The sequence below is a fragment of the uncultured Dysosmobacter sp. genome, from assembly GCF_947631165.1.
Taxonomy (GTDB): Bacteria; Bacillota; Clostridia; order Oscillospirales; family Oscillospiraceae; genus Oscillibacter.
Genome location: NZ_CANRKH010000010.1, coordinates 1 through 56,061 on the forward strand (window position 1 = coordinate 1; position 56,061 = coordinate 56,061).

General features: G+C 60.6%; 55 protein-coding genes and 1 riboswitch (1 of these 56 only partly in view). Of the genes, 17 read left to right on the plus strand and 38 right to left on the minus strand.

The annotated features are described in order from the left end of the window. Positions 1-149: 149 nt before the first annotated feature. From Q0Z69_RS06595 to Q0Z69_RS06635, 9 genes are all read right to left on the minus strand, one after another. Positions 150-1,433: a TRAP transporter large permease gene (locus tag Q0Z69_RS06595; RefSeq protein WP_298031108.1), complete on the minus strand. Its 1,284-nt coding sequence runs from the start codon at positions 1,431-1,433 to the stop codon at positions 150-152. 17 nt (positions 1,434-1,450) lie between these two features. Then, a complete protein-coding gene (locus Q0Z69_RS06600; RefSeq protein ID WP_298031110.1) occupies positions 1,451-1,975 on the minus strand; it encodes a TRAP transporter small permease in 525 nt (174 codons plus the stop codon). 76 nt (positions 1,976-2,051) lie between these two features. Next, positions 2,052-3,128 (minus strand): TRAP transporter substrate-binding protein, encoded by a 1,077-nt coding sequence (locus tag Q0Z69_RS06605; RefSeq protein WP_298031113.1) that lies wholly within the window; start codon positions 3,126-3,128, stop codon positions 2,052-2,054. 133 nt (positions 3,129-3,261) lie between these two features. Next, entirely contained in the window at positions 3,262-4,284 is a 1,023-nt protein-coding gene (locus Q0Z69_RS06610) for an LLM class flavin-dependent oxidoreductase (RefSeq protein ID WP_298031116.1), read from the minus strand. 51 nt (positions 4,285-4,335) lie between these two features. Further along, positions 4,336-5,409: a PLP-dependent cysteine synthase family protein gene (locus Q0Z69_RS06615; protein ID WP_298031119.1), complete on the minus strand. Its 1,074-nt coding sequence runs from the start codon at positions 5,407-5,409 to the stop codon at positions 4,336-4,338. Positions 5,410-5,571: 162 nt separating this feature from the next. After that, complete coding sequence (locus Q0Z69_RS06620) at positions 5,572-6,315, minus strand: nitroreductase family protein (RefSeq protein ID WP_298031120.1); 744 nt, start codon at positions 6,313-6,315, stop codon at positions 5,572-5,574. Between the two features lie 8 nt (positions 6,316-6,323). Further along, positions 6,324-6,911 carry an ECF transporter S component gene (locus Q0Z69_RS06625; RefSeq protein WP_298031122.1) on the minus strand — a complete coding sequence of 196 codons (588 nt, stop codon included), beginning with the start codon at positions 6,909-6,911 and terminating at the stop codon, positions 6,324-6,326. 48 nt (positions 6,912-6,959) lie between these two features. Next, positions 6,960-7,736, minus strand: coding sequence for a coenzyme F420-0:L-glutamate ligase (cofE, locus tag Q0Z69_RS06630; RefSeq protein WP_298031126.1), 777 nt, complete (start codon positions 7,734-7,736; stop codon positions 6,960-6,962). A gap of 433 nt (positions 7,737-8,169) precedes the next feature. Next, on the minus strand, positions 8,170-9,171 hold the full coding sequence (locus Q0Z69_RS06635; RefSeq protein ID WP_298031129.1) for an LLM class flavin-dependent oxidoreductase: 1,002 nt from the start codon (positions 9,169-9,171) through the stop codon (positions 8,170-8,172). A 597-nt stretch (positions 9,172-9,768) separates the two neighbouring features. On the opposite strand from Q0Z69_RS06635, the gene Q0Z69_RS06640 reads away from it, so the two are divergent. From Q0Z69_RS06640 to Q0Z69_RS06655, 4 genes are all read left to right on the plus strand, one after another. Further along, the gene (locus tag Q0Z69_RS06640) at positions 9,769-11,070 is read left to right on the plus strand and encodes a cytosine permease (protein WP_298031131.1); all 1,302 of its coding nucleotides are present in this window, start codon (positions 9,769-9,771) and stop codon (positions 11,068-11,070) included. Between the two features lie 570 nt (positions 11,071-11,640). Beyond that, positions 11,641-11,859, plus strand: a complete 219-nt coding sequence (locus tag Q0Z69_RS06645) for a hypothetical protein (RefSeq protein ID WP_298031134.1) — start codon at positions 11,641-11,643, stop codon at positions 11,857-11,859. A 31-nt stretch (positions 11,860-11,890) separates the two neighbouring features. Further along, the gene (locus Q0Z69_RS06650) at positions 11,891-12,328 is read left to right on the plus strand and encodes a LytTR family DNA-binding domain-containing protein (RefSeq protein WP_298031137.1); all 438 of its coding nucleotides are present in this window, start codon (positions 11,891-11,893) and stop codon (positions 12,326-12,328) included. A 13-nt stretch (positions 12,329-12,341) separates the two neighbouring features. Then, on the plus strand, positions 12,342-12,791 hold the full coding sequence (locus Q0Z69_RS06655) for a hypothetical protein (protein WP_298031139.1): 450 nt from the start codon (positions 12,342-12,344) through the stop codon (positions 12,789-12,791). A 37-nt stretch (positions 12,792-12,828) separates the two neighbouring features. Here the strand turns inward: Q0Z69_RS06655 and Q0Z69_RS06660 are convergent, their stop codons facing one another. The 4 genes from Q0Z69_RS06660 to Q0Z69_RS06675 form a co-directional block, all read right to left on the minus strand. Continuing rightward, the gene (locus tag Q0Z69_RS06660; protein ID WP_298031141.1) at positions 12,829-13,413 is read right to left on the minus strand and encodes a hydrolase; all 585 of its coding nucleotides are present in this window, start codon (positions 13,411-13,413) and stop codon (positions 12,829-12,831) included. 222 nt (positions 13,414-13,635) lie between these two features. Continuing rightward, positions 13,636-14,316: a DUF2461 domain-containing protein gene (locus Q0Z69_RS06665; protein WP_298031142.1), complete on the minus strand. Its 681-nt coding sequence runs from the start codon at positions 14,314-14,316 to the stop codon at positions 13,636-13,638. 161 nt (positions 14,317-14,477) lie between these two features. Further along, positions 14,478-15,071, minus strand: coding sequence for an AAA family ATPase (locus Q0Z69_RS06670; protein ID WP_298031144.1), 594 nt, complete (start codon positions 15,069-15,071; stop codon positions 14,478-14,480). Between the two features lie 161 nt (positions 15,072-15,232). Next, positions 15,233-15,853, minus strand: coding sequence for a ferritin-like domain-containing protein (locus Q0Z69_RS06675; RefSeq protein WP_298031147.1), 621 nt, complete (start codon positions 15,851-15,853; stop codon positions 15,233-15,235). Between the two features lie 215 nt (positions 15,854-16,068). On the opposite strand from Q0Z69_RS06675, the gene Q0Z69_RS06680 reads away from it, so the two are divergent. From Q0Z69_RS06680 to Q0Z69_RS06710, 7 genes are all read left to right on the plus strand, one after another. Beyond that, the gene (locus Q0Z69_RS06680; protein ID WP_298031150.1) at positions 16,069-16,809 is read left to right on the plus strand and encodes an ABC transporter ATP-binding protein; all 741 of its coding nucleotides are present in this window, start codon (positions 16,069-16,071) and stop codon (positions 16,807-16,809) included. After that, positions 16,806-17,732: a SufD family Fe-S cluster assembly protein gene (locus tag Q0Z69_RS06685; protein ID WP_367272251.1), complete on the plus strand. Its 927-nt coding sequence runs from the start codon at positions 16,806-16,808 to the stop codon at positions 17,730-17,732. The genes Q0Z69_RS06680 and Q0Z69_RS06685 overlap by 4 nt, the downstream gene beginning before the upstream one ends. 225 nt (positions 17,733-17,957) lie before the next feature. Beyond that, positions 17,958-19,433 (plus strand): 4-alpha-glucanotransferase, encoded by a 1,476-nt coding sequence (gene malQ, locus Q0Z69_RS06690; RefSeq protein ID WP_298031153.1) that lies wholly within the window; start codon positions 17,958-17,960, stop codon positions 19,431-19,433. A gap of 137 nt (positions 19,434-19,570) precedes the next feature. Beyond that, on the plus strand, positions 19,571-20,614 hold the full coding sequence (locus Q0Z69_RS06695; protein ID WP_298031156.1) for a hypothetical protein: 1,044 nt from the start codon (positions 19,571-19,573) through the stop codon (positions 20,612-20,614). A gap of 31 nt (positions 20,615-20,645) precedes the next feature. Continuing rightward, the gene (locus Q0Z69_RS06700) at positions 20,646-21,326 is read left to right on the plus strand and encodes a PspA/IM30 family protein (RefSeq protein ID WP_298031158.1); all 681 of its coding nucleotides are present in this window, start codon (positions 20,646-20,648) and stop codon (positions 21,324-21,326) included. A gap of 272 nt (positions 21,327-21,598) precedes the next feature. Further along, a complete protein-coding gene (locus tag Q0Z69_RS06705) occupies positions 21,599-22,879 on the plus strand; it encodes a helix-turn-helix domain-containing protein (RefSeq protein WP_298031162.1) in 1,281 nt (426 codons plus the stop codon). A 108-nt stretch (positions 22,880-22,987) separates the two neighbouring features. Then, complete coding sequence (locus Q0Z69_RS06710; RefSeq protein ID WP_298031164.1) at positions 22,988-23,164, plus strand: hypothetical protein; 177 nt, start codon at positions 22,988-22,990, stop codon at positions 23,162-23,164. On the opposite strand, the gene argF is transcribed toward Q0Z69_RS06710, so the two are convergent. From argF to fumC, 8 genes are all read right to left on the minus strand, one after another. After that, positions 23,142-24,125 carry an ornithine carbamoyltransferase gene (gene argF / locus Q0Z69_RS06715; protein ID WP_298031166.1) on the minus strand — a complete coding sequence of 328 codons (984 nt, stop codon included), beginning with the start codon at positions 24,123-24,125 and terminating at the stop codon, positions 23,142-23,144. The genes Q0Z69_RS06710 and argF overlap by 23 nt on opposite strands. 185 nt (positions 24,126-24,310) lie before the next feature. Continuing rightward, positions 24,311-25,486, minus strand: coding sequence for an aspartate aminotransferase family protein (locus tag Q0Z69_RS06720; protein ID WP_298031169.1), 1,176 nt, complete (start codon positions 25,484-25,486; stop codon positions 24,311-24,313). A gap of 1 nt (position 25,487) precedes the next feature. Beyond that, on the minus strand, positions 25,488-26,351 hold the full coding sequence (gene argB, locus Q0Z69_RS06725; RefSeq protein WP_298031171.1) for an acetylglutamate kinase: 864 nt from the start codon (positions 26,349-26,351) through the stop codon (positions 25,488-25,490). A gap of 300 nt (positions 26,352-26,651) precedes the next feature. Further along, positions 26,652-27,878 carry a bifunctional glutamate N-acetyltransferase/amino-acid acetyltransferase ArgJ gene (gene argJ, locus Q0Z69_RS06730; protein WP_298031173.1) on the minus strand — a complete coding sequence of 409 codons (1,227 nt, stop codon included), beginning with the start codon at positions 27,876-27,878 and terminating at the stop codon, positions 26,652-26,654. A 96-nt stretch (positions 27,879-27,974) separates the two neighbouring features. Next, the gene (gene argC / locus Q0Z69_RS06735; RefSeq protein WP_298031176.1) at positions 27,975-28,934 is read right to left on the minus strand and encodes an N-acetyl-gamma-glutamyl-phosphate reductase; all 960 of its coding nucleotides are present in this window, start codon (positions 28,932-28,934) and stop codon (positions 27,975-27,977) included. A gap of 47 nt (positions 28,935-28,981) precedes the next feature. Further along, a complete protein-coding gene (gene argH / locus Q0Z69_RS06740) occupies positions 28,982-30,367 on the minus strand; it encodes an argininosuccinate lyase (RefSeq protein WP_298031179.1) in 1,386 nt (461 codons plus the stop codon). Between the two features lie 350 nt (positions 30,368-30,717). After that, positions 30,718-31,944 (minus strand): argininosuccinate synthase, encoded by a 1,227-nt coding sequence (locus tag Q0Z69_RS06745; RefSeq protein WP_298031182.1) that lies wholly within the window; start codon positions 31,942-31,944, stop codon positions 30,718-30,720. Positions 31,945-32,248: 304 nt separating this feature from the next. Next, positions 32,249-33,607 (minus strand): class II fumarate hydratase, encoded by a 1,359-nt coding sequence (gene fumC / locus Q0Z69_RS06750; protein WP_298031185.1) that lies wholly within the window; start codon positions 33,605-33,607, stop codon positions 32,249-32,251. On the opposite strand from fumC, the gene Q0Z69_RS06755 reads away from it, so the two are divergent. Continuing rightward, the gene (locus Q0Z69_RS06755) at positions 33,608-33,829 is read left to right on the plus strand and encodes a hypothetical protein (RefSeq protein WP_298031187.1); all 222 of its coding nucleotides are present in this window, start codon (positions 33,608-33,610) and stop codon (positions 33,827-33,829) included. A gap of 24 nt (positions 33,830-33,853) precedes the next feature. On the opposite strand, the gene Q0Z69_RS06760 is transcribed toward Q0Z69_RS06755, so the two are convergent. The 4 genes from Q0Z69_RS06760 to Q0Z69_RS06775 all read right to left on the minus strand — a co-directional run bounded on the left by Q0Z69_RS06760 (position 33,854) and on the right by Q0Z69_RS06775 (position 39,273). Beyond that, a complete protein-coding gene (locus Q0Z69_RS06760; RefSeq protein WP_298031188.1) occupies positions 33,854-34,342 on the minus strand; it encodes a hypothetical protein in 489 nt (162 codons plus the stop codon). A 119-nt stretch (positions 34,343-34,461) separates the two neighbouring features. Further along, the gene (locus tag Q0Z69_RS06765; RefSeq protein WP_298031190.1) at positions 34,462-37,725 is read right to left on the minus strand and encodes a M56 family metallopeptidase; all 3,264 of its coding nucleotides are present in this window, start codon (positions 37,723-37,725) and stop codon (positions 34,462-34,464) included. A gap of 2 nt (positions 37,726-37,727) precedes the next feature. Beyond that, positions 37,728-38,090, minus strand: coding sequence for a BlaI/MecI/CopY family transcriptional regulator (locus Q0Z69_RS06770; protein ID WP_298031192.1), 363 nt, complete (start codon positions 38,088-38,090; stop codon positions 37,728-37,730). 187 nt (positions 38,091-38,277) lie between these two features. Continuing rightward, positions 38,278-39,273 carry a LacI family DNA-binding transcriptional regulator gene (locus tag Q0Z69_RS06775; protein WP_298031195.1) on the minus strand — a complete coding sequence of 332 codons (996 nt, stop codon included), beginning with the start codon at positions 39,271-39,273 and terminating at the stop codon, positions 38,278-38,280. Positions 39,274-39,575: 302 nt separating this feature from the next. Between Q0Z69_RS06775 and gap the strand changes: the two genes are divergently transcribed. After that, the gene (gene gap, locus Q0Z69_RS06780) at positions 39,576-40,589 is read left to right on the plus strand and encodes a type I glyceraldehyde-3-phosphate dehydrogenase (protein ID WP_298031198.1); all 1,014 of its coding nucleotides are present in this window, start codon (positions 39,576-39,578) and stop codon (positions 40,587-40,589) included. Between the two features lie 331 nt (positions 40,590-40,920). On the opposite strand, the gene Q0Z69_RS06785 is transcribed toward gap, so the two are convergent. Then, positions 40,921-41,106, minus strand: coding sequence for a hypothetical protein (locus Q0Z69_RS06785; protein ID WP_298031200.1), 186 nt, complete (start codon positions 41,104-41,106; stop codon positions 40,921-40,923). A gap of 116 nt (positions 41,107-41,222) precedes the next feature. On the opposite strand from Q0Z69_RS06785, the gene Q0Z69_RS06790 reads away from it, so the two are divergent. Together Q0Z69_RS06790 and Q0Z69_RS06795 are read left to right on the plus strand one after the other, a co-directional pair. Further along, complete coding sequence (locus tag Q0Z69_RS06790) at positions 41,223-41,465, plus strand: helix-turn-helix domain-containing protein (protein WP_298031202.1); 243 nt, start codon at positions 41,223-41,225, stop codon at positions 41,463-41,465. Between the two features lie 23 nt (positions 41,466-41,488). Next, positions 41,489-41,731 (plus strand): helix-turn-helix domain-containing protein, encoded by a 243-nt coding sequence (locus Q0Z69_RS06795; RefSeq protein ID WP_298031204.1) that lies wholly within the window; start codon positions 41,489-41,491, stop codon positions 41,729-41,731. Positions 41,732-42,451: 720 nt separating this feature from the next. On the opposite strand, the gene fliB is transcribed toward Q0Z69_RS06795, so the two are convergent. Together fliB and Q0Z69_RS06805 are read right to left on the minus strand one after the other, a co-directional pair. Then, positions 42,452-43,477, minus strand: coding sequence for a flagellin lysine-N-methylase (gene fliB / locus Q0Z69_RS06800; RefSeq protein WP_298031206.1), 1,026 nt, complete (start codon positions 43,475-43,477; stop codon positions 42,452-42,454). Positions 43,478-43,491: 14 nt separating this feature from the next. Next, positions 43,492-44,163 carry a Crp/Fnr family transcriptional regulator gene (locus Q0Z69_RS06805; protein WP_298031209.1) on the minus strand — a complete coding sequence of 224 codons (672 nt, stop codon included), beginning with the start codon at positions 44,161-44,163 and terminating at the stop codon, positions 43,492-43,494. A 158-nt stretch (positions 44,164-44,321) separates the two neighbouring features. Between Q0Z69_RS06805 and Q0Z69_RS06810 the strand changes: the two genes are divergently transcribed. Further along, complete coding sequence (locus Q0Z69_RS06810; protein WP_298031211.1) at positions 44,322-45,032, plus strand: ATP-binding protein; 711 nt, start codon at positions 44,322-44,324, stop codon at positions 45,030-45,032. 16 nt (positions 45,033-45,048) lie between these two features. Continuing rightward, complete coding sequence (locus Q0Z69_RS06815) at positions 45,049-45,231, plus strand: ferredoxin (protein ID WP_298031215.1); 183 nt, start codon at positions 45,049-45,051, stop codon at positions 45,229-45,231. A gap of 80 nt (positions 45,232-45,311) precedes the next feature. On the opposite strand, the gene Q0Z69_RS06820 is transcribed toward Q0Z69_RS06815, so the two are convergent. The 10 genes from Q0Z69_RS06820 to Q0Z69_RS06865 form a co-directional block, all read right to left on the minus strand. Then, positions 45,312-46,730 (minus strand): spore germination protein, encoded by a 1,419-nt coding sequence (locus Q0Z69_RS06820; RefSeq protein WP_298031218.1) that lies wholly within the window; start codon positions 46,728-46,730, stop codon positions 45,312-45,314. Positions 46,731-46,881: 151 nt separating this feature from the next. Further along, a complete protein-coding gene (locus Q0Z69_RS06825; protein ID WP_298031221.1) occupies positions 46,882-48,819 on the minus strand; it encodes an InlB B-repeat-containing protein in 1,938 nt (645 codons plus the stop codon). Positions 48,820-48,859: 40 nt separating this feature from the next. After that, positions 48,860-48,948: riboswitch (cyclic di-GMP riboswitch) on the minus strand. A gap of 542 nt (positions 48,949-49,490) precedes the next feature. Further along, positions 49,491-51,149, minus strand: a complete 1,659-nt coding sequence (locus Q0Z69_RS06830; protein WP_298031224.1) for a cell wall metabolism sensor histidine kinase WalK — start codon at positions 51,147-51,149, stop codon at positions 49,491-49,493. Then, positions 51,146-51,820, minus strand: a complete 675-nt coding sequence (locus tag Q0Z69_RS06835) for a response regulator transcription factor (RefSeq protein ID WP_298031227.1) — start codon at positions 51,818-51,820, stop codon at positions 51,146-51,148. The genes Q0Z69_RS06830 and Q0Z69_RS06835 overlap by 4 nt, the downstream gene beginning before the upstream one ends. Before the next feature lie 22 nt (positions 51,821-51,842). Continuing rightward, the gene (locus Q0Z69_RS06840) at positions 51,843-52,502 is read right to left on the minus strand and encodes an HD domain-containing protein (protein ID WP_298031230.1); all 660 of its coding nucleotides are present in this window, start codon (positions 52,500-52,502) and stop codon (positions 51,843-51,845) included. Between the two features lie 82 nt (positions 52,503-52,584). After that, a complete protein-coding gene (gene phoU / locus Q0Z69_RS06845; RefSeq protein ID WP_298031232.1) occupies positions 52,585-53,232 on the minus strand; it encodes a phosphate signaling complex protein PhoU in 648 nt (215 codons plus the stop codon). A 1-nt stretch (position 53,233) separates the two neighbouring features. Further along, entirely contained in the window at positions 53,234-53,989 is a 756-nt protein-coding gene (pstB, locus tag Q0Z69_RS06850; RefSeq protein WP_298031235.1) for a phosphate ABC transporter ATP-binding protein PstB, read from the minus strand. Positions 53,990-54,003: 14 nt separating this feature from the next. Continuing rightward, positions 54,004-54,852: a phosphate ABC transporter permease PstA gene (gene pstA / locus Q0Z69_RS06855; protein ID WP_298031237.1), complete on the minus strand. Its 849-nt coding sequence runs from the start codon at positions 54,850-54,852 to the stop codon at positions 54,004-54,006. A 3-nt stretch (positions 54,853-54,855) separates the two neighbouring features. Further along, positions 54,856-55,716: a phosphate ABC transporter permease subunit PstC gene (gene pstC / locus Q0Z69_RS06860; protein ID WP_298031315.1), complete on the minus strand. Its 861-nt coding sequence runs from the start codon at positions 55,714-55,716 to the stop codon at positions 54,856-54,858. Between the two features lie 214 nt (positions 55,717-55,930). Further along, positions 55,931-56,061, minus strand: partial view of a phosphate ABC transporter substrate-binding protein gene (locus Q0Z69_RS06865; RefSeq protein WP_298031238.1) — the final stretch only. 709 nt of this gene lie beyond the right edge of the window; only the last 131 of its 840 coding nucleotides appear in the window; the start codon falls outside the window, past its right edge; its stop codon occupies positions 55,931-55,933.

Here is a 56,061-nt window from a genome sequence, read left to right on the forward strand (position 1 = left end):
ACGGGTTCCGGCATCATCGCCGGGCCGGCTGAAAAGTTATAGGTTCTTCCGTATTTCATCTCTTTGTCCTCCATTTCTTTCAGTTTGGGAGAGACCCATTAACACAGATCTCTCCCATTAAACTTTATTTCCGCAAAATAAGCGTTTGCTTAATGATACAGGATATTGGGCAGGAACAGCGAGATCTCAGGCACCAGCACGATAATGACCAGGGCCACGATGCTGATGAGGCAGAACGGCAGCACACCCTTGTAGATCTCGCCCATTTTCGCATTGGCAATGGGCTGTGCCACAAACAAATTCAAGCCGAAAGGCGGTGTGAACATGCCGATGCACACCGTGGTAATCATAATGACGCCCAGGTGGATCAGGTTGATGTCCAAGGCATTCACCGTAGACAGCACGATGGGCAGAATGATCATGAACGCGGAAACGCCATCAATGAACATGCCGGCGATCAGCATGTAGACGCACAGGATCAGCAAGAAGGAAGTCTTACCAATATCCAGGGTAGCCATCCAGCTGGAGAAAGCCTGAGGCAGACCGCCCACAGTCAGCAGCCACGCAAACGCGGAGGCGGCAGCCATCAGGATCATCGTCTGCGCGGTGGTCCTGATAGAGGCAACCAGCGTCTCCCGGAACAATTTCATATCCATCTCTTTGTAGATGAACACGCTGACCAGCAGCGCGTACACGCAGGAAAGGCCGGAAGCCTCGGTGGGGGTGCAGATGCCGGAGTAAATGCCGCCAATGATGATGATCGGCACGCCCAGCGCCCACAGGGCATTCAGAGTAGCGCGGCCCTTATCCGCCCAGGATGCTTTCGCTTCCTTGGGGATATTGTGACGCTTGGCATAAACATAGATATACAGCAGGAAGCAGATACCGTATACGATACCGGCAGTCAAGCCTGCCATAAACAGCTCGCCGACTGAGGCGTTCGTCATCGTGCAGTACATGATGGCGGTGATGCTGGGGGGAATCAGCAGCGCTACGGAGCCGCTGGAAGCGATCAGGCCCAAAGAGAAGCCCTTGGGGTAATGCTTTTCCCGCAGGCCGGGATACAGCAGTCCGCCGATCGCCACCACAGTAGAGGGAGACGAGCCGGACACAGCGCCAAAGAACATGCTGGCCACTTCTGTGGTGAAACCCAGGCCGCCAGTGGTATCACCCACCATGGCCGCCGCCCAATTCACGATACGGCGGCCAATACCGCCGTTCTTCATGATGTTGGCCGCCAGAACGAAAAAGGGCACAGACAGCAGGGAAAACTTATCAATGCCGCCAAACATCTTCATGGCGACTACAGTCAGATCATTGTTGGTGAAGAGCAGCAGACTTGCCGCGGTAGGCAGGCAGAGGGCCACAAAAATGGGAGCGCCCATAAAAAGCAGGATAAACATACCTGCGATCAGGAAAATATTCATTGCCATATCAGATGACCCTCCTTTCAGTTCAGATCCAACAGATTGATATCGGTAGCATCTTCCACCGGCTTGTCCGCCAGGTCCTCATGCTTGACGCGGATATAAAATACCAGCTTCAAAGCATACTGAACGGTGGAAAGAGCCGCGCCGATAGGCAGCGCCAAATAGATGATCCACAGGGGCACCTGCATCACGGGACTGCGCTGCATATTCTTCAAAGCCAGGCCCACATAGCTGGCACAGCCCACTGTGAACAGCGCGCAGAACACGCAGGCTGCCAGCATGCAGAGGATCTTCAAAATCTTCTTCGTCTTGGTGGGGGACATCTGATAGACGATATCCACACCCACATGGAGGTCATCCTCCGCACAGAGAGACATGCCTACAAAAGTGATCCACACGCTGCAATAGCGCATGAATTCCTCCGCCCAGTCCAGTGCGGGCATCCATGATACCCGGCGGAAAATAACGTTCAAGGTCAGCACCAGCAGCGCCGCGCTGAACAAAATGCTTGTCAGAGTGATCTCAGCGATTCGGATCCCCTTCAAAACTTTCTTCAATACAATACACCAACTTTCTAAGAAAGGGCGGAGCAAAAGTCAATTTGCTCCGCCCCTGGGAAAATTACTGGTTGGCGGGATCAGCCAGGAACTCCTGGACCCGGTTCAGCAGATCAGTGCCGATCTCCTTGCCGAACTCCTCGTACACAGGCTCGCAGGCGTCCTTGAAAGCCTGTCTCTCCTCGGGAGTCAGCTCATAAATGGTGATATCGCTGGCCTCGATGGTGGCATAGTAATCCTTGTTGTACTCCTGGAGACGGTCATAGCAGAACTGCTGGTTCTCGATGACAACTTCCTCGATCAGCGCCTTGGTGTTGTCGTCCAGGCCGTCCCACCACTGACCGGAGCAGGCCATGATGTACTCCAGATAGGAGTGTGCGGACACGATCATGTAATTCTGCACCTCATACAGCTTCTGGCTGGCGATGGACAGGAAGGGGTTCTCCTGGCCGTCGACCGTCTTGTTCTGCAGGGCGTTGTACAACTCCATGATATCGATGGCAGTGGTGGTAGCACCCCAGCACTTATACATCTCCATGATGATGGGAGCTTCCTGGGTGCGGATGCGCAGGCCCTTGAAATCCTCGGGCTTGTGGATCTCATAGTTGTTGGTGAAGTTCTTGGAGCCAGAGGAATAGAAGGCCAGGCCATGGATACCGATATCGTCCAGGCCGGACATCATCTCGGTAGCCAGATCGCTCTGGAACAGCTTCATGGTAGACTCCTGCGTGGGGAACAAGAAGGGCATGTCCATGATGTTCAGCGTGGGATAGAATCCGCCGTACTTGGAGGTGGGCAGCAGGACCATCTCCACCGTGTTCATCTGCATGGACTCGATCATCTCGGAAGCGCTGCCCAGCTGCTGGGTGGGATAGATCTCCACGGTGATAGCACCGCCGGAACGCTCCTCCAGCGCGGCCTTGATGTTCTCGCAGGCCTCATGGTGCGGAGTCGTGAGGGGGGCGTCATGGGCCAGGCGGATGGTCATCTTGGGATAGGTCACATCGCTGGTTGCGGGCTCGCCGGTCTGGGTCTCGGGTGCGGGGTCGTTGGTCGTCGGGGTCTCCTCGGTCTTGTTGCCGCAGGCGGCCATGGACAGCATCATTGCGATCGCCATGACCAAAGCAAGAATCTTCTTCATGATCTTCTCCTTCTCAAAATAAATATCTATCCTATTGAACAGCCAAAGCTGCTATAGGTCCCAAAGTGGATGTGGTACTGCCCGCTGCTCACCGCGGCCTGGCTCGGCCAAGCTGTGGTGGATCCGCCGGGATTCAGCCGCTGTACTTGCTGATGATCTCCTCAGCAAAGAACTGCATGTGGTCGCGGGTCTCCTCCAGGTTGCTGTCCGCAAAGATCAGCGCGGAGAAGGTGTTGACACCGGCCTCGATATAACGCTCCACCTGTGCCCGGACCTCGTCCACGGAGCCGAGCAGGTTGCGGTCCAGATACTGTGTCGCGTCTCTGCCCTTCATGGTGGACTTGCCCAGAGAGCAGCTGTGGCGGTAGATCTGAGAACGCTCGTAACGAGCTACGGCCTCCTCGTGGGTCTTAGCGATGGAAACGGAGATCTGGGGGGCGATATCAATGTCCTTGATGTTCCGGCCCACGGCCTCGCACTCAGCAGTGATCGCCTCCACGCCGCTCTTGATCTCATCAGGCGTCAGCAGCGCGGGCAGCCAGCCGGTGCCCCATTTGGCCACGCGCTTGTAGCCCTTGGCAGAGTTTCCGCCGAAATAGAACGCGAAGGGCTCCTGAACGGGATGGGGATAGCACTGGGCATGCTGAATATCGAAATACTTGCCCTCATAGGTCACATTGTCCTCGGTGAACAGACGGTGCATGATGTCGATCGACTCATCCAGCATCTCGCCGCGGATCATGCCATGAGCAGCCTTGCCGAATTCGGACTCGAACTCCTCTCTGTAAGCGCCCAGGCCGACGCCCAGCAGCAAACGGCCGCCGGACAGCTGATCCAAGGTCGCGATCTCCTTGGCCATGACCAGAGGATTGCGGAAGGGGATGACCAGCAGGGCGGTGGCCAGCTTCAAAGTGGTCGTCCGCTCAGCAATGGCGGCCAGCTCCAGCAGCGGCGCGTAATAACGGGGCGGCTGGCCGTTGAATTCCTCCCGCACATAGTTCTGGGTCGTGATGTGGTCGTTGCCCCACACGGAGTGGAAGCCGAGCTTCTCCGCGTAGACGGAAAGCTCAACGACATCGCGGGCGGAAGAATAGGGGATGGGATACATCAATCCCTCAGTGCCGGTGGCGATACCAAGGCCAAAGTTTGCCTTCATGTTGGTGTCCTCCTTATTATTAAAATCATGAACTGCATGCTGCGGATGGGATCAGACCACATACTTCTCATAGGGAGTTTCAGAGAGATAGCGGTCACGCCGGTCAACGATCGTTGTGACAACATTCTTGCCGGGGCCAAGCTCCTTGGCGATGCGCAGGGCCACCGCCACATTGGCGCCGGAGGACATCCCGCAGAAGATACCCTCTTCCTGGCACAGGCGGTTGGCCATGTCTCTGGCCTCTTCATCGGAAACGCAGTAGATCCGGTCCGGATAGCCGGCGTCCAGCAGCTTCTTCACGATGGGGTCCTCCGTGACCCACTTGTCCAGGCCAATGGCCTCGGCGATCTTCGTCTTCATGTCAGACACAGTGAATTCGCCGTACTTGGCCATTTCGCCTTCAAAATCAAAATACTTCTCACTGCCGCCGGGCTCCACGCCAAAGATCAGCGGGGGGCGGACGCCGTGGTTGCCCAGGCCGCGGATCATGCCAAACAAAGACGCACCGGAACTGGCGGAGCAGCCGATCGCGTCTACCTGGCCCTCCAGCTGCTCATAGATCTCTTCGCCCAGAGACTCCTGGCCAATGTAGTTGTAGGGGTTATAGATCTGGTCGACCCACACGGCGTTGTCCAGGCTGTCCTCTTCCCGCTGGCAGTCCATCTTGGCAGACAGCACATGCAGCAGGTCGGGCGCCTCCTTGGACAACTCCTCGATCTGCTCCTGAGTCAGATAGACGTCCGGCTCACTGGAGATCTTCACTTGGGGGCCGTAGGCCTTAGTGATGAGCATTCTGGCGTTTTTGGGATCTTCCATCTGATAGCGGTACAAATAGATGCGGGCGTTATATCCTTTGGCAGCGCACACCATGGAGACAGCGGGAGCTGTATTGCCGGCAGATGCCTCAATGACCGTGCCGCCCTCTTTCAGCTGCTTGTGGTTCCAGGTATCCCCGCGCTCTGCGGCCTCGATCATAGCCAGGGCCATTCTGTCCTTATAGCTGCCGCTGGGGTTCAGATGTTCCAGCTTCACGAACACGTTCGCCCCCACGTCCTTGCCGACCCGGTTCAGCTTCAGCAGCGGGGTGTGGCCGATCGCCTCAGTGATACTGTTGATGTAATTCATACGTTCCCTCCATATCATCTTCATTAGTCAAAAATATCAGGGACGCACAGGCGCGTTGATCGCTATCTGATCTTTTATGCACCCCTGTCATTCACAGATCTGGAACAGGCGCCATCCGAACAATGGCCGTTCCCTTTCAGCGCCGGAACATACGCCGGCAGCTCAGTCCTGCGGGTCCATCGCACGAAGCGCTGTCCGGATAGAGCGGACCCGTTCCAGCGCGCCCTTCCCCTCCACGCAGCGCTTGGAGAACTTCTCCAGCCAAGGCTGCATCTGCTCCAGGGACTCATACTGCCCCCGCTCCTGCAGCATGCGCAGCAGCTCTTCCCTGCTGAAATCCTGATAGCGCTCATCGTGGATCAGATACCGCTGGCCCAGGCGCTTCGTATAAGGCCGGTTCAGCTGCGCCTCCGTGGCGTAGCCAATGCACAGCGTCACCACCGGCACCACGCCCACAGGGCAGCCCAGCGCCGCGGCCCGGTCCTCGTAATGCTCCATGATATCGCCCAGATAAACGGAGCTGAGGCCCAGGGCCTCCGCCGCCAAAACGGCGTTCTGGGCCGCGACCACCGTATCCACAACAGCAAGCTGATACTCGCCTTCCTGCGGATTCCGGCCGCTCTCCGTCATCCCCTCAAAAATGATGTTCCACCGGCGGTAATCCGCGCAGAACACCAGCACCATGGGTGCCTTGCGGATGGCAGGCTGTTTGGACAGCTTTGCCCGGGTCTCCGGGTCATTCACGGAGATCACGGAGTACATCATCATGTTCTCCGTCGTCGGCGCCGCCAGGATCGCCTGGTAGATCTTCTTCCGCTTTTCCTCTTCCACGTCCCGCTCGATAAAATCCCGGACCGACTTGCGGTCCATGATCACTTGGAGGGCCTCCAGCTTCTCTTCGTACATCCGTATCCTCACTCTCCGATCTTCAAGATCCTTCCCAGCGCCCGGTACACAGGTGCGTACAGACACAGTGCGATGGCGCTGTTCAAAGCCGCTTTCAACAAATTGAACGGGATGACATAGACCATGGATGCCGTGACGGCTTCCGCCGACATCCCATGCTGCAGATACAAGATCACATAATTGGCGGGGATCATGATAATCGTTGCCGCCAAAACTCCGGCAGCGCAGCATAAGATCCGCTTTTTCCCGCCCGCCCGAAAACGGTGGGCCAGACAAACAGCCACCAGCATCAGCGTTGCCGTGGCCAGAAATTCACTGATGTGCCCATAGGGGCTTCCTCCGTGGACCAGGAAATACAAAACGCCTTTTACCACCGCGCACTCCAGCCCGGCAACCGGTCCCAGCAAAAGGCCGCACAGCAATATGACCGCGCCATTGGGATCATATTTCAAATAGGAGGCCGCCGGGATCAGCTTAAAGCCAAAGCACAGCATGCACATCATGCCGATGGCCGCCAGCAGAGCAATATATACCAGCCGGTGCAGCGGACGCATTCCCAGCTTGGTGACCAGGATCTCTTCCTCTTTTACATCCATTTTCAGATTCTCCGTTTTCTCTGCCAATTTTTTTGTTTCGCCGCCTGGTCACCGAAGCTTTTCCTTCCCAATTTGATACAACCGATCCTTCCGCGGCAGCCGCAGAGAAGCGCTGTCCTCTTCGGAAGGCGTATATGAGAATCCGCGCACCAAAACGGCGGGGATGCCTTCGTTTCCCTGTCCCATGACCAGCGTGGCCGCGCCGGCGATCTCGTCGGCCACAGCCTCCATCGTGCTGCGCATCACGCGGCCGTCGCGATCCTCCAAGCCGATATAGGGCCGGATGGTCTGCATACCGTAAGACCCCACCACAACGCCCGCCGCGCCACTGCGCAGCGCTCTGCCGTGGGTATCGCAGATGATGACCGGCAGGTCTATTCCACGCTTCGCAAGAGCCTGACTGATGTGCTTGGCCTGAGCGTCGCAGTCCTCCGGCAGCAGGATCACCCGGTCCGCCCCACCGGCGTTGGAGGCATCCACGCCGGCATTGCAGCAAATCCAGCCGTCCCTGCGTTCAGAGATCAGCAGCCCCCGCTCACAGACATACAGCTTTTCCGAGCTGTCCATGATGACCTGGACCATAGCCGGATCCTTGCCGCTGACCCCGGCGATGCGTTTTGCCTCATCGGAGGGCGTCACCGCTGCCAGCTCCCGGACCCGTCCGGCGGCCTTGGAAATGACCTTATGGGTCACCACAAGGATATCTCCCGGCTGGACTTCGGCTGTCTCATTGAGAGCCTTTGCCAGCAGCGCCGTCAGATCCGTATCGGCAGTGACCTCCGGCAATCCGGAGAGCGGGATAAAAGAAAGTATATTAGGCGTCATATTCCATGCAAAAAATGCCTGAACGGCATAAACTCCATCTTCAAAATCTTTTTCGGTATTTCCTCTGCCTCCGGTATGAAATACCTCCTGCAGGGCCAAATTCTGTCCGTTCATTCGACCTGGACAGAGCGTTCCCGTCATCTATTTTGAAATTCTACCATAGAGTGTAATAAATTGCAATATGAATTCGAAATATATTTACTTTAATGTGCTACCATAGTAATATATAAAATTATATATTATGGACTTTTCCCCAGAATTTCAATATTTATTAACCCATATTACAAAAAGTACTGCCCTCTCCCTTTCTAACACAGTTCTGCACTTTTATACCTGTATTTCCATTATTTGTGAATTTTTAATCTACTTATAAAACAGGCAATGGACAGCCCCATTGCCTGTTTTATAAGTAGATGTCCTCTAACGGACAGTCTCAGCGCAGCATACAATTGCTGACAGACCGCAATGTCTCCACAGGGTCTGCTCCGCCGCCCAGCTCAAAGCAGATCGGCATTTCCACGCCTGCGTCGATATAAGCCTCCATCCGCTCCCGGCACTCTCGGGCCGTGCCGGCGATGACGATCTTCCGCACCATTTCGTCCGTCACCGGCAGCGGACACTCCGTTCCCGCAAAAAAAGCGTCCCGGAAGGGTTGGACCTCCTCCGGCGCGAAACCTGCACAGGTAAGGATGGGCTGCGCCCCGTGGAGGGCCAGATACCGGCGCACAGCCGGGCGCATGGCCTCCACCGCGCTGGCGCTGTCCTCCTGGATGCAGGTTGGCAGATACGCCGCGATACGAATCTCTGCCGGGTCGCGGCCAACGCTGCGGGCGCCCTCTGCGATCAGCTTTCTCGCATAAGAGACGTACTCTAGGGTGCATCCAGCGGAAAGCAGGATGCCGTCCGCCACCTGGCCGGTGATATACAATGCCCGGTCGCCCTTGACGCCGGTATAGATGGGCTGATCCCGGCGCAATGGTTCAAAGTCCAGCTTCAGCGGGCCGGTCCGGAAAACCTCTCCTTGAAAGCTGATCTCACCGTCCCGCAGCACTGTTTTCATGATCTGGACGGCTTCTTTTGTGGCGGTGATCGGCTTTCGGAAGGGAATGCCCAGCTCCGTCTCCATCCAGCGTTTGTTGCTGGCGCCCATGGCGATAATGGCCCGCCCGCCGGAGATGGAATCCAGCGCGGCAGCCTCCATGGCGGACAGCACCGGATGGCGGGTATAGGGGTTGATGACGCCAATGCCCAATTGAATATGAGACGTGTGCGCCGCGCAGACCGTGGCCACGGAAAAAGCGCCGGCATAGAAGCAATCCTCTGCGATCCAGGCGTTGGAAAATCCCAGTTCCTCTGCCTGTTTCACCAACGCGATGGTCTGTTCCGCAGAATGATGCCCCAAAAAGCCAAATCCCAGATCATGGATCTTTCCCATACGTTAACTCCTTTTCATGTTTTATCATGTCATGTAATGAATGGTTTACCGCCCGCATCAGCGCAGAGCGGCTTCAATCGCGCCGGTTTTCCAGTAATACTAATACGATTTTCTTATCATCTTTTTAAAAGATCAAAATATCTTTTGATTGCAGCGCCCCTGACGCAAGGAAGCATATTAGCAACATCTCTGGCAGCTATGCCGCCGGCCCGCTGGCGGGCCTTTAACAAAACAATTATCGGTTAATTGGGGATTAGTATAAGTTTTTCGCCCTGAAAAAGCAAGTACTACCTTGATAAAAATCAATGTCATCTTATGAATTTTCAACGCCTGCCGCTTGCCCTTTCATCCGAAAATCCTTATTTTTCGCCGAAATTGGATGTTTTTGAGAAAAATAGCAAAATTTTTTCTTGCCATTTTCACAGAGGCTGTTATAATTAAGAAAGAGCCTATTTGTGTTTGACACAGACAGAAGGCAAAAGTGCGCAGCAAAGACGCTGTTGGCCATGGGCTGACAGCGTCCTTTTCTTTCCAGAAGCATACTGCAAAGCACAAAAGGGTTCGGGTATAGATTCAAGAGAAAAGGAGAGTTACAGAATGAGCAATAACATCGATCAAAAAGCAAATGACTATGCAACCGCACCAGTACCACTGAGTGAGCGCAAAGGCTTCTGGGGAACTGCGGCGGTCTGGATGGGCTGGTGCATCAGCCTCAGTGCCTTCCTGACCGGCGGCACCATCGCCGCGGGCTGCTCCCTGGGCACCGCCCTAGCGGCAGTTTTCATCGGCAACGCGATTTTGGTGGTGATCGGCGTCCTCTGTGGCATCATCGGCTACCGCACCGGCCTGACCACTTACACCATCTACCGTCTGATCTTCGGTGAAAAGGGCAACGTCATCGTCTCCACCGTCATGGCGATCTCCCTGATGGCCTTTATCGGCGTACTGATGGATTCTTTCGCCTCCACGCTCCACGGCTTACTGCCCTGGTTCCCCATTCCGGTGGCCACCTGCCTATTCGCCGCATGCATCCTGAGCTCCGCCATCAACGGCTTCAAGGGTCTGCGCTTCATCAGTGTGATCGCCGCACCGGCACTGGTCATCCTCTGCGTGCTGTGCTTTGTCCGCACCCTGATGCAGCCTGACGCCATCTCTACCCTGACCACCTGGGAACCTGAGACCACCATCACCTTTGTGACCGCCGTGGGCGCGGCTACCTCCACCTGGATCGGCGGCGCCACCAAGACCGCCGACCTGACCCGTTATTCCAAGAAGATCTCCCATGTGGTGGGCGGCGCCGCCCTGGGCTATCTGGCTGGTGCCGGCTTGTTTGAAGGCGTAGCTGTCGTATGCGCCATCGGCGCCGGCGACGGCAACCTGGTCAACGTCATGGCCAGCCTGGGCATGCTGGTCCCCGCCGTATTCGTGCTGGGTCTGGCCCTGTGGACCACCACGGATAACAACATTTACTCCGCCGCCCTGGCGTTCACTGACATGAGCGAGATCCTGCACCTCAAGATCAGCCGTAAGATCTGGGTCGTGGTCTGTGTCGCCATCGCGCTGGTCGTTTCTCTGCTAGGCCTCTCCAACAACTTCAAGGTCTGGCTGAACATCATCGGTACCACCTCCGGTCCTCTGGCCGGCATCATGATCTCTCACTTCTTCATCATCCACAAGTGGTCCGCCACCGAATACACCATCCCCTCCGGGTTCGGCATCACCGGCTTCGCCACCTGGATCCTCTCTTTCCTGATCGCCCAGAGCACCACCAGCCCCATTCCGACCCTGACCTCCATCCTCATCAGCTTCGTGCTGTACATCGTGATGGAGCTGCTGGCAAGATATGTTTTCCACTACCAGCCCAAGGGTTCTGTTTTCCGCATTCAGGAAAACAAGTAATCATAAATGACCGGCCAGGCCGGACAGGAAAGCCTGTCCGGCCTGGTTTTTCTCTGCGAAAAAGGAGTCGCCCCGCACGGAGACCGTGCGGGGCAGTGAGGAGAGATAAATCGAGAGAGTTTTGTGGCACGATGCTCCGGCCGCAGGCCTCCCACACGCCTGGAGTCGGACATTCCCGGCGGAACAAACCTCCGTCCGCCGGGGAAATGGCTCCGTGAGGTTCAAAACGGAGCCGCTCTCTCCGGCAGGCCGCCCAGTCTCCCGCCGCAGTAGTTAGTTTTAACTAACCACAATTACATCATAACACGCCAATGCCTGTCTGTCAATCTTTTTTTGCACTCCTCAGATAATTTTTCTAACGCTTCTCTTTGGGCCGCGGCCCCTTTCCCATTCCGCATCCTGCCCCGGCAAAAACGCATTCCGGCGGTAAAGCCCTTGCCTTTTCCGCATCCAGGCGGTATGCTCAGGCTGTCATACCCTCAGTGAACAAAGGGCAACGCGGTTTTTCAGGGCATCTTCAGCGGCTGGCGGCGTTATCCTCGTTGCCGGGCGTGACGCCCATCTAGGACGATGACGCTGCCAACGTTGATTTTAGCCGCCGGCAGGCGTGTTGCCCTTTGTCCACTGAGGGTACTGTTTCCTGATAAAAACTTTAAAAAAGTTTTTTATTGCGGCGCATCGCGCCGCCGCGCCTGCGTTGCGCAGGAAAAGTATGGACTTTCATCACAGGCGGCTGTGCCGCCGGGCCGCTTATGCGGCACTAATAAAACAAGAAAATTGTTTCATTAGTGATTCGTATCAGCTGACAAAGGAGGGAATCATGAAGATCACAGTCGAACACGGCGATGTGCCGGAAAACGAGGTCATCCTCCGCTGCCGGGAGCTGGACGGTGAGATGCTCCATGTGCTGTCGCTGCTGCGCTCCGGACTGCAGACCCTCTGCGCCTGGACGGAGGACCGGCAGATGGTCCTGCTTCAGCCGGGCGAGGTGCTGTACGCCGAATCTGTGGAGGAGCGGACCTGGCTGTACTGCGAAAAGGCCGTCTGGCGCACGGCTCTGACACTGGCGGAGCTGGAGGCCCGGTATGAAGCGCTGGGCTTCTGCCGGATCAGCCGCTCCATGGTAGTGAACCTCCACGGCATCCGGCGGCTGAAAAGCTATCCCGGAAACCGCATCGAGGCCACGATGCGCAACGATGAACGGGTACTGGTCTCGCGCCGTTACGCGCCGTTTTTCCGGGAACGGCTGGGCATGTAAGAAAGGAGCTTTTATGATACAGGAATTCAATCGCACATATCTGTGGGGCAGGGATGTGAAGTACCGCATGGGCCTGTACACCACTATGGCGGTCTTTTACAAGGCAGTCGTCAACGCCCTGCTGGGGGAGTTCTCCGTGGATTCTCTGACGATGCTGGAAATGCTGGCGGTGAGTTTTCTCTTCGCCCTGGCGGAAACGGTGATCGTCCCCAGCGGAAAAAACCGGGGAGAGGTATCCATGCGGCGGCGCGCCATCCTGCTGATTGTCCTGGCTAATATCGTCTATATCGGCAGCGCCCTGCTCTTTGGCTGGTTCCGCGGCATCCCCGTCTGGTGGGCAGCCATCATGATCGCCGTTCTGGAATTGGGGCTGGCGGCCCTGTGGTATGCCCTCTGGCTGGAGTACCAACGGGACACCAAACTGCTCAATCAAAACCTCCAGCACTTTCAGCAGGAGCTTTAAAAAAAGTGTCCGGGAGACCCGGACACTCTTTTTGTATTTATAGGCTCTCCATGGCATCGTTGACCGCGTCCTCGCAGGAGCGCATAGCCAGAATGGTCTTTTCCATCAGCTCCTCCAACGTCCAGCCCAGGCGCTCCGCGCCCTCCTTGATGACGTCCCGGGAACAGCCGGCGGCGAATTTCTTGTCCTTGAACTTCTTTTTCAGGGAACTGACTTCCATGTCCTGGCAGCTCTTGCTGGGGCGCATCCGGGCCGCCGCGCCGATGAGGCCCGTCAGCTCGTCTGCCGCGAAGAGGACCTTTTCCATCTCATGGACAGGCTCCACATCGCAGCACAGGCCAAAGCCGTGGGAGCAGACGGCGTGGATCAGCTCCTGGGAGCAGCCGATCTCCGCCAGCAGCTCCGGGGCTTTTTTGCAGTGCTCCTCCGGCCATTTCTCAAAGTCCACGTCGTGGAGCAGGCCCACAGTGGCCCAGAAATCCGCGTCCTCGCCGTGGCCCAGTTCTTGGGCGTACCAGCGCATGGTCCCCTCCACCGTCAGGGCGTGCTGGATGTGGAAGGGCTCGGAATTATACTTCCGCAGCAGCGCCAGGGCCGCCGTTCTGTCAGGACATGCTTTCATGAATGATCGCTCCTTTGAAAAAATATGGATATTTAGAACCTGTACCGATAGGCGAGGGACGCCGGATGGGCAAGGGATTTTCCCGTCAATCAAGGCGCTTCGACGCAGGAAGTTTGTGTATTTCAAGGAAAAGCAACGCAGAGTGGCGGGAAAAGCCCCGACCAGACGGTGTGCAGCGCCTATTGGTACAGGTTCTTATATACGCGCCCCGGTTCGCGGGGATCACATCTCCCGGGGGTCCGGATCGCCGTCCAGGGTCACGAAATAGTCGTAATAAGGCAGCAGGAATGCATAGCCCCGCTTCAGCCGGTCCACGATGTCCCGGGAGAACAGCTCCTCCGTCAGCTTGTCCTCATGGCAGACGGAGAAGGACTTCATCTGATACCAGGGCTTCAGGATCTCAGAGGGGGCCTGGCTCCGGGGCTTTTTGTAGTCCTGGGTATCCAGGATGAATTCCCGCTGGCCGTTCAGCTTCCGCGTCAGCTTTTCCATGGCGGCGGGGTCCCGATCGATGCGGGAGCGGAGCTTGGCCATGGTAACGGGCTTGGGCATCCAATAGCCCATGCCGTAGCTCCAGCCCTCCGGCGTCAGCTCGAACCAGAAGGTGGGCTTGGACGTCCACTGCTCCGCCGGCTGCTCCACAGAGCACCACAGGTGATCCTTGTAAGGCCCCCGTCCATGGAGCCGCCGGGCGTCCCGGTAGATGCGGGACACCTTGCCGATCAGGCCATAGTCCGGCCGTTTCTCTTGGAGGAAGTCATAGATCTCTCCCCCCAGCTCCCTCATGGGCTGGTAGAGCTGGGTCAGGTACGTTTCCTTGTGGGCCTCGAACCAGGGCTTTTCGTTGTTGAAGCGGATGCCCCACATGAAATCCACAGTCTCGTCGGTAAATCCGGTAAACATAGATGCCTCCGTGGTTTTTTCATCCATTATAGCACAGCCGTCAAGAGGGAAGCACAGGGCCGAACGCTGCGCGTCTGAAGGCTCGTTCCCGGCGGGCAATGCCCCAGGAGCATCTGAATCAAAAAGAGGCCGGGGAATTCTCCCCGGCCTCCGCTCTCTGTTCACGCCCGGGCCGCCTCCACGATGAGCTTGACGCACAGATCGTCGCCCAACGCGCCGCTGTCCAGGGACAGGTGGTAATTGTGGGTATCGCCCCAGCGCTTGCCGGTATAATGGGTATAATAGGCCCGGCGGCTGGCATCCCGCTTGGTCAGCATCCTTTGCAGCTCCGCCGGGTCGGTGACGCCGGTCATTTTGCTGAGCCGATCCGCCCGGTGCAGGTCGTCGGCGTGGATGAACACATTCAGCGTCTCGATATCCGCGGCCCGCAGCACCTCGTCGGCGCAGCGGCCCAGAATGACGCAGGGCCCCGCCTGGGCAAACTGCAGAATGACCAGACTCTGCACGTCGTGGATGGCGGTCTGGGTGTCCGGGAAAAAGGCGCCGCCGGCGCAGATGCTCTTGAGGATGGAGCCGGTCTTCGTAACGTCCTCGCCCTCCTGCTCCACCAGCTCCGGCTCATAGCCGCTGGCCTTCACCGTCTCCCGCACGATGTCCTTGTCGTAGATCTCAACGCCCAGCTCCTGAGCGACCCGCTTGCCGATGGCGTGGCCGCCGGCACCGTACTCCCGGCTGATGGTAATGACCTTGTTCATAGCCGTCCTCCCTCCCCCGGCCAGACACCGGGTTCCATTTTCACATTTATATGATACCACATTTCCCTGCCTGGCGCAACGAAAAATCTGACCAGGCCCTGCGTGAAAAATGCCGAAACGCCGTCTCAATACAGCTCTTTCCGCCCATTTCCAAACAGGGCCTAGCCCCGCAGGCTCCGCTCCAGCATCCGCATCAGCTCCCCGGCGTGGCGGTACTCGTCATCGCTCAGCTCATTCAGCAGCCTGGACAGGCAGGGGTCCGTTGTCCCCTCCGCCGCCCGGGCATAATTCAGGCCGTTGCAGGCCTCGCCGTGATACCGCTCCCGCAGGGCTTCGCACCAGCGGCCAGCGAATACGGGCCGGTCAGGCGCGGCGGGATGGCCGCAGGCGCCGGTGATGAGGTAGTACACCGCCAGCAGCCGCCGGGCGTGCAGCCCTTCGTCCGCCGCCATCTCCCGCAGGCGCTGCCGTGCCCAGGCGGGAGCCTGGCGGCTGAGGGCCAGGAACCGCTGCTGGTCTGCCAGCTCCTCCTCGATAAAGCCCATCAGCACCTCCAGCATCTCCGCCGCGGCGCTGCCCATGCAGCAGGGGTCCTGGGCCGCGCCGGGGAGCTGGTTCTCCGGCGGCGCCGGAGGAGTGGATGTACCGGGCGCCTGCTCCGCCATAGCGGGCACTGCCGCCTCCTGCCGGGGATACGGCTCCAGCGTGGGGGCGACCCGCTGCCAGATGCGGTCATACTGGCGGAAATCGTAAACCTCCGGATCATGTACGGTCTTTTCCATAAACGAACCCTCCTTTTCTCCCCAATGTATGCGGCGGAGAGAATTTTTGTACCTGTTGCGCCCGCAACATCTATTTCCCTGAAATCGGGTTAAAATATCTCTGGAAAGCTTTCAGGATTCGTTGCTTTTTTCTGTTCCTTCTGCTAAAATAGCCCTCAGTGAACAAAATGCGGCAAATCTTGAGCATATATGCCAGCAAAGGAGGTCCCTGAACGATGCTGGAATTGAAGCATATCAGCTACTCCGTCCGGGAGGGCGACGGAGAGCTGGGCATTTTGAACGATATCTCCCTGACCATCGACGACCACAGACTGGTGGTCTTCACCGGTCCCAACGGCGGCGGCAAGACGACCCTGGCCAAGGTCATCATGGGTCTGGTGACCCCCACCTCCGGTCAGATCCTGTGGAACGGACAGGACATCACCGCCCTGAGCATCACGGAGCGGGCAAGGCTGGGCATCAGCTACGGCTTCCAGCAGCCCCCCCGCTTCAAGGGCCTGACGGTCCGGGATCTGCTGACCCTTGCCAGCGGCGACAAGAAGCTCTCCAAGGACAAGTGCTGCCAGTACCTCACCCGGGTTGGCCTGTGCGCCAACGACTATCTGGACCGGGAGGTGGACGTGTCCCTCTCCGGCGGCGAGGTGAAGCGCATTGAGATCGCCTCCATTCTGGCCCGGAACGGCTCTCTGATGATCTTTGACGAGCCCGAGGCGGGCATCGACCTTTGGTCCTTCGCCCGGCTGACGGAGACCTTCGAGCAGATCCACCGCACCGGCAGCGCCACCATGATCATCATCTCCCACCAGGAGCGCATCATCTCCCTGGCGGACGAGGTGATCGTAGTGGGCGACGGCACTATCCGACACCGGGGCGCGGCGGCGGACATCCTGCCCAAAATTCTGGCGGACACCCTGGGCGGCTGTCCGGTACTGACCAAGGAGGTAGCGGCGCAATGATGGAAAACGAGATCGACCGGGAACTTCTGGAAAAGATCGCGGATATGCTGGGCAAGCCGGTGGGCGCCTTCAACATCCGCAAGGACAGCGGCTGCGACGGCCGCCAGAGCACGGAGCACATCCAGATCACCTCCAAGGAGGACGGCAAGAGCGGCATCGACATCCGCATCCAGGACGGCACCGTGGGCGAGACCTGCCACATCCCCGTCATCATCACCAAGCCCGGCATCCAGGAGATGGTGTATAACGACTTCTACATCGGCGAAAACTGCGATGTGAACATCGTGGCGGGCTGCGGCATCCACAACTGCGGCGACCAGGAGAGCCGTCACGACGGTCTGCACACCTTCTATGTGGGCAAGAACTCCCATGTGAAATACACGGAGAAGCACTATGGCGACGGCGACGGAAAGGGCGGCCGGGTCATGAATCCCCAGACGGTGGTCTATCTGGAGGAGGGCGCTTCCATCCAGATGGAGACCGTGCAGATCCGGGGCATCGACTCCACCAAGCGGGACACCAAGATCGTCTGCGGCAAAGGTGCCGAGGCCATCGTCACCGAGCGGCTGCTGACCCACGGCGACCAGACGGCGGAGAGCGACATGGAGATCGTGCTGGACGGCGAAGGCTCCCGGGGCCGGGTGATCTCCCGGTCTGTGGCCCAGGACACCTCCAGCCAGGTGTTCTACCCCCGGATGGTGGGCAACGCCCAGTGCTTCGGCCATGTGCAGTGCGACTCCATCATCATGGGCGACGCCAAGATCAAGTCCATCCCCGCCATCACCGCCAACTGCACCGAGGCGCAGCTGGTCCACGAAGCGGCCATCGGCAAGATCGCCGGCGACCAGCTTTTGAAGCTGGAGACCCTGGGCCTGACGCCGGAGGAGGCCGAGGAGTGCATCCTGAAGGGCTTTCTGGCCTGAGGCCTTTTTCAAAACAGAAACGGCCGCCGCTCTCCACCGGGGAGCGGCGGCTTGTCACAGCGCAGGCGCTGCGGCGCTGATAAGCAGGCTTTATCCCCCTTTCAAGGCAATGTTGCATAAATGCGCCCGCAAGCACTTCGCGAAAAATTTTTCGTAAAATTGCTTTTACCGATCGATGCGGCATCGCCTTGAGCCATTTTTTGATGATAAAGAGGAGAGAGAAATTTGAAACGTTCATCTGGTATCCTGCTCCCTATTTTTTCCCTGCCGGGGAAATATGGCATTGGCTCTCTGGGAACCGAGGCCCGGGCCTTTGCAGACTTTCTTCACGATGCAGGGCAGTCCTGGTGGCAGATCCTGCCCGTGGGACCTACCGGAGCGGGTGACTCCCCTTACACCAGCGAATCCACCTTCGCAGGCAATCCCCTGTTCCTGGATCTGGAGGCTCTGGCGGCGGAGGGCCTGCTGGACCGGGCCGACCTGGATGCCGCTCAGGTCCCCAACACTGCCTCCATCGACTACGGTGCCCTGGTCCAGAACCGGGAGCGCTTGCTCCGGAAGGCTTTCAGCCGTATGGACGGCCAGAAGGCCCAGGCGGCGCGTGACTTTACAGAGCGTAATCCCTGGCTGAAAGAATACGCCTTGTATCGAGCGATCAAGTCCCATTTCAAAGGTAACGCCTGGTTCGATTGGCCCGACGAGGGCCTGCGCCGCCACGATCCCGCCGCCGTGGAGCACTGGCGGACGGAGCTGGCGGAGGACACGGCCTATCACGCCGCCGTACAGTACTGGTTCTTCGCCCAGTGGGCGGAGCTGAAGGAATACGCCAATCAGCTGGGCATCCGGATCATCGGCGACCTGCCCATCTATGTCTCGCTGGACTCCGCCGACGTGTGGAGCGAGCGGAAGGAATTTCTGCTGGACGGCCAAGGCCGGCCCAGCAAAGTGGCGGGCGTGCCGCCGGACTACTTCTCCGCCGACGGCCAGCTATGGGGAAATCCCCTGTACGACTGGGCCGCCATGAAGCGGGACGGCTTCGGCTGGTGGATCCGGAGAGTAGAGGGCGCCTCCAGGCTGTTCGACGCCATCCGCATCGACCACTTCCGGGGCCTGGAAAGCTATTGGGCCATCCCAGCCGGGGCGGAGACCGCCAAGACCGGCCAGTGGGAAAAGGGCCCCGGCATGGACCTGCTGGGCGTGCTGACCAGCTGGTTCCCCCAGATCACCTATATCGCCGAGGACCTGGGGCTGCTGACAGACGCGGTCCACGACCTGCGGGAGACCTCCGGCCTGCCGGGGATGAAGGTGCTGGAATTCGCCTTCTCCGGGCCGGACAACGCCTATCTGCCCCACAACTACACCCAGCCCCACTGCGTCTGCTACACCGGGACCCACGACAATGACACCGCCGCCGGCTGGTATGCCAACGCCAGCGCGGAGGAGCGGGCCTATGCGGCCCGGTATCTGGGGACAGAGGACCCCGAGAGCGTACGGCAGGCCCTGCTGCGGTGCGGCCAGGGCAGCGTGGCAGAGCTGTTCGTGGCGCAATTGCAGGACTATCTGGGCCTGGGCAGCGAGGCCCGTATCAACGTTCCCGGCGTGGCGGACGGCAACTGGCGCTGGCGGCTGCTGCCGGGCCAGACCACGGCGGCCCTGGCGAAGGAGATCCGGGAGCTGACCCACGCCTTCGGCCGCTGCTGAAGGACCGGCCCATCCCCGCTTGAGGCCGGGATGTTTGCGAACAAACCGTAAACCCTTGCAGGAAATGATTGACGAACGGGAAAAAAAACCGTACAATAAAATCCGTTGAAACATCTAGTCAAATAGGAGGGACCACAATGGGCAGATCAGGCGGAGGCGGTTTCCGCGGAGGCGGATTCCGCGGCGGCGGTTTCCGGGGAGGCGGCTTCTCCGGCGGAGGGCGCTCCTCTGGCGGGTTTTCCGGCGGCGGCCGGTCCGGCGGCTCCTTTGGGGGCGGCGGCCGGTCCGGAGGAAGCGGTTTTGGAGGCTTTGGAGGAACGCCTAGGCGGTCCATCCGCACCGGACCCATCATCATCAACAACTCCCGCCGGAATTACGGCGGCGGCAGCGGCGGGTCCGGCGGAGGCGCGCCGAAGCGCAAAAACAGCGGCGGCTTTGGCTCGGCGCTGGCTGCCCTGGTGGTGGTACTGGTGATCGTGGTGCTGCTGTTTGCCGTCTTTGGCGGCGGGTCCGGTTCCAGCGGCGTGCAGAAATCTACATATGAACGGGAAAAGCTGCCGGCGGCAGCAGTGACGGAGACCGGCTACTATACCGACGAGGGCGGCTGGTTCTCCAACAGGAGCGAGCTGGAGAGCGGCATGAGATCCTTCTATAAGGAGACCGGCGTGCAGCCCTACCTGTATCTGCTGGAAAACGGCAGCGTCACCTCCGTCTCCCAGCTGACGGAGCTGGCGGAGGAGCTGTATCCCCAGCTGTTCACCGACGAGGCCCACTTCCTGCTGGTATTCTGCGACGATGACCGAGGCAGCTACAACTGCGGCTACGCCGTGGGGACCCAGGCCAAAACGGTGATGGACAGCGAGGCCATCGCCATTCTGGCGGACTATCTGGACCGCTATTACAGCGACTACTCCATCAGTGAGGAGGAGATCTTCTCCAAGACCTTCGCCGACACCGGCGAGCGGATCATGACGGTGACCAAGTCGCCTCTGCCGACCCTGGCCGTCTGCGTCACGGTGGTGATCGTGGCGGCGGTGGTGTTCGTCACCGCCAAGAAGCGCCGGGAGCAGAAGGAGGCGGAGGCCCGCCGGACGGAGGAGATCTTAAAGACCCCCCTGGAAAAGTTCGGCGACCAGGACGTTGAGGACCTGGCAAAGAAATATGAAAATCAGGACGATTGAGCGTCCGCATTTATGAGAGGAGATCTAAACTATGGCTATTCTGGAACGCTTTACCGACATCATCAAGGCCAACATCAACGAGCTGTTGGACAAGTGCGAGGACCCGGCGAAAATGATCGACCAGTACCTGCGGGATATGACCGAGGACCTGGCTGAGGTGAAGAAAGAGACCGCCGCCGTCATGGCGGAGGAGACCCGCGCCAAGCGGATGCTGGAAGAGAACACCGCCGAGATGAAGCGCTATGAGGACCTGGCCCGCAAGGCCCTGACCGCCGGCAACGAGGGGGACGCCCGGGTGTTCCTGGGCAAGAAGCAGCAACTGGCCGACAAGGCCGCCAGCCTGCAGGCCACCTTTGACGCCGCCCACGCCAACGCCGAGAAGATGCGCCAGATGCACGACAAGCTGGTGGGCGACATCGAGACCCTCAACAGCCGTCGGGAGATGGTGAAGGCCAAGGTGGCCGTGGCCAAGACCCAGGAGCGGGTCAATAAGCTGGGCGCCAGCGCCGACAAGGCCGCCGGCGCTATGAGCGCCTTTGAGCGGATGGAGAAAAAGGCCGACCAGATGCTGGATCAGGCCAACGCCATGGCGGAGCTGAACACCGCCCCCGTGGACGAGGCTGCCGCTCTGGAGGCCAAATACGCCTCCGCAGCCGGCGACGCCGCCGTGGACGACGCGTTGGCCAAGCTGAAGCAGGAAATGGGGCTGTAAGCTCCCCCCGGCGATCCAAAGATCACACAGGGCCGCGGCTGACGCCGCGGCCCTTTTTCAGCGATCAGGATCGGGGCACGGCTGTCCGCTCTTCTGGTCTATATGGCGGCAAAGCTTTGAAATTTCAGGGCCGCAACCGGCGGTTGACAAAAAGAAACCCGCACATGGTTGCCAGCTCTCTCCATTTCCGCTATGATGGGACTATCCCAAAGGGCAGCGTGTGCCACTCTGTTTCGGCCCGTTCCGTCCCAAATCCAGGAGGTGCTCCATACATGACACAAGACCCCTCGACCCTGGGCCAGCGCATTCAGGAGAGCCGCAAGGCCGCCGGCCTGAGCCAGGAAGCCCTTGGCCAGGAGCTGAATGTCTCCCGGCAGGCCGTCAGCAAATGGGAAGCCGACGCCGCTATCCCGGAGCTGGAAAACCTCATCGCCATGAGCCGCCTATTCGGCGTGTCTGTGGGGCGGCTGCTGGGCGTGGAGGCCGAACAGCAGCCGGAGGCCGCTCCTCCTGCAGATGATGAGCTGACCGAAGCCCAGCTGCGGATGGTCCAGGAGATCGTGGACCGGTATCTGGCAGCCCAGCCGGAAAAAAAGAAGTCTCCCTGGGGAAAACGGGACGTCCGCGTCCTGTTCGCCCTGTGCGGCATCATGCTGGCACTGCTGGTGGGTCTGGGCCGCCGGGTTGCCCAGCTGGACAGCCGCTATACCGGCCTGCAGCAGTCCATCAGCGGTGTATCCAGCTCTGTCAACGGCCAGATCAATTCCATGGCCCGGCAAATCAGCACTATATTAGATGAAAAAAATAATATATTGTATGATTCCACTGCCACGATCACGGATTTCGACGGTGTAGCCGAGACGGTGACGCTGCGGCTCACCGCTGCTCCCAAGGAGTGGACAGCAAGCACCGCCGCCGTGTTCACCGCTGCACTGTCCGATGGGAGGACCTTCACGGCGGAGGGCACAGGCCAGGACGGCATCTTCACCGCCGAGGGCTTTGTGGTGCCCATGGACCAGGAGATCGCCCTGTCCGTGGCCCTCACCGACGGCGACGTCAGCCGCGCCGGCGCCATGGAGACGCTGTACGACTGTCTGCCAGGGTGCTTTTCCCTGGAGGTAGACTGTAATTGGGACGGGGGCTGGACTGCCGCCGCGCCGGCGACAGTCCGTAAAGAGACGCTGGATCTGCATATCTCCCCGCCTGCCAACGCCGCCTTTTCTCTCCGGCCCACGGCTGTCTCGCTGTGTGTCTTCCGCAACCGGGAGACACAGCCGGAGCAGAGCTTTCCCGTGCCGGAGGCAGTCTCCCTATATGAGGAGAGCGGTTATGTGCAGCAGTTCAACAACTTCGCCTATCAGACCAGCTTTGAGCTGGCGGAGGGGGACACGGTGATGACGGCCCTGCGGATCGACGATGACCACGGGCAGACCACCTATACCCTTCTGGACGCTTACCGGCTGAAAGAAAAAAAATCTCTCAGCAGCTCCCCCATCGAATCCGCCCGGCTCCACCTGCAGCCCTGGCAGCCTGGAGAGATCCCCTCCTTTTGACGCGGCTTCACAGAACAGAAAGAGTACCGCAAAAAGCACTTCCCTGCAAAAGGACACTGCCTTTACAAAAGAGCGCCTCCCCGCTGAGAACCAGCGGGGAGGCGTTTTATGTGTTTTGATACCCTCAGTGAACAAAGGGCAACGCGGTTTTTCAGGGCATCTTCAGCGGCTGGCGGCGTTATCCTCGTTGCCGGGCGGCAGCGCGATGCGCCGCAATCAAAAACTTTTTTAAAGTTTTTGATCAGGAAACAGTATGACAAGCTCACTTCATCAGCTCATACATGACGGCCTTGATGGTATGCATCCGGTTCTCCGCCTCGTCAAAGACGATGGACTGTTCGCTCTCGAACACCTCGTCGGTGACCTCCATGGCCTCCCGGCCAAACTTCTCGCCCATCTCCTTGCCAACCCTGGTCTTGTGGTCGTGGTAAGCGGGCAGGCAGTGCATGAAACGGCACTGGGGGCCGGCGTTGTCCATCAGGGCACGGGTCACCTGATAGGGGCCGAGCGCCTGGATGCGCTCCTGCCAGACCTCCACCGGCTCGCCCATGGAGACCCACACGTCGGTGTACAGTACGCCGGCATTTTTCGTGGCCTCTATGGGGTCCTCGATGAACTCCAGCACGGCCCCGGTCTCCTTGGCGATGGCCTGGCACTGGTCCACCAGGGCCGCCTCCGGCATGTACGCCTTGGGAGCACAGGCCACAAAGTGCATCCCCATCTTGGCGCAGCCCACCATCAGACTGTTGCCCATGTTGTACCGGGCGTCGCCCAGATACACCAGCTTCACGCCCTTGAGCTTCCCGAAGTGCTCCTGGATGGTCAAGAAGTCCGCCAGGATCTGGGTTGGGTGGAACTCGTTGGTCAATCCGTTGAACACCGGCACTCCGGCGTACTTCGCCAGCTCCTCCACCAGATCCTGGCCGAAGCCCCGATACTCGATGCCGTCGAACATCCGGCCAAGGACCCGGGCGGTGTCGGCAATGGACTCCTTCACGCCGATCTGGCTGCCGGTGGGGCCCAGGTAGGTGCTGCCCATGCCCAGGTCCTGGGCGGCCACCTCAAAGGCGCAGCGGGTGCGGGTTGATGTCTTTTCAAAGATCAGGGCCACGTTTTTGCCCTCTAAGTACCGGTGGGGAACGCCCGCTTTCTTCTTGGCCTTCAGATCGGCGGCGGTGTCCAGAAGCTGCTGGATCTCAGCAGGGGTGTAGTCCAGGAGCTTTAAAAAATGGGCATGGTTTTCCATCGTTGTCTCTCCTTGTCGTGTTGATCTCCGGGAAACGGGCCGGGTCCCGCTGCACGCTTCCGTGCAAAAAACTGAAGATTTTGCAAAATCTTCCCGTTAGGATTAGAGTACGTGTTAGAGTCAGTGTTACTGTAAGAAAGGGCCCGTGGGGCGGAAGCCCCCGGCGGCGTGGGAAATGAGATCTTTTACGCCAGGACCTTCTTCATGATGTCCAGGCCCGCGTCCATCTCCTCTTTCGTGATGACCAGTGGCGGCAGCAGGCGCATGCCGGGACCGGCGGTGAGCACCAGCAGGCCGTTTTCAATGAGCTTGTTCGCGATCTCGCCCTTGTGGAAACCCTCCTTCACCTCGATGCCGATCATCAGGCCCATGCCCCGGGTCTTGCCGAAGCAGGGCAGGTCCAGCGCCTCGATGCCCTGCCGCAGGTACGCGCCCTTGGCCTGGACCTCCGCCAGGAATTCGCCGGTCAAGGTCTCCTGCACCACCAGGCCCGCGGCGGCACAGACGGGATTGGCGCCGAAGGTGGTGGCATGGGTGCCGGGGCCCAGAACGTCCCGGCACTTTGCGCTTGCCAGGATGCCGCTCATGGGCAGGCCGCCGGCGATTCCCTTGGCAAAGGACGCTACGTCCGGCAGAATGCCGTACTGCTGGAAGGCGAACAGGCTGCCTGTCCGGCCCACGCCGGTCTGCACCTCGTCCACCAGCAGCAGCCAGTCCCGCTCTTCGCACAGCTTGGCCACGGCCTGGACGTACGCCTTGTCCAGGGGCAGCACGCCGCCCTCGCCCTGGACCAGCTCCATCATCACGGCGCACACATCGTCCCCGGCGGCCTCCAGGGCGCTGAGGTCGTTGGCGTCGGCGTAGCGGAAGCCCTCGGTGAAGGGGAAGAAATAGTTGTGGAATACCTCCTGGCCGGTGGCCATCAACGTGGTGATGGTGCGGCCGTGGAAAGAGTTGTTCAGCGTGACGATGGCGGAGCGGCCCTTGCCGTACTTGTCAAAGCTGTACTTCCGGGCCAATTTGATCATGCCCTCGTTGGCCTCGCCGCCGCCGTTGGCGAAGAACACACAGCTCTCGCCGGTGCGCTTGCAGAGGATCTCCGCCAGCCGCGCCGCCGGCTCCGTGTAGAACAGGTTGGACACATGGCCCAGCTTTTTGGCCTGGGCGGCGATGGCGTCGGCCCAGGGCTGATACCCGTAACCCAGGTCGCACACACCGATGCCGCTGGTGAAGTCGATATAGGCATTGCCCTCGGGGTCGTAGAGGGTCGCGCCCTGGCCGTGGTCCACGGCCACCGGGAAGCGGCCGTAAGTATTCATGATGTACTGGCCCGTCAGGGCCTTGATCTCAGCGGAAGTCATGTCAGTTCTCCTCCTTTTTCAGCATGGTGCCAATACCCTGGTCGCTCAGCAGCTCAATGAGGATGGAGTGGGGAATGCGGCCGTCCAGGATGTGGACCCGGTCCACGCCGCCGGTGATGGCGTCCACGCAGCACTCCATCTTGGGGATCATGCCGCCGGAGATGACGCCCTTCACCACCAGCTCCGGCACCTCGTAGGTGTGGACCACATGGATCAGGGTCTCCTCGTCGTGGGGGTCTTGCAGCAATCCCCGCACATCTGTCAGCAGGATCAGCTTCTCCGCCCCCAAGGCCACTGCCAGCTTGGCAGCGGCGGTGTCGGCGTTGATGTTGTAGGCGGTATCCGCGTCCACGCCCTGGGCCACGGTGGAGACCACGGGAATGTAGCCGGTCATCAGGGCGTTCTCCACCGGCTCCGGATTCACGCCGGTGATGCGGCCCACCAGGCCGTACTTCTCATCCAGGCGCTCCGCCTGGAACAGCTGACCGTCCATGCCGCACAGGCCGATGGCCTGGCCCCCCAGCCGGTTGAGCTGTGCCACAAGGTCCTTGTTCACCTTGCCGCAGAGGACGGACTGGACGATGTCCATGGTAGTCTCATCCGTGTACCGCAGGCCGTCCACGAATTTGCTCTGGTGGCCGATGCGCTTGAGCATGTCGCTGATCTCCGGTCCGCCGCCGTGGACCACCACGACCCGGATGCCCACCAGGCTCAGCAGAATGATATCGCTCATGACGGCCTTGCGCAGCTCCTCGGACACCATGGCGTTGCCGCCGTACTTGACCACGATGGTCTTTCCTGTGAATTTTTGGATATAGGGCAGGGCCTCCACCAGCGTGCGGGCCTGCTGTTCATGAGAGGACATAAGCCTCTCTCCTTTCCTCTATGAGTTCCAGGGTTTGCCTCTGGTTTCTCCGCATGAGCGGAAAAATAAAATGAAATCATTTTCGCCGCGGCGTGTACGTGGCGAAAATACCCCGACCTGTGCGCCTTGGGCGCACACGCCAGTGACCGATGTCACTGGTGGGGGGAATCTAAAGGGAGAAAGCAGCGAAGCGCCGCCAGTGGCGGATGAAACGAGCTGCTTTCGAGGCCGCGGCACGATTGGCGGCCCCAAATAGGGGCCGGGAATCGTACTGCCGCAACGGTGTGCGAAGTCCCCTCTTTAAGTACGGTAATCGCCGTTGATCTTCACATAGTCATAGGTCAGGTCGCAGCCCCAGCAGGTGCAGGCGGCGCCGCCCTCGCCCATGGTGATGTTGATCTCCACGTCGTGCTCCGTCAGGATCGTTTTCGCCTTGGCCTCGTCAAAGTCCAGGCCCCGGCCCTTCTCGCACACGGCGATATCCCCCGCCGCGCTGGCGAAGTGAACGTCCACCTTCTCCGGGTCGAAGTCCGCGCCGGAGTAGCCCATGGCGCACAGCACCCGGCCCCAGTTGGCGTCGGCGCCGAAAATGGCGGCCTTCATCAGGCTGGAGGAGATGACGGACTTGGCCACCGTCTCCGCCTGGGTCACATCCTTAGCTCCTTTGACGGTGCAGGTGATGAGGTGCTTGGCCCCCTCGCCGTCGGAGGCCATCCGCTTGGCCAGCTCCACGCATAGGGCCTGGAGAGCCTCCAGGAACGCGTCATAGTCCGGGCCTTTTTCCGTGATGCAGGGATTGCCTGCCAAGCCGTTGGCCAGGACAATGCAGCTGTCGTTGGTGGAGGTGTCGCCGTCCACACTGATGCGGTTGAAGCTGACGCCCACCGTCTCCAGCAGGGCGGTCTTGATCATTTCAGGAGAAATGGCGCAGTCAGTGGTCAAAAAGCACAACATAGTGCCCATATTGGGATGGATCATACCGCTGCCCTTGGCGATGCCGCCCATGCGGACGATCTTGCCGCCCACGGTGGTCTCCACCGCCACCTCTTTTTTCGCCATGTCGGTGGTCATAATGGCGTGGGCCGCCGCGTCGCTGGCCTCGTCGGAACGCTCCAGCGCAGCGTACAGCGCCGGCACGCCGTCCTCGATGACCTGGACGTTGAGGGTCTGGCCAATCACGCCGGTGGAGGATACCAGCACGTCCTCCGCTCCGCAGCCAATGGCCTTTGCCGCCGCAGCGCACATCCGCTGGGCGTATTCCTCACCGTGGGGGGCGCAGGCGTTGGCATTGCCGCTGTTGGCGATGATGGCCCGGGCCTTCCCGCCGGCCAGATGGGCCTTGTCCACATGGATGGGCGCCGCCTTCACCACGTTTTTCGTAAACACCGCCGCTGCGGCGCAGTCCACATCGGAGACGATCAGCGCCACGTCCTTTTTCCAAGCAGCGTGGGTCTTGACGCCCACATGGATGCCGGCTGCCCGGAAGCCCTGAGCGGCGCAGACGCCGCCGGAGATAAAGTTCAGCATACTTCTACCTCGCTGTTTCAATTAGTAATTCGAATACGGATCGGGGCGCGGATGAGAAAAAATTCTCATTCCTCGCTCCTCATTCCACATTTGGGATCATAGGTTCAGCCCTGTCGTTTCCGGGAAACCCAGCATCAGGTTCATGTTCTGGACAGCGGCGCCGGACGCGCCCTTGCCCAGATTGTCGAACAGGGCGGTGATGGTGAACTGACGGTCATTTCCCGCCACGAACAGAGACAGGCTGTCGGTCCCGGCCTTGGCCGCGCCGTAGAGCTTGGAACTGGCCTCGATGCCGCCCTCCTCGTCGGTGGGGTCGCCGGCGACCCGGACCAGCTTCTGGCCCCGGTAGTAGTCATAGAGCCTGGCCCACACGTCATGAAGGGCCGTCACGCCCTGGATCTGGCTCATATGCAACGGCACGGTGGCGGCCATACCCTTGTAATAGTCGTCCACAATGGGGCTGAACACCGGCTTTTGGGCCAGACCGCAGATCTTCTGCATCTCCGGCAGGTGCTTGTGGGCCTGGGTCACGCCATAGATGGCGGGGCTGGCCATCACCTCCGACTTGCCCTCCCCCTCGTACTGGGCGATCATCTTCTTCCCGCCGCCGGAGTAGCCGGTGAGGGAAAAGCAGCTCAGAACCGCGTCCTTCGGCAGCAGGCCCATGGCCGTCAGGGGATAGACGATGGAGATAAAGCCCGTGGCGTGACAGCCGGGGTTCGCAACCCGCTTGCTCTTTTTGATAGCCTCCCTGTGGGCCGGAGACAGCTCCGGGAAGCCATAGTCCCAGGCGGGGTCCGTCCGATGGGCGGTGGAGGCGTCGATGATGCGGGTGTTTGGATTCTCCACGAGGGACACCGCCTCGATGGCCGCCGCGTCGGGCAGGCACAAAAACACGACGTCCGCCGCGTCCATCAGCTTCTTTCGCTCCGCCGGGTCCTTTCGCTTGACCTCGTCGATCAGCAGCAGGTCGATGTCGCTGCGGGCGGCCAGACGGTCATAAATTTGCAGGCCAGTGGTGCCGTCCTTGCCGTCGATATATACTTTGGGTCTCATAATACGCCCTCCGGTTCAGATAGGAATAAAGAGATAAGAGATCTCTCTTATCTTTTATCTCGTTGCTGTATGAACTGCTCAATGGCCCCGATCTGCCTTGTGGTCTCCGCCGCGGCGGGGCCGCCGTAGCTCGCCCGCAGAGCCATGCAGTTCTCCAGGTTCAGCGCGTCGTACACGTCCGCCTCGAACAGGTCCGAGACGGCCTTCAGCTCCTCCAGGGTCAGCTCCTCCAGCGTCTTGCCCTGCTGGGTGCAGGCGGCCACCAGATGGCCCACGGTGGTGTAAGCATCCCGGAAGGGCATGCCCTTCTTGGTGAGATAATCGGCGCAGTCGGTGGCGTTGATGAAGCCTTTCCCCGCCGCCTTGCGCATGTTGTCCGGCAGGACGGTCATGGTGTCGATCATAGCGGCGAACACGGGGACGCACATCTCCACGGTGTCGATGGCGTCGAACACCGGTTCCTTGTCCTCCTGCATATCCTTGTTATAGGCCAGAGGCAGGCCCTTCATCACCGTCAGCAGGCCCATCAGGTCGCCGTAGACCCGGCCCGTCTTGCCGCGGACCAGTTCCGCCACATCCGGGTTCTTCTTCTGCGGCATGATGCTGCTGCCGGTGGCATAGGCGTCGTCCAGCTCCACGAACTTGAACTCCCAGCTGCACCAGAGGATGACCTCCTCGGCAAAGCGGCTCAGGTGCATCATCAAAATGGACAGGCCGGAGAGCAGCTCCAACGCATAATCCCGGTCAGACACGCCGTCCAGGGAGTTGCCCATGGGTCCGTCAAAGCCCAGCTCCTTCGCGGTCTGCCAGCGGTCGATGGGATAGGTGGTGCCCGCCAGAGCGCCGCTGCCCAGAGGGCACTCGTTGAGCCGCCTGGCGCAGTCCTCCAGCCGGGTCACGTCCCGGCGGAACATGGCGGCATAGGCGCACAGGTGCTGGGCAAAGGAGATGGGCTGGGCCCGCTGAAGGTGGGTATAGCCCGGCATCACGGCGGTCTGGTGCTGCTTTGCCTGACGGCACAGCACCCGCTCCAGCTCCAGAAGCTGCCCCACGATGACAGGGATCTGCTCCCGGACGTACATCCGGAAGTCCAGGGCCACCTGGTCGTTGCGGCTGCGGGCGGTGTGGAGCCGCTTTCCCGCGTCGCCGACGCGGGCGGTCAGCAGACTCTCGATGTTCATGTGGATATCCTCATTTTCGGCGGAAAATTCCACCTTCCCCGCCTCAATGTCCTCCAGGATGCCCAGCAGTCCCTCGGTGATAGCGGCCACATCCTCTTTGGGGATCACGCCGCAGTCCCCCAGCATCTTGGCGTGGGCCAGGGAGCCGGTGATATCCTCCCTGTACAGCCGTTGGTCAAAGCCGATGGAGGCGTTCAGTTCATTCACAAGGGCGTCGGTGTCCTTCCCGAACCGCCCGGACCATAGTTTCATAAAAGGTTCCTTTCACCGCAGACGCGGGGCGAAGAGGTCGTCTCCGTCCCGCAGTCCGCGTTTTTCTTTTCAAATGGGGCTAAGGGCATGCCCCTGATCTGTTTGCCAACAGCAAACAGATCCATTCAAATCATTTTCGCCGCGGCATGGGCGGGGCAAAAATCTTCCGGCCGCCTTTGGCGGCGGCACCATTCCTCTCAGGGGGCCCGCCGCGCAGGCTCGGCGGGGAGAGGAGGAAGAAACGGAGCAGTTTTCCAAGTCCCTCTTCCACCGGGTCTTGGAAAGATAGCGCAGTTTCTTCCGACGAGGTAAGGGGTGGTCAGGAGGGGAGCCTGCCCCCCTCCCAGGTTTTACAGCTTGCCCTGTTCTCTCAAGGCCAGCACCGTATCGGGCAGGCCCCACAGGTTGATGAAGCCGGTGGCATTGGTCTGGTCGTAGGCGCTCTCGTTGAAGGTCACCAGCTCCTCGGAGTACAGGCTATCGGGAGAGGTGACGGAGGCGGTGATGATGTTGCCCTTGTACAGCTTCAGCTTCACGCTGCCGGTGACATGCTCCTGGGTCTTGTCCGCAAAGGCGCTGAGGGCCTCCCGCAGGGGGGTGAACCACTTGCCGTTGTAAACCAGATCCGCGAAGTCCACCGCCAGCTTGCTCTTCATGTGGGCGGTGTCCTTGTCGATGGTGATCATCTCCAGGCACTGATGGGCCTTGTAGAGGATGGTGCCGCCCGGGGTCTCATAAACGCCCCGGTCCTTCATGCCCACCAGCCGGTTCTCTACGATGTCCAGCAGGCCGATGCCGTTCTCGCCGCCCAGCTTGTTCAGCTTGCGGATGATGTCGCTGGCCTTCATCTTCTCGCCATCAATGGCCACGGGCACGCCTTTTTCAAAGTCCAGGGTGACGTAGGTGGGCGCGTCGGGGGCGGTGATGGGGGAAACGCCCATCTCCAGGAAGCCGGGCTTCTCGTACTGGGGCTCGTTGGCGGGGTCCTCCAGATCCAGGCCCTCATGGCTCAGGTGCCACAGGTTCTTGTCCTTGGAGTAGTTGGTCTCCCGGGAGATCTTCAGAGGCACGTTGTGGGCCTCGGCGTAGTCGATCTCCTCGTCCCGGCCCTTGATGGACCACTCCCGCCAGGGGGCGATGATGGTCATGTCGGGGGCAAAGCGCTTGATGGTCAGCTCGAACCGGACCTGGTCGTTGCCCTTGCCGGTGCAGCCATGGCAGATGGCGTCGGCGCCCTCGGCCTTGGCGATCTCCACCAGCTTCTTGGCGATGATGGGCCGTGCAAAGGCGGTGCCCAGCAGATACTGCTCATAGCTGGCGCCCATCTTCATGGAGGGGATGATGACGTCATCCACCATCTCGTCGGTCAGGTCCGCGATATACAGCTTGGAAGCGCCGGTCTTGATGGCCTTTTCCTCCAGGCCGTCCAGCTCGTCGTTCTGGCCCACATCGCCTGCCACGGCAATGATCTCGGGGTCGTTGTAGTTCTCCTTCAGCCAGGGGATGATGATGGATGTATCCAGGCCGCCGGAATAGGCCAGCACGATCTTCTTGATGTCTTTCTTATCCTTTTTCATGATGGGGTCCTCCCTAAGTGTTGTTTGATGATGGTTGCATTATACGCCTACATTGAATATTTATTCAACTGTCAACTTGCATAATCTTTTCCATGTCCTTTGGTATTTTTTGCATATATCCACAAATCCATTGCTGTCAGTCGTTTTAGCTGTTCCAGTCCCGGCGGCCCTCCCCGATGGGCGGCCTGTCCCCCGGCGGCAGGCCGCCCTGCATAAAATTCCGCATATATTCACATTCACTGTATCGTGTGCATAGTCCGTCCCAGCGTGGGAAAGGACCAGCCCTCCGGCCGCCCTCTCCCATTTACACCATCTTCTCCGGCCGCACCGTCTCGTCAAATTCCTCCGCCGTCAGCAGGCCCAGGGCCAGCACCGCTTCTTTCAGCGTGGTGCCGTCGTGAAGGGCCTTTTTGGCGCATTTGGCCGCCGCCTCATAGCCGATCCTGGGCGTCAGGCAGGTCACCAGCATCAGGGAGTTGTGCAGGTTGCGCTCCATCCGCTCAACATCAGGGGTTATGCCCTCCACGCAGTGGGCCCGGAAGGAATCCATAACATCCGCCAGCAGCCGGGCGGAGAGCTGGAAGTTATATGCCGAAACCGGCAAAAACACATTCAGCTGGAAATTGCCCTGGCTGGCGGCGAAGCCGATGGCCGCGTCGTTTCCCATCACTTGGACGGCGACCATGGTGACGGCCTCGCACTGGGTCGGGTTCACCTTGCCGGGCATGATGCTGCTGCCCGGTTCATTCTCCGGGATGCGCAGTTCGCCCATGCCGCAGCGGGGGCCGCTGGCCTCAAAGCGGATATCGTTGGCGATCTTCATCAGGTTGGCCGCCAGGGCCTTCAGCGCCCCGTGGGCAAACACCAGGGCGTCCTTGCTGGTAAGGGCGTGGAACTTGTTTTCGTCCGGGGTAAAGTCCAGTCCCGTCATCTCCCGGAGCTGGGCGCAGACCATCTCATCGTATCCCTTGGGGGCGTTGAGGCCGGTGCCCACGGCGGTACCGCCGATGGCCAGCTTGGTCAGTTCCGTCAGGGCCAGACGCAGCATCCGGCAGGGGGCCTCCACCAGCTCCCGCCAGCCGGAGACCTCCTGAGCGAACCGCAGGGGCGTGGCGTCCTGCAAATGGGTCCGGCCGATGCGGATCAGATCCGGGTATGCCGCCGCCAGCTTTTCAAAAGCCGCCGCCAGCCGCTCCGCCGCAGGGATCACGTCGTTTGCCACGCTCAGCGCCGCCGCGATGTGCAGGGCGGAGGGAAAGGTGTCGTTAGAGGACTGGGAGGCGTTCACATGGTCGTTGGGATGCAGGGCCACGCCTTTTTCCGCCGCCAGATGGGCGATGACCTCGTTGACATTCATGTTGGTCTGGGTTCCGCTGCCGGTCTGCCACACCACCAGGGGAAACTCGCCGTCCCATTTCCCCTCCCGGATCTCCCGGCAGGCGGCGGCGATGGCCTGGGCCTGCTCCTCCGTCAGCTTGCCTGCCTGTCGGTTGGCCAGAGCGCAGGCTTCCTTCAAATAGGCGAAGGCGGTGATGATCTCCCTGGGCTGGCGCTGGCCGCCGATCTTGAAGTTCTCAAAGCTCCGCTGGGTCTGGGCGCCCCAGTGGTGGTCCGCCGGAACGGATATCTCCCCCATGGTGTCATGCTCGATGCGGGTGTTCATATGGATCGATCCCCCATTTGTACAAAATTTCATTTTATTATATCCGGAAAGACGCCGGGACGCAAGGGGGATGACTCCTCAGAGCTGATACAAATCACTCATCAAACAATTTCATTGTTTGATTGGGGCCGCTTAAGCGGTACCGGCGGCGAAGCCGCCAGTGATGAAAGTCCATACTTTTCCTGCGCGGCGCAGACGCGGCGGCGGGATGCGCCGCAATAAAAAACTTTTTAAAGTTTTTTATTCTCAAACAGTATGGTAGGGGGAAAATCGAAACCGTCCCAATCCCCGCATCTCCAAAAGGCCGGGGACCTCCGTCCCCTTCTGGGCATACCGGACCCGGAATAGCTTTGCCGCCGGGTCATATTCCGCCGTGGTGGAGGTAATGCCCCGATTGTCGTGGTTTGGGAGGTTCGAAAGGTCCAAAACGCCTTTCCAGATGGTATCCCCCCGCCGCTGATAGACGAACACATTCCGGCGTCCGTCGCCGCCGTACTGGACATTGGCCGCCAGCTCTTCCCTGCCGTCGCCGTTCAGGTCCACAGAGAAATCCTGGGGGCCGTCAAAGCCGAAGCTCTCCGCGATGGGGAAGGTCTCCTCCTCCGTCACGGCGTAGTAGACCCGCCGCTGCCAAATGGCACCCTGGGTCTGCATGTATCCGTCATAGCCCAAAATATCAACAAAGGCCGTGCTGTTTTCCGGCAGGTCTGCCGGTGCGGATGGCTGCTTGCTCATATGCGCTCCTCCTTCCGGGAGGAAGCCCCTCCCTCCATCTATCCTATGCGCCGCCAGGGAAAAAGGGGCGGTGAAAAGCCCCGGCAAGCGCAAGACGCGTCTGCCGGGGCTTTTGTATGTCAGGAATAGGGGTAGAACTCTTCCATCTGTTCCATGCCCTGGATCTCCGCCACGGCATAGTCCTCCTGCCCTGTTTTGTGATAGTGGATGCGGAACAGGTTCTCCGCCGGGTCGTACTCCTCCCAACTGGAGCCGATGCCGGTGTATTCGTAGTCCGGCAGGCCCTCCGGCGTCACGCAGCTCTGCCAGATCCCGCCGTCCCGCCGCTGGTAGACATAGGCCCGCCGCGCGCCGTCGGCGTTGAAGGTCACATTGCACACCAGCTCCTTCTGCCCGTCGCCGTTCAGGTCCACGGAGTAATCTTCACGCCCGCCCCAGCCGAAGCTCTCGGCAATGGGGAAGGTCCCCTCCGCCGTCACGGCGTAATAGGTCCGCAGGCTCCAACGGTCCCACTGCTCCTGCCAGAGAAAGCCGTCATAGCCCAGGATGTCCGTGAACGTCTCTGCGGTCTGGACCGGCAGGCTCTCCCCGCCGATCCCCAGCGCATCCAGCAGCAGCGTCATCCCGGCGGCGCTCTGGCCGCAGGAGCGGACGTACAGCCCGCCTCCGCTCCGATGCTCCGTCCAGGTGAAAGCGGTGCTCTCGGTAAACAGATCCCCGGGCGGGTCATTCTCTCCGACATAGCTGAACTGTACCGGCCGGCCGTCCACTGTCCAGGAGATGGCCCAGACCTCCTCCGGCAGAAGGGCCGCCAGCAGGCAGGAGGCGTTGCTCAGCAGTTCCTCGCCGCTGTCGGCGATCCCGCCCAGTGTCCCGGACACCGACAGCTCCAGCACACCGTCCTCTGTCAAGTTCCAGCCGTTCAGGCCGATCAGCCGCTCCGGGATGGCCTTCACCAGCAGCGCCGTCTCTCCCCGCAGGGCGAAGAGGGACGCGCCCAGCTCGCTGACCGGCGCTCCGCCGCCGTTCTGGGGATACAGCGCCTCCAGCAGCGTCTCCACCGCCTGGGGCGAAGCGCCGTAATCCCGGATGCTCCCCGCCAGGCCGTGGGCGTGGAGCCAGGGATCCGTATTCCACAGGCCGTCGTTTGGGGTCAGGGCCTGCACGCCGCCGTCGATCCAGTTCCAGGTGGTGGCGGCGTAGTCGTCCAACAGGGCCAGCAGCACCATGCTGTACCGCCACATCAGGGTGCTCCGCTTTTCCGCCGCCACCGGGGAATCGTAAAACAGCAGGGACAGGTAATTCCCCGCAGCCTCCTGAAGCTCCCAGCGCCCCAATGGCTCCTCAAAGTCCTCCATGGCGGACAGCAGAGCCTCCGGGTCGCCCCGCCCGGCGTACAGGGTCCGGGCCAGGTCGGCCTCCGCCCCGCTGCCCCAGTTCAGATATGCCAGCAGCTCCCGCAGGGCCTCCGGGGAGGCGCCGTACCGGCGGATGTCCGTTTCGGACGCCCCCAGCTCCGCCAGGTCCTGGGCGGCCTCTGCCGCATCCTCCGTGACACGCCACCCCATACCGGTCTCCTGGCTCCCGGTGCGGAGCTTCACATCAAAGATCACCTTGGACACATCCTCCCGCAGGGCCAGCAGGAGCAGGGCGCAGTTCGCCGCCTGATCGAGATCCCCGGAGGCGGCCTGCTCCGCCATCAGGAAGAGGTCCCCGGTGCCGGGGGACAGGTAGCAGCGGGTCAGCTGTTCCGGTTCCAGCTCCCAGGGGCACTCCTGAAACAGGCGCGTCACCAGGGTCTCAATGTCCCCGTCCCGCAGGTCGTAAAGGGTCTGGGCCAAGCCGCCGCTCTCCCGCGCAAACGCCTCTTTCAGCTCCGCCGTCCCCAGCTCGCTGAGCCGCAGGCGCAGGACCACCGCCGTGTCGTTCCGCAGAAGCTCCTCCATCCAGGTGTCCGTCCCCGGCTGGATGCCGAAGGTATGGAGCGTGTCCTCCGTCAGCGCGGCGGCTGCCACCGCGGTGTCCTCTTCCAGGGCCACCCGCCCCTTTTCCGTGTTGTCGCACAGGCTGTTCCAGGCCATGCCGCTGTACTGCCGGCCTGACAGCCGCACTCCTATGGAGGCCCCGCCCTCACCGCCATCGGCAGCGGCAGCGCCGAAGCTCCACTGGATGCCGTAGCCATCAAAGACCGCCAGCAGTCTGGCAGTGCCCTCCCGGGCAAGGGCCGTTCCGGACGTGTTTCCGGCGTCCTCCCCCAGGCTCCAGGCTCCCAGCGTTTTCCGCTCCGCCAGTACCCCTCGGTCGTAGATCTCCTGGTACAGCAGGCAGGAGCGGTACCGCTCCGCCACAGAGTAGGTGAAGGTCTGTTCGCCCTCCTCTCCGGTCTCCGCCAGCCGCACCCATCTGTCCGGCCTGCTCTTCCCGTTGGTGCCGCAGACCGCCGCCACCAGGACCACCAGCGCCACGGCCAGAAAGACCACCCGGGGCGTCTCCCGCTTCCAGTTCAGCACGTTCTTCACCCGCCGGGAGGCGTCGTGCTCCCCGAAGGCCAGCACCATGGGGCCCCGGCGGTCCAGGGCAAAGGACACCAGCGACAGGCTGTAGCCCTTCTTCACCTGGTCCCCCAGCCGGGCCAGCACTGCCTCGTCGCAGCGCATTTCCATGTCCCGGCAAAACAGCCGCCAGCACAGCCACGCGGCGGGATCCCACCAGTACACCGCCAAAATCAGATAGGCCAGCAGCTTGACCCAGTGGTCCCGCCGGCGGATGTGATACCGCTCATGGGCCAGCACGTAGGTCCGCTGACTGCTGTCCAGGCGGAAGGGGATGTAGATGCGGGGCCTCACGAAGCCCATCACAAAGGGGGTCGAGATGCTGCCGCAGGCCCAGATCTCGCCGCCCTCCCACACGGCGGCGGCCATACGCCGCCGCAGGCGGATATAGCTGACCGCGCTGTAGGCCAGCAGCGCCGCCATGCCAATCAGCCACAGCACCGCCCCGGCCCGCAGGGCGATCTCCCCGGCGGACAGGGCCGTCCGGACCGCCTCCGCCCCGCCGCTCTCCAATTCAGGCGCCAGCACCGTCACCGCCGGGGACGGGGAGATGGGCGCCGCCTGCACGGCGGGCAGCGCGCCGTTCTGCACACTCTGGGTGGCCTCCGCCACGGACTGAAGGGGGCGGAGGTTGAAAATGCTCCAAGGCGAGCGGGAGATGACCGCCTCCGGACACACCAGCCGGAACCCCACCACGCACCACAGCCAGTAGCTGTATTTTTTCGGCGCCTGCCGCAGCAGGCACCGGGCCAGCAGCACCACCGCCATCACCGGCAGGGCCGACAGGGCCATGGACAGCAGCTTTTGGAAGATCGCCGTCAGCAGCTCCATCCTCAGCCCTCCTTATGTGCGTCGATGAGGCGCTTCAGATCCTCCGCTTCCTCCTCCGTCAGCTTCCGCCCGCTCATGAAGGCGGTGAGAAAGCCCGGCAGGGAGCCGCCGAAGGTGCGGTCCACAAAGTCCCCCGCCGCCTCCGCCGTCACTGTCTCCCGGGGAGCCAGCACCGTCACAGTGCTGTTTTCATTTTGCAGCAGGCCCCGCCCGCACAGCTTTTTCAGCACGGTATAGGTGGTGGACTTCTTCCAGCCCAGCCGCTCCCGGCACAGCTCCACCAAATGCCCGGAGCCAACCGGCGCCGCGTTCCACACCACCTGCATAAAACGATATTCGCTGTCACAGAGATGATACGATTCCATTCCGCGTCCTCCTTTGGTCTATTCTTATCGACCCCACGTTTTGAGTCTACAACAATAGACCAGCTTTGTCAAGAAAAACCGCCGGAGACAAACATCTCCGGCGGCGACATTCACTATGCACAAAAAACAGCGTTTTTTCAGGGGCGGCCCCAGCGGCCGGCGGCATGATCCCCGCTGCCGGACCGCGTCACCTTTTCAGGCCATAGGGCTTGTAAGCGGAGGTCAGCACCTTTTCAAACACCGGCGCGTCGGGGTCCTCGATGCGCTTGAGGATCTGCTCTCCGGCGGCCCGGCCCAGCTCCTCCACCGGCTGGATGATGCAGTCCATCTGGTCGGAATAAAGCTGATAAAAGTTGGAATCATAATCAACGAAGCTGACCAGGTCGATGTCCTGGGCCAGGCGGATGCCCTTCTCCTGCAAATAGAAGATGGTCTCCGAGGCCATCAGGCCCTGGCAGACGATGATGGCGTCGCAGTTCTGTTCCAACAGCTCGTCCAGACACTCCTGGGCGCTGTTTTCCATGGAGTTGCCGTAGCGGATCAGGGCGTCCTCCTGAGGCAGGCCGCAGTCTGCCACCGCCTCCTTGTAGGCGGAGATGCGCTCCTTGGTGGAGGACAGCCGGGGCAGGCCGCCGATGATGCCAACCCGCTTGGCCCCCTTGCCCGCCAAGCGGCAGACGGAACGGTAGATAGGCTGGAAATTGGATACGCAGATGGAGGAATAGCGCTTGGTCTCAAAGGTCCGGTCTACCAGCACAGTGGGGAATCCTGCGGGGATCAACGCGTCGAACCGCTCGAACTCCTCCATGGTGCTGGCCACCAGCACGCCGTCCACCAGGCCAGCCGTCAGCAGGCGGAGGTTCTTCTCCTCCCGTCCGGCATCCTCCTTGGTATTGGCGATGATGAGGTGATAGCCGTGGGCGGAGAGATAGTTCTCCACCGATTCGATCATGGTGGCGAAAAATTTGTTGGAGATATCCGGCACGATGAAGCCCACCGTCTGCTTCCGCCCCGTGCGGAAGCTGCGGGCGGAGGCGTCCGGCGTATACCCCAGCTCCTCGATGGCCTGATACACCTTCTCCTTGGTCTCGGCGGAGACGTATCGGGTATTGTTGATGGTGTGGGACACGGTGGCGGTGGAGACCCCCGCCAGCCGCGCCACATCACTGATGGTCACTTTCATAGTCATTGATTCCTTTGCGCAAACAAACTGGCTTTACGTAATCATTTTGCCAAAGACAGTATAGGCCAACTTCCGGCTATCCGTCAAGGCCCTTTTCCCCCCTTTTGTCGAAACTTCTGTGAATTTTGACTGTTTCTTATTAAAAATCCACAATTGAAATTTTCGATTGTTATCTGAAATGACGATTGCCAAAAAGTTGACACTGTGGTACGATATTTTTGGTTATTCAAGTAGGCAAAACGATTACGCAATCGTTTTGGTGCAATATTCCATCTGTAAGAAACGAAAGGAGTTCTTTATTTATGAAAGCTAAGATCGGTATCAATGGTTTTGGCCGCATCGGCCGTCTCGTCTTCCGCGCCGCGCTGACCCACGACGACGTTGAGGTCGTCGGTCTGAATGACCCCTTTATGAACCCCGAGTATATGGCTTACATGCTGAAGTACGACAGCGTGCACGGCAAGTTCCCCGGCGAGGTCTCTGCTGAGGAAGGCGCTCTGGTCGTGAACGGCAAGAAGTACCCCGTTTTCACCGCCATGGAAGTCAAGGATATCCCCTGGGCCTCTGTCGGCGCTGAGTATATCTGCGAGTGCACCGGCAAGCACCTGACCAAGGACCTGTGCCAGGGCCACATCGACGCCGGCGCCAAGCATGTGGTCATGGGCGCCCCCTCCAAGGACGACACCCCCATGTTCGTCATGGGCGTGAACAACAGCAAGTACACCTCTGACATGACCTTTGTGTCCAACGCCTCCTGCACTACCAACTGCCTGGCTCCCATCGCCAAGGTCCTGAATGACAAGTTCGGCATCGTCGAGGGTCTGATGACCACCGTGCACTCTGTCACCCCGACCCAGAAGCTGCTGGACGGCGCTTCCCTGAAGGATTGGCGCGGCGGCCGTGCCGCCACCGGCAACATCATCCCCTCCTCCACCGGCGCCGCCAAGGCCGTGGGCAAGGTCATCCCCGAGCTGAACGGCAAGCTGACCGGCATCTCCATGCGCGTCCCCACCCTGGACGTGTCCGTGGTGGACCTGACCGCCAAGCTGGCGAAGCCCGCCTCCTATGAGGACATCTGCGCCGCTATGAAGGAGGCCTCCGAGGGCGAGCTGAAGGGCATTTTGGGCTACACCGACGAGGACGTGGTGTCCTCCGACTTCCTGGGCGATTCCCGCACTTCCATTTTCGACAAGAAGGCCGGCCTGTCCCTGACCGACACCTTTGTGAAGGTCGTCTCCTGGTACGACAACGAGTGCGGCTATGCCAACAAGATGGTGGAACTGATCTCCTATATGTGCTCCGTGGACAACAAGTGATTTGCTCCGCAGGATCGTTTGTTTGATATAGTCAATCCACCAGAAAACCAGCTGCGCTGTTCTTCAAGCGGGCAATGCCCGCTGTACGCAAAGCACACGGATGAAATCCAAATCAAGGCCGTTAGACGGCCTGTCACAGCGCAAACGCGCTGCGACATTTGAAAAGCGGTTTTACCACTTCTCAATTCATTTGATCATAGTGTCGCAGCCGTCCGGGCAAAAGCCCGGACGGCTGCGTTTTTAGCCCCGCGCCGTGAGAATACCGAGGCGATCTGAGGCAGTCTGAGGCGGTCTGGGATGGATGGTCCGGCCAGCGTTGGGAATATGGCCTTTAAAAATCATGCCGCCCGCCGCAGGAGAGGCCCAGCTCCTCCATCAGGGTGACCACCTCTTCGATCTTTTGAAAGCAGTCCTGGTCACTCAGCGCGCCGTCGCTGAGGATCTGCTGGATGCGGCGCAGTGCTCGACTGCTGGCATCCGCTGTCAGGCAACGGTAAAATTCCTGCTCGCTCTGCATAAAATATCCCCTTCCGGTTTATCACATCACCTTGATTATAACATAATTTTCATAAATACGCAAGTGCGTATACGCAACTGCGATAGTTTGGATACCATATCCACGAGGTGATGGAAATGGCTGTCAAGGATGCGGTGGCACAGCGTTTTGCGGAGCTGTGCCGTCAGCGGGGGATCAAGCTGAATGAACTGGCGGTCCGAGCTGGAACGACCCCTTCCACGGTATACAGCATGATGGACCCGGCGCGCCGGAATGTATCGATCACCACCATCAAAATCCTCTGCGACGGATTGGATATTTCTCTGGAAGAGTTCTTCTCCGGCCCGGAATTTGATGATTTGGAACAGGAAATTCAATGATCAAGGGTCATGGGGGAGTAAAAATGACTGTGACGGACGCGGTAACAAACCGTTTGCTTTCACTCTGCGGCCAAAGAGGCTGGACGATCCACACGCTGGCAATCGTATCCGGGCTATCTCCATCCACTGTGAAAAGTATTCTGTATGGAAACAGCCGCAATCCCGGCGTTGTCACCATCAAGATCCTCTGCGACGGGCTGGGTATCTCTCTGGAAGAGTTTTTCTCCGGCCCGGAGTTTGAAAATCTGGAACAGGAGATCCAATAAAAAAAGAAGAGCCGCAAGACTCTTTTTTTCATACAAAACATATCCCCCCATCCGCTCCGCTGGCGAATGGGGGGATAGCCCATTGATCGGATTGATTCCCCGCAAAACCGAATGGTTTTGCGGGGACCCCAATTTAGAATCAAATGGTCAGGCAAAGCCCGACCATTTCAAGATTTTTTCTCCGAAAAAATACTTGTACGCCGCCTGGGCGGCGGCTCGGCCCTGCCTCGCGGACAATCCTCTTTTTCCCCCCAAAAAAAACATATCCCCCCATCCGCTCCGCTGGCGAATGGGGGGCTTACCCATTGATCGGATTGTCCATTGGTCCATACCTCATGCTTTCTCAGGGTCCCGTTCGGATGCCGGGGTCTCGATAAGGGGGTCCGGAAACTCGGTCTCTTCTCCAATACCTAAAACATCAAGGACACGCAGACTTTGCTCTAGCTGTTGCTAAAACCATGCTCGTGCAGCTCATCATAGTGAGATATGTTTCGTCTTTGGGGGGTCCGAGGCTTCTTTTGTCGCTTTGATGATCTCGATCCCGAACGGTTATTCTTAAGAGATTCGTGATTCTCTTGAGCTTGCTAGCCCATGGGACTCACTCCTTTCTGTGTCTATAATGTACAATATTTCTGGATGGATGTCAATAGGTTTTGTGATATTTTACTGTTTTCACAACTGTAAATCGTTTTCCCATGTCGATCTGCACAATCCCCCGTTTTACCAGGACAGCTCCCGCAGCAGCGCCGTACAGGACAGCGCCTCCTCCCACTGGAAGGCCCACAGCAGCGCCTCCAGATTCTCTCCGTTGTGCTCGATCTCGCAGCTGAACCGCCGCAGGGCCTCTGGCAGGCCGCATACCGCCGCCAGACGCTCCACCGTCAGCACGGCGAACGCCACCAACTGGGCACGGGACAGCAGGTCCCCGTCGTTGACGGTCTTTAATAAGTAGCGGAATGCGAAATAGACGGCGATCCGCTCCAGCAGAGCCTCAGACTGGGGAACAGGGACCGCCGTCTCCGCCTGACGCAGCAGCTCCGGCCAATCGCCGTCCAAAATCTCCAGCGTCCCTAGAAACCGCAGGCCATGGGGAACTGTCAGCCCCTCCCCTGCCGCCTGCCAGGTCCGCGGGGCCTGCCATATCTCCGCCAAGGCAGGCAGATCGGCCTCCCGCTCCTCCTCCAGGGCAAGCTGCGCCTCCCGGGCCAGCAGCAAAAGATCCCGCAGGCGGCGGCGCAGGGGGACGCTTCGGTCCGCCAGCATGTCCAGCATCCGGTCCCGCAGCGGCAGCAGGTACGCCAGCCATTCGTCCCCTTCCTCCTCCGGTTCCGCCGTCTCCATCTCCGCAAAGGTCAGCGGGGCCTCTGTCCCCAGCAGCAGGGCGCCCGCCGCCGGGCAGGAGGCGGACAGCGTGACCTCCCGAAAGGAGCCGTAATCCTCAATGAACCGGGGATGCTCCCGGCAGGTGACGCTGGTGGCGTCCTCCCCCAGCTTCCGGTGGATCTCGCAGAGGTTTTCTTCGTCCAGGAAGGGGCAGCGGCCGCCGTCCAGGGGAAAGCAGAACGCCCCCTCCTCATCTGCTTGTAAAACTGCCCGCAGCTTGTCCCCCAGGGGGCCAGACTCCTCAAAATACCGGCAGGCGGTCTCCTCGTCAATGACCACCTCCCACTTCTCGCAGCAGGTGTGGGGGCACTCTCCCGCCAGGCAGCAAAAGCTCTCGTAATAGTCCGGCACTCGGTTCAGCATGTATAACGCTCCTTTTAGTCACCGTGCTCCGCAGGCCGGAGCAGGCAGAAATGATTTTTGCGGAATTCCAGTACGCCCTCGTCCCGCAGCCCACCCAGGGCGGCGGACATGGCGCTGCGGTCCACCGCCAGATAGTCCGCCAGCTGCTGGCGGTCCAAGGGAATATCAAAGGCCGCTCGGCCCGCCGCCAGAGCCTGGGCGGACAGGTAGCTCAGCAGCTTTTCCCGGGTCGTCCGCCGGGCCATATGGCGCATTTTGCGGGTCAGCTGCAAATTTTTCCCCGCCAGCAGGGAAAGCAGGTTGGCCGTCAGCCGGGCTTCGCCCACCGTGCCCGCCTGCGTCCCGGCCATGGGCTCGGCCCGCAGGAACAGCGCCGTCACCTCTGCCGCCGCCAGGGCGGAGACCTCCAGCGACTCACCGCTGAGGGCGTAGGATTCCGCGAATACATCCCCCGCCTCCGCCAGCCCCACGATGCCCCGATTGCCCCAAAAATCCTCCCGGACGATGTGGACTGTGCCGGACAGCACCAGCCCCAGCCGGTCCGTCCGCTCCCCCCGGCGGAGCAGCAGCTCTCCCTTCCGGCAGCGCCGCTCCCTGGCCTCCAGTCGGGCCAGCAGCGCCGGCAGCTCCTCAGACGGAATCCCTCGGAATAGGGGCGATCCGGTGAGCAAGGGTGAAATTTCCATAAACGCCTCCTGGTTTTGTTGGAAATACAACAGACTTTTTTCTTTGATTATAGAATACTGTATCCAGAAACGCAACAGCGAATTGACTGGACAGTCTCTGTCCAGTCCGACGATACCCTTTGTTCGCTGAGGATGAAATACAAAAAAGGAGAAACACTATGGTACGGAGGATCATTCACATCGATCAGGAGAAATGCAACGGCTGCGGCGCCTGCGCCGCGGCCTGCCACGAGGGAGCTATTGGCATGGTGGACGGCAAGGCCGTCCTGCTGCGGGACGACTACTGCGACGGCCTGGGGGACTGCCTGCCCACCTGCCCTACCGGGGCCATTACCTTTGTGGAGCGGGAGGCAGCGGCTTATGACGAGGCGGCGGTGCTGGCCAAGAAAGCGGCAGCTTTGAAGGATTCCGCCCCGGTGCGGACACCGCCCTCCGGCGGATGTCCCGGCAGCATGGCCCGTGCTCTGGAGCATGCCGCCGCGCCCGCGCCCGGCAGCGGAGCCGTCTCCCGCCTGATGCAGTGGCCGGTGCAGATCAAGCTGCTGCCCATCCAGGCTCCCTTTTACGACGGCGCCCGGCTGCTGATCGCCGCGGACTGCACCGCCTTCTCCCGGGCGGACTTCCACGAGCGCTTCATGCGGGGCCGCATCACCATGATCGGCTGTCCCAAGCTGGACGAGGGCGACTACGCAGAAAAGCTGACGGAGATCCTCCGCCGCAACGACATCCGGGAGGTCACCATCGTCCGCATGGAGGTTCCCTGCTGCGGCGGACTCCAGCGGGCGGCAGAGACCGCCCTGCGGCAAAGCGGCAAGTTCATCCCCTGGCAGGTGGTGACACTGGGCCGGGATGGAAATATATTGGAGTGACCTGGAGGTATCCATCATGAAAGCGACTGTCAATGAGAACTGCATCGGCTGCGGCCTGTGCGCCGGCACCTGCCCGGAGGTCTTTCAGATGGGCGATGACGGCTTCGCCCACGGAAGTGAATTCGGCGCGGAGCTGCTGGACAGCGCCCAGGAGGCCCGGGACGGCTGCCCCGTGTCCGCCATCAGCATCGAAGAATAAGCACGAAACCGGAGCACAGGCCATCTTGCCTGTGCTCCGGTTTCCGCAAAAAAGCAGGGGCGGCAGCCCCTGCTTCATTTTCACGTATTGTCCCGGCTGATAGGCTCCCGGATCAGCAGCCGCCGCAGCGCCTTGCCGTTGAAGGGAATCAGGGGATAGAGATAGCCCTTTCCCACCAGCGGCTTGGTGGTGGCCAGCAGCGCCAGGATGCCCAGGGTCCCCAGCACAAAGCCCCAGACGTCGAACATCGCCGTCACCACCAGCAGCACGACCCGCAGCAACTTGAAGGCGTAGCCCATCTCATAGCTGGGCTGTGCAAAGCCCGCCACGGACACGAAGGCCATATATACCAGCACCTCCGGCCCCAGCCACCCCGCCTGGACAGCGAAGTCGCCCAAAATCAGCGCCCCCAGCATGGAGAAGGAGTTGGACAGGGAGTCCGGCGTATTCAGCGACGCCAGCTTCAAAACGTCGATCAGAAATTCCACCACCAGCAGCTGGCTCAGCAGTCCCAAGGACGCCGGCTCCGGCGAGGAGAGGAACTCCAGCCATTCCGGCAGCCGCCCCGGCTCGCTGACCATCAGATACCAGGCGGGGGTTATGAACAGGGAGATGAGAAACACCACGATCCGCAGCAGCCGGAGATAGGTCCCCACCAGCGGTGGGAAATAAAATTCGTTGGCCTCCTGGGTAAAATCAAAAAAGGTGGTGGGCAGGATCATCACCGAGGGGGAGTTGTCCACCATCAGCACGATGTTGCCCTCCATGATGCTGGCGGCGGCACTGTCGGGCCGCTCGGTGTAGCGAACCTTGGGGAAGGGATTGTACCACTGCTTGGGCCGGATGGCCTCCGCCACGCTCTCCTGGGACATGGAGAGGGACTTCACATCGATGGACTGCAGCTTCTCCCGCACCTGGGCCAACAGCTTCTGGTCGACCCGGTCGTCCAGATAGCACAGCACCGCGTCGGTGTGGGAGCGGGTCCCCACCTTGTGGCCCTCCATGGTAAGATGGGGGTCCCGGATGCGGCGGCGCAGCAGGGCCATGTTGGGCACCACCGCCTCGACGAAGCCGTCGTGGGCGCCCCGCAGCACCTTGCCGTCCATCGGCTCCCCCACGCTGCGGGCGGGATAGTCCTTGCAGTCCATCAAAATGCCGCCGGCCATGCCCTCCAGCAGCAGCAGGCTCTTGCCCAGCAGCACCGACGTCACGATATCGTCCACATCAAAGCTGACGTTGGTCTCGGAGAAGGTGACAAACCGGTCCGCGAAGGCCTGGGCCTCCGTCACCGTGGCCAGGTCCTCCGGCTTCAGCGCCAGCCAGAAGGCCCCCATCCGCTCCAGGGTCTCGTCCTTGCCATAGCCGTCGATGACCCACAGCCTGGCCCGGCGGCCGCCGATCAGATAATCCCGGCTCACCACGTCGCAGCTCCGGCCCACGCCCAGCAGGCCGTCGAACCGGCGCACATTGTCCATGTGATCCTTTGAGAGTTGTTCCATGCTCCACCTCCGTCGATGCCCTCCGCAAACGGGGACGGAGCTAGTATGTGCCGGAAATGGGCGGCATATCCATCTTTCCCGGCGCAGCAAAGAAGAAGGCCCGGACAAAAGTCCGGGCCTTTTGGCTGTTTATTTGTCCGCTATTGGGAGATCAGATCTCCTGCTCCCGCTTTTTGTTGGAGCACAGGACCCAGGCCAGAGCCAGGCCGGAAGCGGCCAGGGTCAAGGCCCACAGGGCGCTCATATCGCCGGTCTGGGGGATCTCGGACAGAGGCACTTCCTCCTCCGGCAGCTCCTCCAGGGGGATCTCCTCCTCGGGCGCTTCTTCCAGAGGCGTTTCCTCCTCCGGCAGGTCGGTCAGGGGCACGTCGGGATCGGGCAGTTCAGGATCGGGGTCTGGATCGGGATCTGGATCGGGATCAGGATCGCTGCCACCGCCGCCCCCGCCGGAGGGCGTGTTCTCTTTCCACTGGGCGATCAGCGTCACATCACTGGTCATTTTCAGCGGGCTATTTCCGTCAACGGGTTTTCCCTCGCTGTCGACCCAGCCGGTAAACGTAAATCCGTCCCGTGCAAATTCGGCATCTTCCGCGCCGCCGAGCACGGTATGTTCGCCGTCGGCAACATATTTGCCGCCGTCGTACTGGTTCCCATTGCCGTCAACGTAGGTGACGGTGTACACCGCGCCGGAGGTCACCGCCGTGCCGTCAGTCAGTTTCGTCGCGAGTCTGCTGTTCTCGTTGAAACGCGGGGTGATTGTATTAACAACGCCAGAACCCCATGCACCGCCGTCAATGTAGCCCGCCTGATAGCGATAACCGTCCTCCTTGTCTTCGCTCGGCACATCCATGCCTTGAACATTGGAGATGGTGACCGACGAGGCGACGCCGACAACAAGCAGATCATTACCGGCCTTGCCGGCCGTGTTTCCATAGAGGCTGCCGCCGGTGACCGCAACTGTGGCTTCATTGACTCCAATACCGCCGCCGCCAGTCACAGCAGTATTTTTGGTGATTGTTGTATCTGTGATCGTAGTCGTGCCCTCTACGGCATAAATGCCGCCGCCCGTATGCGTAACGAGGCTGCTGTTTGCTTCGTTTCCAGTGATCTCACTGTTCTCGATCGTCATGTTGCCGCCATTGGTAATGCCGCCGCCGCAGCTTTCCGCCACATTGCCGGAAATGGTAGAGTCTGTGATCGTCACTGTGCTGTCCGCACCGTTATTACTAGTGGAATCGTTATACACACCGCCGCCGAAATGCGCCGCTGTGTTGTTTGTGATCTCTGTACCATCGGTGATCGTCACAGAGGAGCCGCCATAGTAGCTGTTGCCAGTCACATGGATGCCGCCTCCGTCGCCTTCGTTGCCTCTTTGGGCCGTATTCTCGGAGATCACGCTGTCCTTGACCTCCAGCGTTCCATTGTATACCGAAATGCCGCCGCCATTTTTCGCTGCATTGTCAGTGATCGTAACATTCTCCACGGTGACATCGCTTCTGTCCACCATGATACCGCCACCGCCGCCATTTTGCGCTGTGTTGCCAGTGATCGTAACATTCTGCACAGTGGCTTCGCCCTCGCTCACATAGATGCCGCCACCGCCGGTGTTGGTGCCGCCATTTGTCGCAGTGTTTCCAGTGATCGTAACATTCTCCACGGTGACATCGCTCTTTATCACTTTGATGCCGCCGCCAGAGTATGCGTTGCCGCCGGTGATCGTGCCGTTTACAGCCGTTTCATTGCCATCAGCATCTATCGCTTTCGCGCTGCTGGTGATGGTCACTTCGGCGCCGTCCTTCACTGTGATGACGCTCTCCTTTTTATCCTCATCGCCGCTCAGGGTATGACCGTTCAAGTCCAGCTCAATGTCCTTCTCTTTAATGGTAACATTGGCCGTCTCATCGCTGGTCAGGGTGACGGACTTCTCCGCGTAGTCGATCGCATCCTGAAGCTTTTCGTCCGCGAACTCCTTCTCACGCTCCGTGTCCTTATCCGCGATCGACGCCGCCAGCGCGGCGCCCGAGATGTTTACCGCCACTGCCGCCGACAGCGCCAGCGACAGCAGCTTCCGCAGTGTTTTGTTTGCCATCTTACATTCTCCTTTTAAAAAATTTTAAAAATCGAATGAAATCGGCAGCCGGGCTGGCCTGGCGGTCTCCCGCTTTAGCCCCCTTAGCTTTGCGTGCCGGGGATTTCCCCCGGTTTGCCATTTCGTTTCCTTCATATGCGGCTCCCCGCACGTGGTCAGATCTTTTCTGCCATGTTACACATGGCAGAAGAAAAGGGTGCCCTTTTCTTGCGCGCTTGTTTGGCCGCCCGCAGTGCGCCGTCCCTGCTCCGCGGTCTGAAACATGATAACAGCCTCTTCTCACTCCTTTCTCTCCAAACTTCCAATCAAGCTGCGGCCCCATATCTTATGGCCGCGAAGTTCTCTTCTTCTGATTGCAGGGTTATTATAGCACATGTCGGTTACAAATACGGTTACATTTTCCTATTTTTTCTTCATAGTTCAATAAAAAATACACACAAAATATGCCAACACATTTTTACATATTTTATAAGAATTTCACAACCAGAAAATGAAAGGCCCGGACTTTCGTCCGGGTCCTTTTGCTCCGCAGCTCCTGGAGATGTGAAAATATCCATTACGAAACGGCATACTTTTGTCTGATATTCCGCTTTGTTGTCACTTTTGCGGATCTTTGTGCCGGAGCGCGCCAAAAAGCCGCCTGCCGAAAGGCAGGCGGCTTTCCTGTGGATTCAACTCCTCGCCAGGGGAAAGGTCACGGTAAAGGCGCTGCCCTTGCCCGGCTCACTTTCCAGGGCCACTCTGGCTCCCAGATAAGCCGCGCCGTGCTTCACAATGGAAAGGCCCAGGCCCGTCCCCCCGCCGGAGTGGCTTTTGTCGGCCCGGTAGAACCGTTCGAATACCCGCTCCCGCTCCTCTGGCGGGATGCCCACACCGGTGTCCCGAACGGAGAGGACGGCCCCCTCCGGCCCATTCTCCACAGTGACGGCCACCGCACCGCCCTGCCGGTTATAGGCTACGGCGTTGTCGCAGAGGTTGTACACGATCTCCTCCACGATCTGCGGCACGCCCCAGACCGGCGCGGGACCGCCCTCCAGGGTCATGGTCACCTGACGCCGCTCCGCCGCCGGGGCCAACTGCTCCAGCACGCGGGCGGCCTGGCTGTATAGGTCCACCGCCTCCCAGCTCCCGGCGAATCCGCCCTCGTCCAGGCGTGAGAGCTGGATGATATCGTCCACCATGTCAATGAGCCGCTGGGCCTCCCGGCGGATGTTCCCGGCGAAATGGGGAATGTCTGCCTCCCGCACCATGCCGTTTTCCAGGATCTCCGCCGTACCCAGGATGGTGGTCAGGGGCGTTTTCAGCTCGTGGGACACGTTGGCGGTGAATTCCCGCCGCAGCGCCTCCCGCCGCTCTCTCTCCGTCACGTCCAGAATGACCAGCACCGCGCCGGAGGGTGCGCCGTCCCGCTCCGCGGGGCTGGCGAACACCTGGCGGCAAACGCCGTCCCGGTCCAGCAGCGTCTCCCAGGCCCGGCCCGCCAGGGCCTCCTCCACGCAGCGGCGGAAGCCCGCCTCCCGGTCCAGCGCCAGCACGCTCTCCCCCAGCGGCGTCTCCTCTGCCCCCAGCAGCTCCAGGGCGGCCTTGTTGCAGGACAGCAGCCGGGTATCCCGGTCGATGACCAGCAGGCCCTCCTGCATGTGCTCCGTAATGGTGTTGAACTCCTCCCGCTGCCGCACCAGGTCCGCCATCTGCCGCCGGATGCGGCGATTCTGGTCCCGGAGCTTCCCCACCAGAGGGGCCAGCTCCTCATAGGCCGTCTCCCCGCCGGGGTCCTCGGGGTCGATGGCGTTGATAGGGGCCACCAGCCGCTGGGCGACCCGCCCCGCCAGCCACAGCGCCAGGCAGAGAGCCAGCGCCACCATCAGGAATACCGGCCGCAGTGCCTGCAACACCATCATCCACACGGAGTCCTGATCCTCCGCCAGCCGCAGCACCGTGCCGTCGGACAGCCGCAGGGCGTAATACGCCGTCTTTTGGCCCAGGGTATCGGACCGGCGGACAGCCGTTCTGCGGCCCAGCAGCAGTGCGTCCCGGACCTCCGTCCGGTCAGCGTGGTCCCCCATGCCGGCGGAGTCCTCCCAGTTGTCAAACAGCACCGCGCCATTGCTGTCGATCCAGGTGATCCGCTTGATCTCCGGCAGGCCGCCGGTGAGATAGGCTCCGCCGTGGATCTCTATGCCTCGGGCGATATATGCGGCGCTCTGGGCCAGTTCCTCTGTCACCCGTTCCTCGAAGAAGTCGTGAAGAACCCACACGATCAGCACCAGGCTGGCGGCCTCCACTGCCAGCGCCACCGCCAGGATGGCTCGGAAGATATGCCGTTTCATCTCTGGTCCTCCGGACTGATCTTGTAGCCGTAGCCCCGGACGGTCTCGATGCAGGCTCCCGCATCTCCCAGCTTCTGCCGCAGGGTGCGGATATGTACGTCCACGGTGCGGCTCTCGCCGGTGAAGGCATAGCCCCACACATCCTGGAGCAGCCGCTCCCGGGTCAGGACCTTTCCCTGGCTCTTCAGCAGCAGGCAGAGCATCTCGAACTCCTTTTGCGTCAGTGCCACAGGCCGGCCGTCCGCCTCCACGGTGTGGCGGCCTGGGTCCACTGTCAGGCGGCCGCAGCGGTATGCCGCCGTCTCCGGGGCCGTCCGCCGCAGCAGCGCCCGGATGCGGGAGAGCAGCTCCAGCATCCCGAAGGGCTTGGCCACATAGTCGTCGGCCCCGGCGTCCAGGCCCAGCACCTTGTCATACTCGGTGCCCCTGGCCGTCAGCATGATGACCGGCAGAGCGGCGGTAACGGGATCGGCCCGCAGCTTTTTCAGCACGGACAGGCCGTCCTCCTCCGGCAGCATGATGTCCAGCAGCGCCAGCGCGGGGAGCCGGTCCGTCATGGCGGTCCAGAATTCCGAGGGGCGCTCAAAGCCCCGGGCCTCCAGGCCCTGGGCGTTCAGTGTGTAGATCACCAGATCCCGAATACTGGGATCGTCCTCCAGTAAATAGATCATCCTTGCCTCCTGTTCAGGCGCATCAGATCAGCTGCTGTTCGTTGATCATCAGCTTGAATTGCAGCCCCAGCTTTTCCGCCGCCTTGCGGCAGAGGATCATCCGCTGCATGAATATCTCAAAGTAGTCCATCACGGAGCCGTACTTGGTATCGACCGACAGCTTCAGCTTGATGAGGGTGTGCTCCTCGTTGATCTTCAGCACGGACTTTTTCACCGAATAATTGACCCGGTCGTGGATATCGAAGGTGGTGGGGTCCTGGTTCCGGACCCGGCTGCGGCGTACGTCGGACTTGTCCGCCAGGATCAGCGCCGCCGCCACGGCGTTCACCGGCAGGCCGGTGCCCTCATCGTGGTTGCCGATGGCGGTGACGATGGTGGCGATCTCCTCCGGGCAGCAATCCATGTGGTCCAGGATGCGGAAGGCCATCACTGCCCCGGATTGGGAGTGGTCGATGCGGTTCACCAGATTGCCGATATCGTGGAGATAACCGGCGATCTTGGCCAGCTCCACCGTTCGGGCCGGATAGCCCAGGGTCTCCAGGATATAGCCCGCCTTCTCCGCCACCGCCGTCACATGGGCGAAGCTGTGCTCCGTGAAGCCCAGGGCGATCAGAGATTCGTCCGCCCGCTGGATATAGACCCGGACGGCCGGGTCGTTTTTCACCTGTTCATAGGTCAGCATAAGCTCGTCCTCCTGTTCAGAACTGTTTTGGGGCGGCGCGGGCCGGGGCAAGGCCCGCGCCGCCCCGGCAGATGTCCGCCCCTCAATTATTGGAGGGGTGAACGCCTGTCAGGGCATACTCCACCCACTCCGCCACATTGGTGGCGTGGTCGCCGATGCGCTCCAGATACTTGGCCACCATCAGCAGGTCCAGGCCCTGGCCGCCGTAAGCGGCATCGGCGGCGATCAGGGCGATCAGTTCCGCCTTCACCTGATCGAACAGGGCATCCACCTCGTCGTCGGCGGCGCAGACCTGGCGAGCCAGGTCCAGGTCCCGCTTCACGAAGGAGTCCACGCTGTCCGTTACCATGGAGATCACCGCCCGGGCCATGTCCGGGATGTGGGAGACGCAGCTGTCCGGCGGCAGGCGCACATGGGCCGTCAGCTCCGCGATGTCCGCCGCCTGGTCGCCGATGCGCTCCAGGTCCGAAATCATTTTCAGCGCCGCCGAGATGTTCCGCAGGTCCCGGGCCACCGGCTGCTGCCGCAGCAGCAGCTTCAGGCAGAGGTTCTCCACTTCCCGCTCCGCCTGATCCAGCTCCCGCTCCTTCTCCATAGCGGTCTCCGCCAGGGCGCGCTGGTCCTTCAGCAGGGCCTCCGCCGCGGCGGAGATGGCCTCCTCGCACAGCGCGCCCATGCGGATCAGCTCCACGTGCAGCCGTTCCAGCTGCTGGTCAAACCGGTCCCTCATATCAGCCGAACCTCCCTGTGATATAGTCCTCTGTGCGCTTGTCCTTCGGATCGGAGAACATCTGCTCCGTCCTGCCGAACTCCACCAGCTCCCCCAGCAGGAAGAAGGCGGTGTTGTCGGAGACCCGGGCAGCCTGCTGCATGTTATGGGTTACCATGACTACAGTATACTGGTTTTTCAGCTCCGCCGCAAGGTCTTCGATCCTAGAAGTTGAAATAGGGTCTAAAGCGCTGGTGGATTCGTCCATCAGCAGCACCTCCGGCTCCACCGCCAAGGCCCGGGCAATGCACAGCCGCTGCTGCTGCCCGCCGGAGAGGCCTAGGGCGCTCTTTTTCAGCCGGTCCTTTACCTCGTCCCAGATGGCGGCGGAGCGGAGGGCGCTCTCCACAATCTCGTCCAGCTTCACTTTGGAGCGGACGCCGTGAGTCCGGGGACCGTAAGCCACGTTGTCATAGATGCTCATGGGGAAGGGGTTGGCCTTCTGGAACACCATGCCCACCCGCTTGCGCAGCCAGGTGGCGTCCACATTGGGACCATAGATGTCCTGGCCCCGGTAATTCACCGTGCCGGTGATGCGGACAGAGGGGATCAAGTCGTTCATGCGGTTCAGCGTCCGCAGGAAGGTGGACTTGCCGCAGCCGGAGGGGCCGATAAAGGCCGTGATCTCGTGCTCCGGAATGTCAATGCTCACGCTGCGGAGGGCCTGGTTCTGCCCATAGTACAGGTCCAGGTTTTCCACTTGAATAATCGTCGGCATGGAAGATTCTCCTATCACTTTTTCAATTTCCTGCCCGCGAAGTTGGAGGCCAGGTTGATGAGGAACGTCATCACCATCAGAATCGCCGCAATGGCAAAAGCCACGCCCGTCTCACCCCGCTCGTTGGCATAGACGTACAGCGCCACGGTCAGCGTAGCGGAGGAGGACTCCATGGCTCCGCTAAAGCTATTGAGGATCAGGCCGAAGCCAGCAGTAAACAGCAGGGCCGCGCTCTCACCCACGATACGGCCGACGGCCAGGATGCAGCCGGTGACGATTCCGTCCACGGCGTTGGGCAGCACCACGGTGCGGACCATGTGCCACTTTCCCGCTCCCAGGCTCAGGGCGCCCTCCCGATAGGACTGGGGCACGGTCTTCAGGCTCTCCTGGGTCGTGCGGACGATGGTGGGCAGGACCATGATGACCAGGGTCAGGCCGCCGGCCTTGATACCGGCCTGCCAGCCCACCAGCTGCAGAAAGAACAGCATGCCTACCAGGCCGAAGATGATGGAGGGAATGCCCGTCAGCGTCTCGGTGGCAAATTCGATGACCGCCACCAGCCGGTGGTTCGCAGCATACTCCGTCAGGTAGACGGCGGCGCCCACGCCCAGGGGCAGGACGATGGCCATGGCCACGACGATGATATAGAGGGTGTTGAGGATATTGGGCAGGATGCCGATGGTATCCTTGATATAGCTGGTCTGGCTGGTCAGCAGCTCCCAGGTGATGTTGCCGAGTCCGCGGTAAAAGATATAGCCGATCAGGAACATCAATAGGGCGCAGGTCAGTCCGGCACAGAGCCACAGCAGACCCCGCAGGCCCCTGTCGTAGACCCGGCGGCGCAGGGACAGCTTCTGTTCCATAGGTCAGTCCTCCTTCCTGTTCTTGATGAACACGTTCAGCAGCACGTTGATGAGCATGATGAACAAAAACAGCACCAGGCCGATGGAGTACAGGGCGTTCCGCTGAAGGCTCCCGTAGGATGCGTAAGACATCTCCGAGGCAATGGCCGTGGTCAGGAAGCGGACGGAGGTAAACAGGCCCGGCATGTTGGCCACGTTGCCGGAGACCATGATGATGGCCATGGCCTCGCCGATGGCGCGGCCCACGCCCAGCACCACTGCCGTTGCCACGCCGCTGCTGGCGGCGGGCAGGGACACCCGAAAGTAGGTCTCGATCCTGGTGGCGCCCAGGGCCAGGGACGCCTCCTCATACTCCCGAGGCACGGCCCGAAGGGCCGTTTCAGACACATTGATGATGGATGGCAGGATCATGATGGCAAGCACCAGAATGGCAGCCAGCAGGCAGGCGCCGGAGCTGAGGCCAAACAGGCTGCGGATGGCGGGCACCAGCACGATCATGCCCACCAGGCCGTACACCACGGAGGGAATGCCCGCCAGCAGCTCCACGGCGGTCCTGATGACCCGGGCGGCCTTGGGCGGCGCCACCTTTGCCAGAAAGACGGCGGTCATCAATCCCACAGGCACACCGATGATCACGGCACCCGCGGTGCCGTAGACGGAGGTCAGGATAAAGGGCAGGATACCGTAGGACGCCTCCACAGTGGTGGCGGTGGGAGCCCAGACCTGTCCAAAGAGGAAGTCCGCCAGGCCGATCTCCCGGATGGCCGGCAGGCCGGAGACGATCAGGTAGATGCTGATGAACAGGACAAAGGCCACAGCCACGACGCCGCACAGCAAAAACAGCAGGTGGAAGAACAGTTCCATGACCTCCCTGCCGTTCCACGTCTTCTTTGGCGCGGAGCCGCGGTCTTTGCGGCGGTTTTTTTCTCTTTCAGCTGACGGCCGCCCCGGCATGGGGCCGGACCAGGTATTTTCCATTTCCATGATTTCCATGTCTCCTTCTGTCTGCGGGAATAGCCTCCCCCCAGCTCCTTGTCATTCGTGGGTGGAGGCCGTCCCCAAGGGGGTGTGTTCGTGATCATTTCGCGACGGGCACCGCGCCGGCGGCACGGATCAGATCGTTTGCGGCGGCGGAGGTGGCGAAGCTGAGGAATGCCTGGGCCTGAGCGCTCAGGTCCGCACCCTCCTTGGTGACCAGAATGAAGGGAC

Coding starts and splice junctions, on each gene's coding strand:
- Q0Z69_RS06830 (WP_298031224.1), bottom strand. CDS start 51,149: ATGAAACGGCATATCTTCCGAGCCATCCTGGCGGTGGCGCTGGCAGTG.
- Q0Z69_RS06710 (WP_298031164.1), top strand. CDS start 22,988: ATGTGTTTTGATACCCTCAGTGAACAAAGGGCAACGCGGTTTTTCAGG.
- Q0Z69_RS06665 (WP_298031142.1), bottom strand. CDS start 14,316: ATGTTTACCGGATTTACCGACGAGACTGTGGATTTCATGTGGGGCATC.
- Q0Z69_RS06825 (WP_298031221.1), bottom strand. CDS start 48,819: ATGGCAAACAAAACACTGCGGAAGCTGCTGTCGCTGGCGCTGTCGGCG.
- Q0Z69_RS06605 (WP_298031113.1), bottom strand. CDS start 3,128: ATGAAGAAGATTCTTGCTTTGGTCATGGCGATCGCAATGATGCTGTCC.
- Q0Z69_RS06840 (WP_298031230.1), bottom strand. CDS start 52,502: ATGCTGACCTATGAACAGGTGAAAAACGACCCGGCCGTCCGGGTCTAT.
- Q0Z69_RS06810 (WP_298031211.1), top strand. CDS start 44,322: ATGGTACGGAGGATCATTCACATCGATCAGGAGAAATGCAACGGCTGC.
- argH (WP_298031179.1), bottom strand. CDS start 30,367: ATGAAACTATGGTCCGGGCGGTTCGGGAAGGACACCGACGCCCTTGTG.
- Q0Z69_RS06815 (WP_298031215.1), top strand. CDS start 45,049: ATGAAAGCGACTGTCAATGAGAACTGCATCGGCTGCGGCCTGTGCGCC.
- fliB (WP_298031206.1), bottom strand. CDS start 43,477: ATGCTGAACCGAGTGCCGGACTATTACGAGAGCTTTTGCTGCCTGGCG.
- Q0Z69_RS06755 (WP_298031187.1), top strand. CDS start 33,608: ATGGATCGATCCCCCATTTGTACAAAATTTCATTTTATTATATCCGGA.
- phoU (WP_298031232.1), bottom strand. CDS start 53,232: ATGAGGGACCGGTTTGACCAGCAGCTGGAACGGCTGCACGTGGAGCTG.
- Q0Z69_RS06680 (WP_298031150.1), top strand. CDS start 16,069: ATGCTGGAATTGAAGCATATCAGCTACTCCGTCCGGGAGGGCGACGGA.
- Q0Z69_RS06635 (WP_298031129.1), bottom strand. CDS start 9,171: ATGGGAAAGATCCATGATCTGGGATTTGGCTTTTTGGGGCATCATTCT.
- pstB (WP_298031235.1), bottom strand. CDS start 53,989: ATGCCGACGATTATTCAAGTGGAAAACCTGGACCTGTACTATGGGCAG.
- Q0Z69_RS06685 (WP_367272251.1), top strand. CDS start 16,806: ATGATGGAAAACGAGATCGACCGGGAACTTCTGGAAAAGATCGCGGAT.
- Q0Z69_RS06760 (WP_298031188.1), bottom strand. CDS start 34,342: ATGAGCAAGCAGCCATCCGCACCGGCAGACCTGCCGGAAAACAGCACG.
- cofE (WP_298031126.1), bottom strand. CDS start 7,736: ATGACGCCTAATATACTTTCTTTTATCCCGCTCTCCGGATTGCCGGAG.
- Q0Z69_RS06835 (WP_298031227.1), bottom strand. CDS start 51,820: ATGATCTATTTACTGGAGGACGATCCCAGTATTCGGGATCTGGTGATC.
- Q0Z69_RS06790 (WP_298031202.1), top strand. CDS start 41,223: ATGGCTGTCAAGGATGCGGTGGCACAGCGTTTTGCGGAGCTGTGCCGT.
- argJ (WP_298031173.1), bottom strand. CDS start 27,878: ATGCTGAACTTTATCTCCGGCGGCGTCTGCGCCGCTCAGGGCTTCCGG.
- Q0Z69_RS06695 (WP_298031156.1), top strand. CDS start 19,571: ATGGGCAGATCAGGCGGAGGCGGTTTCCGCGGAGGCGGATTCCGCGGC.
- Q0Z69_RS06670 (WP_298031144.1), bottom strand. CDS start 15,071: ATGAACAAGGTCATTACCATCAGCCGGGAGTACGGTGCCGGCGGCCAC.
- Q0Z69_RS06595 (WP_298031108.1), bottom strand. CDS start 1,433: ATGGCAATGAATATTTTCCTGATCGCAGGTATGTTTATCCTGCTTTTT.
- fumC (WP_298031185.1), bottom strand. CDS start 33,607: ATGAACACCCGCATCGAGCATGACACCATGGGGGAGATATCCGTTCCG.
- Q0Z69_RS06650 (WP_298031137.1), top strand. CDS start 11,891: ATGAAGATCACAGTCGAACACGGCGATGTGCCGGAAAACGAGGTCATC.
- Q0Z69_RS06610 (WP_298031116.1), bottom strand. CDS start 4,284: ATGAAGGCAAACTTTGGCCTTGGTATCGCCACCGGCACTGAGGGATTG.
- Q0Z69_RS06620 (WP_298031120.1), bottom strand. CDS start 6,315: ATGTACGAAGAGAAGCTGGAGGCCCTCCAAGTGATCATGGACCGCAAG.
- Q0Z69_RS06745 (WP_298031182.1), bottom strand. CDS start 31,944: ATGAAAAAGGATAAGAAAGACATCAAGAAGATCGTGCTGGCCTATTCC.
- Q0Z69_RS06770 (WP_298031192.1), bottom strand. CDS start 38,090: ATGGAATCGTATCATCTCTGTGACAGCGAATATCGTTTTATGCAGGTG.
- argF (WP_298031166.1), bottom strand. CDS start 24,125: ATGGAAAACCATGCCCATTTTTTAAAGCTCCTGGACTACACCCCTGCT.
- Q0Z69_RS06720 (WP_298031169.1), bottom strand. CDS start 25,486: ATGACTTCCGCTGAGATCAAGGCCCTGACGGGCCAGTACATCATGAAT.
- Q0Z69_RS06775 (WP_298031195.1), bottom strand. CDS start 39,273: ATGAAAGTGACCATCAGTGATGTGGCGCGGCTGGCGGGGGTCTCCACC.
- Q0Z69_RS06645 (WP_298031134.1), top strand. CDS start 11,641: ATGACGCTGCCAACGTTGATTTTAGCCGCCGGCAGGCGTGTTGCCCTT.
- argC (WP_298031176.1), bottom strand. CDS start 28,934: ATGAGACCCAAAGTATATATCGACGGCAAGGACGGCACCACTGGCCTG.
- Q0Z69_RS06625 (WP_298031122.1), bottom strand. CDS start 6,911: ATGGATGTAAAAGAGGAAGAGATCCTGGTCACCAAGCTGGGAATGCGT.
- Q0Z69_RS06700 (WP_298031158.1), top strand. CDS start 20,646: ATGGCTATTCTGGAACGCTTTACCGACATCATCAAGGCCAACATCAAC.
- Q0Z69_RS06660 (WP_298031141.1), bottom strand. CDS start 13,413: ATGAAAGCATGTCCTGACAGAACGGCGGCCCTGGCGCTGCTGCGGAAG.
- Q0Z69_RS06820 (WP_298031218.1), bottom strand. CDS start 46,730: ATGGAACAACTCTCAAAGGATCACATGGACAATGTGCGCCGGTTCGAC.
- gap (WP_298031198.1), top strand. CDS start 39,576: ATGAAAGCTAAGATCGGTATCAATGGTTTTGGCCGCATCGGCCGTCTC.
- Q0Z69_RS06805 (WP_298031209.1), bottom strand. CDS start 44,163: ATGGAAATTTCACCCTTGCTCACCGGATCGCCCCTATTCCGAGGGATT.
- Q0Z69_RS06765 (WP_298031190.1), bottom strand. CDS start 37,725: ATGGAGCTGCTGACGGCGATCTTCCAAAAGCTGCTGTCCATGGCCCTG.
- Q0Z69_RS06675 (WP_298031147.1), bottom strand. CDS start 15,853: ATGGAAAAGACCGTACATGATCCGGAGGTTTACGATTTCCGCCAGTAT.
- pstC (WP_298031315.1), bottom strand. CDS start 55,716: ATGGAACTGTTCTTCCACCTGCTGTTTTTGCTGTGCGGCGTCGTGGCT.
- Q0Z69_RS06705 (WP_298031162.1), top strand. CDS start 21,599: ATGACACAAGACCCCTCGACCCTGGGCCAGCGCATTCAGGAGAGCCGC.
- pstA (WP_298031237.1), bottom strand. CDS start 54,852: ATGGAACAGAAGCTGTCCCTGCGCCGCCGGGTCTACGACAGGGGCCTG.
- Q0Z69_RS06655 (WP_298031139.1), top strand. CDS start 12,342: ATGATACAGGAATTCAATCGCACATATCTGTGGGGCAGGGATGTGAAG.
- argB (WP_298031171.1), bottom strand. CDS start 26,351: ATGTCCTCTCATGAACAGCAGGCCCGCACGCTGGTGGAGGCCCTGCCC.
- Q0Z69_RS06640 (WP_298031131.1), top strand. CDS start 9,769: ATGAGCAATAACATCGATCAAAAAGCAAATGACTATGCAACCGCACCA.
- Q0Z69_RS06785 (WP_298031200.1), bottom strand. CDS start 41,106: ATGCAGAGCGAGCAGGAATTTTACCGTTGCCTGACAGCGGATGCCAGC.
- Q0Z69_RS06615 (WP_298031119.1), bottom strand. CDS start 5,409: ATGAATTACATCAACAGTATCACTGAGGCGATCGGCCACACCCCGCTG.
- Q0Z69_RS06795 (WP_298031204.1), top strand. CDS start 41,489: ATGACTGTGACGGACGCGGTAACAAACCGTTTGCTTTCACTCTGCGGC.